Source organism: Listeria grandensis FSL F6-0971 (genome assembly GCF_000525835.1).
GTDB lineage: Bacteria > Bacillota > Bacilli > Lactobacillales > Listeriaceae > Listeria_A > Listeria_A grandensis.
On the sequence record NZ_AODD01000008.1, the window covers coordinates 1 to 57,671 of the forward strand.

General features: G+C 41.4%; 46 protein-coding genes, 1 tRNA gene and 3 pseudogenes (1 of these 50 running past the window's edge). 6 read left to right on the plus strand and 44 right to left on the minus strand.

All coding sequences use genetic code 11. The features are described from left to right. The 4 genes from PGRAN_RS06465 to PGRAN_RS06480 form a co-directional block, all read right to left on the minus strand. A partial coding sequence (locus PGRAN_RS06465; protein ID WP_036066008.1) for an Ig-like domain-containing protein occupies nt 1-3,201 on the minus strand: 3,201 nt, incomplete at its 3' end. 543 nt (nt 3,202-3,744) lie between these two features. Continuing rightward, nucleotides 3,745-3,933 (minus strand): hypothetical protein, encoded by a 189-nt coding sequence (locus PGRAN_RS06470; RefSeq protein WP_036066009.1) that lies wholly within the window; start codon nt 3,931-3,933, stop codon nt 3,745-3,747. Between the two features lie 66 nt (nt 3,934-3,999). Beyond that, complete coding sequence (locus tag PGRAN_RS06475) at nt 4,000-4,338, minus strand: zinc ribbon domain-containing protein YjdM (protein WP_036066010.1); 339 nt, start codon at nt 4,336-4,338, stop codon at nt 4,000-4,002. 211 nt (nt 4,339-4,549) lie between these two features. Then, the gene (locus PGRAN_RS06480; RefSeq protein WP_051998454.1) at nt 4,550-10,165 is read right to left on the minus strand and encodes a SpaA isopeptide-forming pilin-related protein; all 5,616 of its coding nucleotides are present in this window, start codon (nt 10,163-10,165) and stop codon (nt 4,550-4,552) included. Between the two features lie 444 nt (nt 10,166-10,609). Between PGRAN_RS06480 and PGRAN_RS06485 the strand changes: the two genes are divergently transcribed. Both PGRAN_RS06485 and PGRAN_RS17490 read left to right on the plus strand, forming a co-directional pair. Then, nucleotides 10,610-11,329 (plus strand): YebC/PmpR family DNA-binding transcriptional regulator, encoded by a 720-nt coding sequence (locus PGRAN_RS06485; protein ID WP_036066012.1) that lies wholly within the window; start codon nt 10,610-10,612, stop codon nt 11,327-11,329. 203 nt (nt 11,330-11,532) lie between these two features. Beyond that, nucleotides 11,533-11,643, plus strand: a complete 111-nt coding sequence (locus PGRAN_RS17490; RefSeq protein ID WP_277619712.1) for a putative holin-like toxin — start codon at nt 11,533-11,535, stop codon at nt 11,641-11,643. A 177-nt stretch (nt 11,644-11,820) separates the two neighbouring features. Here PGRAN_RS17490 and PGRAN_RS06490 read toward each other — a convergent pair whose 3' ends face one another. Then, a complete protein-coding gene (locus tag PGRAN_RS06490) occupies nt 11,821-12,210 on the minus strand; it encodes an ester cyclase (protein ID WP_036066013.1) in 390 nt (129 codons plus the stop codon). 113 nt (nt 12,211-12,323) lie between these two features. Between PGRAN_RS06490 and PGRAN_RS06495 the strand changes: the two are divergent. Further along, nucleotides 12,324-13,737, plus strand: a pseudogene (locus PGRAN_RS06495) (MFS transporter). Nucleotides 13,738-13,797: 60 nt separating this feature from the next. Here PGRAN_RS06495 and PGRAN_RS06500 read toward each other — a convergent pair. Further along, the gene (locus tag PGRAN_RS06500) at nt 13,798-14,736 is read right to left on the minus strand and encodes a 5'-nucleotidase (protein ID WP_036066014.1); all 939 of its coding nucleotides are present in this window, start codon (nt 14,734-14,736) and stop codon (nt 13,798-13,800) included. A 19-nt stretch (nt 14,737-14,755) separates the two neighbouring features. Then, nucleotides 14,756-15,307, minus strand: a complete 552-nt coding sequence (locus tag PGRAN_RS06505) for a restriction endonuclease (RefSeq protein ID WP_036066015.1) — start codon at nt 15,305-15,307, stop codon at nt 14,756-14,758. Between the two features lie 279 nt (nt 15,308-15,586). Here PGRAN_RS06505 and PGRAN_RS06510 point away from each other — a divergent pair, with 279 nt between their 5' ends. Next, nucleotides 15,587-17,119 carry an AMP-binding protein gene (locus PGRAN_RS06510; protein WP_036066016.1) on the plus strand — a complete coding sequence of 511 codons (1,533 nt, stop codon included), beginning with the start codon at nt 15,587-15,589 and terminating at the stop codon, nt 17,117-17,119. Between the two features lie 51 nt (nt 17,120-17,170). Here the strand turns inward: PGRAN_RS06510 and PGRAN_RS06515 are convergent, their stop codons facing one another. The 20 genes and pseudogenes from PGRAN_RS06515 to PGRAN_RS17625 form a co-directional block, all read right to left on the minus strand. Further along, a complete protein-coding gene (locus PGRAN_RS06515; protein ID WP_036066018.1) occupies nt 17,171-17,932 on the minus strand; it encodes an ABC transporter permease in 762 nt (253 codons plus the stop codon). Then, entirely contained in the window at nt 17,929-18,861 is a 933-nt protein-coding gene (locus tag PGRAN_RS06520; RefSeq protein ID WP_036066019.1) for an ATP-binding cassette domain-containing protein, read from the minus strand. Before PGRAN_RS06520 ends, PGRAN_RS06515 begins: the two co-directional genes overlap by 4 nt. Before the next feature lie 14 nt (nt 18,862-18,875). Continuing rightward, the gene (locus PGRAN_RS06525) at nt 18,876-19,868 is read right to left on the minus strand and encodes a pentapeptide repeat-containing protein (protein ID WP_036066020.1); all 993 of its coding nucleotides are present in this window, start codon (nt 19,866-19,868) and stop codon (nt 18,876-18,878) included. Nucleotides 19,869-19,886: 18 nt separating this feature from the next. Next, entirely contained in the window at nt 19,887-20,219 is a 333-nt protein-coding gene (locus PGRAN_RS06530; protein ID WP_036066021.1) for a PadR family transcriptional regulator, read from the minus strand. Nucleotides 20,220-20,349: 130 nt separating this feature from the next. After that, entirely contained in the window at nt 20,350-20,856 is a 507-nt protein-coding gene (locus tag PGRAN_RS06535; RefSeq protein ID WP_036066022.1) for a hypothetical protein, read from the minus strand. Beyond that, the gene (locus PGRAN_RS06540; protein ID WP_036066024.1) at nt 20,853-21,251 is read right to left on the minus strand and encodes a hypothetical protein; all 399 of its coding nucleotides are present in this window, start codon (nt 21,249-21,251) and stop codon (nt 20,853-20,855) included. Before PGRAN_RS06540 ends, PGRAN_RS06535 begins: the two co-directional genes overlap by 4 nt. Nucleotides 21,252-21,266: 15 nt before the next feature. After that, nucleotides 21,267-21,548 (minus strand): hypothetical protein, encoded by a 282-nt coding sequence (locus tag PGRAN_RS06545; RefSeq protein ID WP_051998455.1) that lies wholly within the window; start codon nt 21,546-21,548, stop codon nt 21,267-21,269. Between the two features lie 15 nt (nt 21,549-21,563). Beyond that, a complete protein-coding gene (locus PGRAN_RS06550) occupies nt 21,564-22,379 on the minus strand; it encodes an AAA family ATPase (RefSeq protein ID WP_036066099.1) in 816 nt (271 codons plus the stop codon). An 80-nt stretch (nt 22,380-22,459) separates the two neighbouring features. After that, entirely contained in the window at nt 22,460-23,476 is a 1,017-nt protein-coding gene (locus PGRAN_RS06555) for a zinc-dependent alcohol dehydrogenase (RefSeq protein WP_036066025.1), read from the minus strand. A gap of 125 nt (nt 23,477-23,601) precedes the next feature. Beyond that, nucleotides 23,602-24,195: a hypothetical protein gene (locus PGRAN_RS06560; RefSeq protein WP_149024003.1), complete on the minus strand. Its 594-nt coding sequence runs from the start codon at nt 24,193-24,195 to the stop codon at nt 23,602-23,604. 29 nt (nt 24,196-24,224) lie between these two features. Next, entirely contained in the window at nt 24,225-24,737 is a 513-nt protein-coding gene (locus tag PGRAN_RS06565; protein ID WP_036066027.1) for a hypothetical protein, read from the minus strand. A 142-nt stretch (nt 24,738-24,879) separates the two neighbouring features. Beyond that, nucleotides 24,880-25,929 carry a HAMP domain-containing sensor histidine kinase gene (locus PGRAN_RS06570; RefSeq protein ID WP_036066028.1) on the minus strand — a complete coding sequence of 350 codons (1,050 nt, stop codon included), beginning with the start codon at nt 25,927-25,929 and terminating at the stop codon, nt 24,880-24,882. Then, nucleotides 25,926-26,600, minus strand: a complete 675-nt coding sequence (locus PGRAN_RS06575) for a response regulator transcription factor (RefSeq protein ID WP_241433295.1) — start codon at nt 26,598-26,600, stop codon at nt 25,926-25,928. Before PGRAN_RS06575 ends, PGRAN_RS06570 begins: the two co-directional genes overlap by 4 nt. Before the next feature lie 110 nt (nt 26,601-26,710). Continuing rightward, nucleotides 26,711-27,787 (minus strand): threonine aldolase family protein, encoded by a 1,077-nt coding sequence (locus PGRAN_RS06580; protein WP_036066029.1) that lies wholly within the window; start codon nt 27,785-27,787, stop codon nt 26,711-26,713. 32 nt (nt 27,788-27,819) lie between these two features. Further along, nucleotides 27,820-28,464 carry a DUF998 domain-containing protein gene (locus tag PGRAN_RS06585; protein ID WP_036066030.1) on the minus strand — a complete coding sequence of 215 codons (645 nt, stop codon included), beginning with the start codon at nt 28,462-28,464 and terminating at the stop codon, nt 27,820-27,822. Nucleotides 28,465-28,598: 134 nt separating this feature from the next. After that, nucleotides 28,599-29,078, minus strand: coding sequence for a 23S rRNA (pseudouridine(1915)-N(3))-methyltransferase RlmH (gene rlmH, locus PGRAN_RS06590; protein ID WP_036066031.1), 480 nt, complete (start codon nt 29,076-29,078; stop codon nt 28,599-28,601). Nucleotides 29,079-29,134: 56 nt separating this feature from the next. Continuing rightward, nucleotides 29,135-29,332 carry a CxxH/CxxC protein gene (locus PGRAN_RS06595; protein ID WP_241433296.1) on the minus strand — a complete coding sequence of 66 codons (198 nt, stop codon included), beginning with the start codon at nt 29,330-29,332 and terminating at the stop codon, nt 29,135-29,137. A 678-nt stretch (nt 29,333-30,010) separates the two neighbouring features. Beyond that, nucleotides 30,011-30,562, minus strand: coding sequence for a hypothetical protein (locus PGRAN_RS06600; protein ID WP_036066033.1), 552 nt, complete (start codon nt 30,560-30,562; stop codon nt 30,011-30,013). Between the two features lie 95 nt (nt 30,563-30,657). Beyond that, nucleotides 30,658-31,773: a pectate lyase family protein gene (locus PGRAN_RS06605; RefSeq protein WP_036066035.1), complete on the minus strand. Its 1,116-nt coding sequence runs from the start codon at nt 31,771-31,773 to the stop codon at nt 30,658-30,660. Nucleotides 31,774-32,024: 251 nt separating this feature from the next. After that, nucleotides 32,025-32,650: pseudogene (locus tag PGRAN_RS17625) on the minus strand (50S ribosomal protein L25/general stress protein Ctc). 262 nt (nt 32,651-32,912) lie between these two features. Here PGRAN_RS17625 and PGRAN_RS06615 point away from each other — a divergent pair. Then, nucleotides 32,913-33,851 (plus strand): L-lactate dehydrogenase, encoded by a 939-nt coding sequence (locus tag PGRAN_RS06615; RefSeq protein ID WP_036066037.1) that lies wholly within the window; start codon nt 32,913-32,915, stop codon nt 33,849-33,851. A gap of 279 nt (nt 33,852-34,130) precedes the next feature. On the opposite strand, the gene PGRAN_RS06620 is transcribed toward PGRAN_RS06615, so the two are convergent. Next, nucleotides 34,131-36,374, minus strand: coding sequence for an LPXTG cell wall anchor domain-containing protein (locus tag PGRAN_RS06620; RefSeq protein ID WP_036066038.1), 2,244 nt, complete (start codon nt 36,372-36,374; stop codon nt 34,131-34,133). A 296-nt stretch (nt 36,375-36,670) separates the two neighbouring features. Between PGRAN_RS06620 and PGRAN_RS06625 the strand changes: the two genes are divergently transcribed. Further along, the gene (locus tag PGRAN_RS06625) at nt 36,671-36,991 is read left to right on the plus strand and encodes a putative heavy metal-binding protein (RefSeq protein WP_036066039.1); all 321 of its coding nucleotides are present in this window, start codon (nt 36,671-36,673) and stop codon (nt 36,989-36,991) included. Nucleotides 36,992-37,063: 72 nt separating this feature from the next. Here the strand turns inward: PGRAN_RS06625 and PGRAN_RS06630 are convergent, their stop codons facing one another. From PGRAN_RS06630 to PGRAN_RS06705, 16 genes and pseudogenes are all read right to left on the minus strand, one after another. Next, nucleotides 37,064-38,551 (minus strand): immunoglobulin-like domain-containing protein, encoded by a 1,488-nt coding sequence (locus tag PGRAN_RS06630; protein ID WP_149024004.1) that lies wholly within the window; start codon nt 38,549-38,551, stop codon nt 37,064-37,066. A 34-nt stretch (nt 38,552-38,585) separates the two neighbouring features. Beyond that, nucleotides 38,586-40,013: a toxin Cry1Ac domain D-VI-related protein gene (locus PGRAN_RS06635; RefSeq protein ID WP_036066041.1), complete on the minus strand. Its 1,428-nt coding sequence runs from the start codon at nt 40,011-40,013 to the stop codon at nt 38,586-38,588. Nucleotides 40,014-40,573: 560 nt separating this feature from the next. Then, nucleotides 40,574-40,646 (minus strand) — tRNA-Asp (locus PGRAN_RS06640). A gap of 222 nt (nt 40,647-40,868) precedes the next feature. Next, on the minus strand, nt 40,869-42,275 hold the full coding sequence (gad, locus tag PGRAN_RS06645; RefSeq protein ID WP_036066042.1) for a glutamate decarboxylase: 1,407 nt from the start codon (nt 42,273-42,275) through the stop codon (nt 40,869-40,871). 120 nt (nt 42,276-42,395) lie between these two features. Further along, a complete protein-coding gene (locus tag PGRAN_RS06650; RefSeq protein ID WP_036066043.1) occupies nt 42,396-43,562 on the minus strand; it encodes a hypothetical protein in 1,167 nt (388 codons plus the stop codon). Between the two features lie 31 nt (nt 43,563-43,593). Continuing rightward, nucleotides 43,594-44,433 (minus strand): YitT family protein, encoded by an 840-nt coding sequence (locus PGRAN_RS06655; protein ID WP_036066045.1) that lies wholly within the window; start codon nt 44,431-44,433, stop codon nt 43,594-43,596. A gap of 95 nt (nt 44,434-44,528) precedes the next feature. Beyond that, the gene (locus PGRAN_RS06660) at nt 44,529-45,647 is read right to left on the minus strand and encodes a M20/M25/M40 family metallo-hydrolase (RefSeq protein ID WP_036066046.1); all 1,119 of its coding nucleotides are present in this window, start codon (nt 45,645-45,647) and stop codon (nt 44,529-44,531) included. A 201-nt stretch (nt 45,648-45,848) separates the two neighbouring features. Then, the gene (locus tag PGRAN_RS06665) at nt 45,849-48,731 is read right to left on the minus strand and encodes a toxin Cry1Ac domain D-VI-related protein (RefSeq protein WP_036066047.1); all 2,883 of its coding nucleotides are present in this window, start codon (nt 48,729-48,731) and stop codon (nt 45,849-45,851) included. 358 nt (nt 48,732-49,089) lie between these two features. Further along, the gene (locus PGRAN_RS06670) at nt 49,090-49,656 is read right to left on the minus strand and encodes a cyclic nucleotide-binding domain-containing protein (RefSeq protein WP_149024005.1); all 567 of its coding nucleotides are present in this window, start codon (nt 49,654-49,656) and stop codon (nt 49,090-49,092) included. 1 nt (nt 49,657) lies between these two features. Continuing rightward, complete coding sequence (locus PGRAN_RS16760) at nt 49,658-49,807, minus strand: hypothetical protein (protein ID WP_159101116.1); 150 nt, start codon at nt 49,805-49,807, stop codon at nt 49,658-49,660. Nucleotides 49,808-50,004: 197 nt separating this feature from the next. After that, nucleotides 50,005-50,742 (minus strand): Crp/Fnr family transcriptional regulator, encoded by a 738-nt coding sequence (locus PGRAN_RS06675; RefSeq protein ID WP_077914611.1) that lies wholly within the window; start codon nt 50,740-50,742, stop codon nt 50,005-50,007. 316 nt (nt 50,743-51,058) lie between these two features. Then, a complete protein-coding gene (locus tag PGRAN_RS15575) occupies nt 51,059-53,434 on the minus strand; it encodes a metallophosphoesterase (RefSeq protein ID WP_051998457.1) in 2,376 nt (791 codons plus the stop codon). Nucleotides 53,435-53,826: 392 nt separating this feature from the next. Further along, nucleotides 53,827-54,381, minus strand: coding sequence for an anaerobic ribonucleoside-triphosphate reductase activating protein (gene nrdG / locus PGRAN_RS06685; RefSeq protein WP_036066051.1), 555 nt, complete (start codon nt 54,379-54,381; stop codon nt 53,827-53,829). Next, nucleotides 54,374-56,523, minus strand: a pseudogene (nrdD, locus tag PGRAN_RS15580) (anaerobic ribonucleoside-triphosphate reductase). The gene nrdG and the pseudogene nrdD overlap by 8 nt, the downstream one beginning before the upstream one ends. Nucleotides 56,524-56,786: 263 nt before the next feature. Next, a complete protein-coding gene (locus PGRAN_RS06700; protein ID WP_036066053.1) occupies nt 56,787-57,014 on the minus strand; it encodes a helix-turn-helix domain-containing protein in 228 nt (75 codons plus the stop codon). 9 nt (nt 57,015-57,023) lie between these two features. Beyond that, on the minus strand, nt 57,024-57,671 hold the 3' portion of the coding sequence (locus PGRAN_RS06705) for an SDR family NAD(P)-dependent oxidoreductase (protein ID WP_036066054.1). It continues 312 nt past the right edge of the window; only the last 648 of its 960 coding nucleotides appear in the window; its start codon lies off the right edge, out of view — the gene reads right to left on this strand; it ends in the stop codon at nt 57,024-57,026.

The window sequence follows — 57,671 nt, forward strand, 5'->3', positions numbered from 1 at the left end:
GACAAATTTCACTAATTGTCTAGCTAGTTCGTCACCGTTTTTATCGTAGGCAACCATGATGATTTCATCTGTTTTCTTGATTTTCTTATCTGCTGCGTAGAAGCTGAATTCGCCGTCTTTCATTGCTGCGCCTTTGAATTCGGTTCCGTTTTGGAACATGGAGATTTTAGCTACATCGCCAGAGTATGCTCCGGTGATATATTTGTCGCCACTTACTGTGAAATCATTCGCTGTTAGCGAACCGCTATGTGCTGGTTGTTCTTGTGTTACTACTGTACTTGCTGAAGACGTTTTCCCATTTTTTGTAACAGTTGCTGTCACTGTCGATCCGTAGGCTTGTTTTGGAATCGTAACCGTATAAGCTCCGTTCGCTGCTACTGTTCCGCTTGCTAGTTGGGTAGTACCATTTTTGATGACAACGGTTCCGCCTGGTTCCCCTGTTCCAGTTACACTTGTTTGTTCTGATGTGATGCCATTAATCGTTGTTTTTGCAATAGCTTGGCCTGCTGTTACGGTTGTAAACGCACTCGCTGTTTTGCCGCTTTTTGAAGCTGTTGCTGTTACGACTGTTCCTTCTGCTTGTTTTGGAATTGTGATGTTATATTTACCGTCTGATCCTACTGTTCCTGATCCGATTGTTGTTCCTGCTGTATTTTTGATGACAATCGCAGCGTTTGGCTCTGCTGTTCCTGTTGCTATTGTTGCATCAGCTGTTAGCGAATTGATTGTTGTCGCGTCAATACCATCACGTACAACGGTTGTGCTTGCATTCGATGTTTTACCATTAGCAGTAGCCGTCGCTGTAATAACTGCTCCTTCTACTTGTTTGGCAATCGTTAAGCTGTAAATTCCGTCAGAACCTACGCGACCTGTTGCAAGTTGTTTGCCATCTTGGTCTTTTACAACGATTGTTGCATTTGGTTCTGCTAGTCCTGATACAGATGTTGATTCTGTCGTAAGTGTGTTAATGGTTGTTTGATCAATGCCATCACGTACCACGATTGTTGATGCGGTAGATGTAAATTCTGCTAAAGAAGCTGTTGCCGTGATAACTGTTCCTTCTGCTTGTTTGGCAATCACCAAGCTGTAAATTCCATCAGAACCTACGCGGCCTGTTGCGAGTTGCTTACCATCTTGATCACTTACAACAAGTGTTGCGTTAGGCTCTGCTGTTCCTGTTGCTGTTGTTGATTCTGTTGTCACCTTGTTAATTGTTGTATCAATAATTTCACCACGAATAACTGTTGTTTGCGCAGTTGATGTTTTACCATTTGATGTTGCTGTCGCTGTTACAGTTGTTCCAGCTACTTGCTTAGGAATGGTGATGCTATATTTGCCATCTGATCCAACACGACCAGCTCCAAGTACATCGCCCGCATTATTTTTGATTTCAATAGCTGCGTTAGGTTCTGCTGTTCCTTCTGCTATCGTCGATTTTGTTGTTAAAGCTGAAATTGTTGTTTGTGCAAGGTCACCTTGTGTAACTGTTGTTATCGCTGAAGATGTTGCCGCTCCTTTTGTTGCCGTTGCTGTTACTCGTGTGCCCACGTCTTGTTGTGAAATGGTAATGCTGTATTTGCCATCTGATCCTACTTTTCCAGAACCGATAACTTCACCATTTGCTCTAATTTCAATAGCTGCATCCGGTTCCGCTGTTCCTGTTGCTGTTGTTGAATCTGTTGTTAGAGATGCAATCGTTGTTTGTGCAATTGATACTTGTTTTACTGTCGTTGTTGCTGAAGAATTAATACCGTTAGAAGTAGCGGTTGCTGTTACATTCGTCCCTACTGCTTGTTTCGGAATAATAACGCTGTAGTAACCATCTGATCCTACTTTCCCTGTCCCTATAGTGGCTCCTGCAGCATTCTTGATAACGATTGTTGCGTTTGGCTCTGCTACACCAGTTGCGATTGTTGAATCTGTTGTAAGTTCCTCAATGGTAGTTTGTGCGATATTCGTTAATGTATAGCTACCACCGAAAAGTTTCGCTGTTGTTTTACTTACGAATTGTGCTTGGAATTGCTCGCTATTTGAAGTTAGTTTCTTTTGACTCAAGTTGCCTTTTGCCCATCCTGATAAGTCAAAAGTTGCTGTTGTGAAGTTGTTGTAGTTATGCGTTGGTAATTCATTGTTGATTAAACCTGAATCCCATGTTGATAATCCTTTATCGGAATTAATATTGATGTTTGTTGAATTTCCTGCATAGTTGGCAAAAACAGAACCAACAGAGTTCGTATTTGTAATGGCAAAATTCGAACCGTTCTCAAATACTAATTTACCGCCTGTTTGCACTGTTCCTTGTTTACCTGTTGAAGTCGCAACAAAATCCGCGCCAGTTTGAACCGTCAAGTTACCGCTTGTAATGGAAATACCTTCTTCAATCAAATCTCCTGCGCTAGCTTTGAATTTAGCTCCTGTTTTAACGATCATGTTACCGCCTGAACCTGCTGTATAGATTGCTTGTCTATTTGTAGAAGTTAAGTCCATATTTCCTGCTACAGAGATTTGAGTGTTGTTATAATGACCATAAACAGCAATCTCTTTCGAATTTACTTTCAAATCCGAGTTTGCTTCTTGTGTTAAACTGCCGTACAAACGAATAGCAGGGCATGAAGACGTAGATGAGAAATCAACTTTTGCACCGTTTTTAATAATGAAGGTTGTTCCTTGATAGACTTCTTCTAATGTCGCGCTTGCTGTAATGTTTCCTTCTAATACTGTTGTACCGTAAGCGTTATACACAAATTGTTTACCGCTAGAATTTACATCTTTATACGTAACTTCTACACCCTTATGTTCTGACCAGAATAACGGATAAATATTTTGATTCGTTATTGTTAAATCTTCCACGCGATTGACTGAATCTGCTTTGGCAATTCCTATTTTGGCAAAGTTCATATCAATAGTGTGTCCATTACCGTATAAATTCTTTTGCGTTGTGAAGTTGAAGCTTGCCGTTACTTTGAAATCCGCTGTTAATTTAATATCTGTTACATTTGTATTTAATAACGCTGCCTTGAATTCTGCAAACGTTGCTACCTCTGTTGCATTAGCAGGCGCTACCTTTAACGCTGCGTTTTTAAGTGCAGCTTCACTTGCAAATACGTTAACTGGTAATGTGCTTAGTAATGAGCTCCCAACCAATACGGTTGCTAAAACGATTGTTCCACTTTTTCTGATGATATTTTTTTTCGTTGACATTAATAAATGTCCTCCTCTTGTTTAAATTAGTATTATTGTATAGTTATGCAACTATATTTTCGATTGAATTCATTTATTAATCCATACTTAAATGAATTTATCGAACTATTATCAAAAGCTGTTATTACCACTTTTAATGATTTCTTATATTTTATCGTGTGTAATCTCCTTCCATTTACCATTGTAGTATAATTAAAAACTATGCAATTCCATATTTCTAGAGTTTATCTATGTATTTTGTGAACATTTTTTACACGCCAAAAAAAAAAGAGATTTCAAGTTTTGATTTTAGTGACAGAAACAGTATTGAATGTAACGTTCCGATCTAGGTATTGCTCTTAAACTGGAGGGTGAGGAAGCTATCACTAGTAAATGTACGATTAATTCACCTCCGTTTACGCACAGATTGATCAAATTTTTAAAAATTAATCCGTGACTGTTGACGTTGTAGCCCACAGTCTGGCTATAGTATAAAAAAACAGCTAACTTTTTTTATTTATTTTACTAAAAACCCGATTCTGCGGTAGAATCGGGCCAAATAAATTATTTTAAATCATCTAGTTCGCGATAGGCTTCCATGTATTTTCCGCTATCAGCGACCTCTGCATGATACAACGCCTTCAATGCAAAACTTTTCTCTAAATCATGTTCCACCATCAATTGCTTCAGTTTCTGCTGTAAACGCACATCTTCTCTCACTAGTTGTTTCATCTGTGATTTTATATATCTCATTTCTCCACCTCCAATTAAAAAGCGCCCACCTAAAATAAGTAAGCGCCTTTCGAATTACAGAAAAAATCAAAGCTTCTTCACAAACTCCGATTTTAATTTCATTGGTCCAAAACCATCAATTTTGCAGTCGATATCGTGATCGCCGTCGACTAAACGAATGTTTTTTACTTTTGTTCCAATTTTGACCACGGATGAACTTCCTTTTACTTTCAAGTCCTTTATTACCGTGATAGAATCGCCATCTGTTAAAACATTCCCGTTAGAATCGCGGACAACCTTCGCGTCATCACTTGCTTCAGCCGCCTCAGCAGACCACTCGTGACCACATTCTGGACAAATAAATAGACCGCGATCTTCGTACGTGTATTCTGAATTACATTCTGGGCATTTTGGCAAATCAGCCATATTTTAGTTCCTCCATTTCGATTTTATACTTCTATTATAGTACAAAATCGTGAGGAACTCCATGCCGCGGCGATTTCTTTCTTCAACCCGTTCAAAAATAATATCGCAAGTTGGCTAATTCGATGTCGTACGTCATTCAAAAAACGCCGCGTCTGGCATTCCATCATCTACTCTTTAATCGATCTAAAAAAGGGCTGGGACAACCTAATCCTTATTTTCTATTCATTCTGAACCAGCCTGCAAGAAGTAAGGCGCCCATCATCATAAACAAGATCGACTCTGATTGGTTATCACCTGTTTCTGGAAGTTTAGTATCTTTTGAAGGCGTCATTGGTCGTTTACTTGGATGAGCCACTTTATTATCTTTTTTATGGTCCTCTTTGTGCTCGACTGGTGGCAATTTTGTAGGTGTTTTTTGATTGGCGAATTGTAGTTGAATCGCTGTTGGTTTACCTGCCGCCTCTGCTGTAACTGTAAACGGAATCGGTGTAGCCTTTTTCTCATAACCGCTTGGTGCCTTGGTTTCTATGAAGTAGTAATCACCTGGTGCTAGCTCGCCTACTTTTATTTCGCCTTCTGAATCGGAGGTGAGATTCGTTGCAATCACTTGTTTTTTGTCGTCGAGTAAATCGAATGTCGCGCCTGCTAGCGGATTCGCGAAATCATCCGTTTTCGTTAGGACAACAGAGCCTTGATAATTGATGAAATCGCCGAGCTGAACGACTTCTGGCGCTCCTAACAAATCACGCTTAATTGTAAAATTCATCGGCGCTGTATTTAGAATATAACCATGTGGCGCCTCCATTTCAATGAGTTGATATGCACCAGGATGGAGGTTAGCCAACGTGACACCACCATCTTCTCCCGAAATTATGTCCGTTTGTAGCGTTTCTCCAGTCGTCCGATTGATGAGCTTAAATTTCGCGTCTGCCAAACCGTGATGCGTTTCATCCGTTTTGCGAAACTCGATTTTACCTTGATAATTCGTAATATGACCTGTATCCATCAAATCCGGATTCCCTGGGTACGTATCTAAAATCGTAAAATAAATCGGATTGGTGTTGATAATATAGCCGTGCGGCGCTTTCGTTTCGACAATTTTGTAGTAGCCTGGTGCCAAATCGCCGTAATCCACGCGACCATCGGAGGCTGCAACTGGCTTCCCAACCACTTTTCCATCGATATCATAAATCGTAAATTCAGCGCCCGCCAAGACCTCTTCGTCCTCACCTTGCTTCACCAATGCCACTTTCCCTTTAAAATTCGTAAAATTACCTAAGTCTACTGTGGTAGGCACGTCCGGCGCTGATTCTGGAATCTCGAATGCGATCGGATAGCTATTCAAAATGTAACCCGTCGGCGCCTTTACTTCGACTAATGTGTACTGACCCGGCGCAATATCTGTCGCAGCAACGAGCCCATCCTCACCTGTCACTATCGTCTTCACTGTGTCGCTATCCTCGTTCCGCAGCTCGAATACCGCACCTGACAAGGGCTCATTATCACTATTTACTTTTCGCAATTCAAAACGACCTTGGTAATCCGTGAATGTTTTTTGAACCGCCTCTAGTTTTCCGTGTGCTTTATCTGCAATCGTGAATGCCACTGGCGTCGTGTTCACCAAATATCCAGTCGGTGCGCTCACCTCTACAAATTGGTACGTCCCTGGCGCTAAATCGCGTGCATGGATTTCCCCAGCCTCATTCGTTACTAAATTCTCTCGTACAGTTACACCATTTTCGTCCACCACTTTGAAAACCGCTCCCGCTAGTAAATCGCCGCCATCATTCTTTTTCACGAGCGTCGCGCTACCTTGATAGTTCGTAAAATTAGCTAATGTTTTCACCGCTGGCTTTCCGTCCACTGCAGTAGCAATCACAAACTCGAGTGACTTCGTATTTAACGTGTAACCCGTTGGCGCCTTCGTTTCCATAACTGTGTATACACCTGGTGCTAAACCTGTCGCGCTCACCTGACCAGACTCGTCCGATTTCAGTATCTGAAGCACCGTTCCCGACTGACCTTTCAACTCAAACTCAGCTCCAGCAAGCGCCCGACCAGTCTCGTCCTGCTTCATAAACGCGATACTACCTTGATAATTCACAAAAGGACCTACCGTCACATCCGCAATTTGTCCATTACTATCTTCTGCGACGACAAACGGAACCGGTTCTGAATTAATGATAAACCCTTGCGGCGCATCCGTTTCAATCATTCGATAATTCGCCGGGAGTAAACCATCAATAACAAGTTTGCCATCAGTGCCCGTTTTGAAAGTCTCATCCGAACGAATATCCAACCAGTCCGTCCCAACTTGCCATTGTAGCTTGAACACCGCTCCCGACAAGGCTTGGCCCGCCTCATCCTGCTTCACAAGCGTCACCTTATTCGGCGTATTGACAATTTCTTGCACAATATCCGCTCGGCTCGTCGCCCTAGAAATCGTCACCTTCTTGCCCTGCGCGAGCTCATCCGAAACTGTGTATCCCGCCGGTGCCTTCACTTCTTTTAAAACATATGTCCCATATGGCAAATTACCAAACGTCAGTTTACCATTTTCATCCACTTCGCCATCACGCATTACGACACGATTATTTTTGTCCAAAAGTTGGAACTCGGCGTCACGCAACACCTGACCATTTCCATCGACCTTTTGGAAAGAAATACTGCCCTTCGTTCCAACCGCGGTACCGCCGCCGTCAGAAACAACAACATCAAGTTCGGTACCGTCCCCGCCAGTTACTTCCTCCTTATGATTCCCAGTGATTTTGACATTGTTAGAAACCTTATCTCGGCTCCCCGTCATGAGCACCATCGTGCGATACTGAATCACATAAGCCGCATCGATTTCACCGATAAAACGCACCTTCAGCTCCTGTTGCCCCGTCTCATTATCCGTCGTGAGCCCCACCGTATAATCCTCATCACGAATAAGCGTTTCGTGCGGATTCACACTCAGCGTCCCATCCACACTCACCATCGTGCCATGCACCACAAGCGAATCCAGATCAATCGTCTGATTCGTCGATGGGCGATCCGTCACAACAACATCATCCATCTGCGAAAGACTCGGATTCACCGTAACCGACCAGTTCACAAACCCGTCATCATCCTGCTCCCCAGATTTCAGCGCGAGCTTACCGCCATGCTTCACCGACACATCCGCACTGAGCGTCCGATCCGGATACGAATCATTTTTGAAAACCGCGTCATTCTTATAATTCGCCGAAACCAGTTGCCCTTTCACACTCGTTTCAAATTCCACTAAATACTGCGCAACCTTCCCGTCCGGAAAGTTCACCGTCAACGTCTCCTGATTACGCTTCGACGGCTCATTAATCACAAAATCCGAATGATCCTCAATCTCCGCACCCTTCACAATCGAACCGTCTGGATTCACCGAATAATGATAAATTTTGACAGAGTTCGGTACATATTGCTGATTCCCTAAAATCGGGTCCACAATCTTAGCATTATCAAGCGGTTTACCATCATAATTAATCCCAATCGTCCAAGTAATCAGACCAGACCTCGCGTTATACGACCCCTGTTTAAAACCATTATATTTCGTCGGATTATTCGGGTTAAAAACAACCTCATCATCACTCGTATGCGGTTTATCAAACTCATCTAACCAAGTTCCTGTCACACTATTTTTAAACGTCCCCGTTTTCGAACCATGCCAACTCGCATTCGTATCAAATACCGTGTCATACGAAATCTTAAACTGATGCTTCGTCTCCGCCTTATAATCATTCAAAAAAGCAATCTTAAAAATATTAGCCTGCTGATCGTATACAAATTCATAATCCGTACCCTCGACCAACGCACGATCCCCGTCCACATCGTAAACCTTTAGCGATTCTGGAAGCAGCTTCAGACCATTACTCAATGTATCAGTAAGCTCCCAATTCTTCATCACATAATGATTTTTATTGACATCAATCGTCCAAGAAGCCCTCTTATTTTCATAATCTACCGAAGCAAGTTTTTTAACGAGATTTTGTTGATATAATGTACCCGAAGAACCACCAGTCTGCCCTGTATCTATGTCCACCCGATTCGAAACATTTATATTTTCATCTACCGTACCAGAAATCCCTGTTTTATATTTAATTTTCACTGCACTATCCACATCATGCAAAAAGCGGATTTCAAAACCAGTTGCGGTTTTCACAAGCTCATAATCTACACCCACAACAAGCAGCGCACCTTGTATCTCTCTTCCATCTTGGTCAAAAGTAACGGTATGCAATTTCGCCGAAGTATCGATCAAAATCATTCTATCTGAGCCAAAAGTATCCTTGATCACCGCATCCTTTTGCGCAATATGTTTTTCACCATAATTATATTTAACCGTCCATTCAAAGGTTTGCTTATCCGAATCATAGTTAGTGGAAGACTTCGTGAGTATTTTGCCATATGACGCATCCACAGTAGCAGACGCCGTCAAACCTTCCGGATCATCATCGCTCGACAGAGTCGCTTTATTTTTAAACGAAACTGTGCCACCATCCAGTGATTTTTGATCCTCATTAATCAATGTATTGTATATCAAGCGATACGCATGATTAATCGGATCTGTGAATGTCACGTTCCCATCCTGATCCACCACATATCCCGTCGTAACCAACTTCTCACTTTCCGCCACAACATTCCCGTGCAAATCAACATCCACCTGATAAACCTGCACAGACTCGTACGTCAAACCTTCCGGAAACGCCTCTGTCACATGCGCATTCAGCAGCTTATCAAGACTTTTATTCACATCCACATGCCAGATCACCCGATTCGGATTCTGCACCTTATCAAAATGACCACCCTTATCAATTGTCGATCCCGGCTTTGGCTTAATCATAACCTCTGTCGACGGCAAATTCACTTCATCTGGAATCTTAATAATCATATCGCCCGGCCCATCAATCCCATTCTCATTGAACCCTGCGTTAAAGTTAAGCGTTCCTCTAACCTCGGAACTCCCCTTCACCGCATCTGTAAACGTGATCGTCACCGTTCCATCCATATTCACCTTTGCCGATCCATACTCATCTAAATTAATGATCATATTTTTAGAAATTTTTATGTTATCTGGTAACTTAAACGTATAAAAATCCCCTTCGTTCACTAGCGCGCCAACATCATCCGGAATTTTCCAATCAAATGAAAATAGAATAGAATCCTCCACAGTCGGCTCTGTCACAACATTCCCGTCCGGATCTTTATACGTTACAACCATATCAGCTAAAATCGAGCGCTCCTTCTCCGGATAACCGAGCGTAGCAAAAATACCCTTCAGATCTTGCGGTCCTTCCTTTACAAGCGGCGCCACCAAAGTAGCATTAGATTTTTCCGGAACTTTCCGCCCCACTTCCGGCCTCGTCATCTCTTTCGAAATCGTCCTTATTCCATCCGAAAAAGTCACCGTTCCCGTTTTTGCGTCTCCCAGTAATTCACCATTTAATTGAAAATTAAAAATAGTATCTACCTGAGCTGGAATCAAAAAACTAATCGTATTATTTTTCACATCGTAATTCCCGATAATCTTCTGTTCCCCATCCAAAACCACACGATTCTCAAATGCTGAAACAAGCACATTTTCAGAAACCTTGATCGTCCCAAGTATCTCCTTATCCGAGTGATTCACTACACGTCCGCCGAGTTTATATGTACCCGCTCCATTTGTGTCATTATTCACAACAGTGTTCAATAGCGTAACGCCGTCTACCTCTTTTGTATCTTCAGTTGTCTGTGCCGTAACCAATTGCGGTAAAATCATTTGCAGTATCAAAAGAAGCGCCGCGAAAAGACTAAATACCCTTTTCATCATCGTTCTCCCTCCAATGAAACAATCTTTCCTAAAACACATGACCAAGCTTAATCAATAATACCTCAACCCGCATGAACAAAGAAAACATTGCACCTCATATTCACAATATCGCAAGTGTACACTGAAACCTTCTTAAAAACTAGAGGTAAATCACAAAATGATGATTTAGTAACATTTTTTAATCATATATAACTTTTATTGAATTTCTGTCACATTTTCGCCACATTTAGCCGTTTATCTATCAAAAAAACCTATTGTATCCGCTTTCTTTAAAATTATTTTTCACTAAATTAGGTATTTGGAATCAGTTTGAAAAATCGGTTTTTGGTAAGGAATAAAATTACTTTTTACAAATAATTCTGTCTGGCACTTAACAAATCGCGGCAATACATTTATAATGGGACATAGTAACTGAAAACTCCTAATCAGAAAGAGAGTGGTAATATGGGCCGCAAATGGGCAAATATTAAAGAAAAGAAAGCATCAAAAGACGCAAATAACAGTCGTATTTACGCAAAATTCGGGGTTGAAATCTACGTAGCCGCCAAACAAGGCGATCCAGATCCCCATTCCAACCAAAAACTCCGCTTCGTTATTGAACGCGCCAAAACATACAATGTTCCAAAACACATCATTGACCGCGCCATCGAGAAAGCCAAAGGTACCGGCGACGAGAACTACTCCGAATTGCGTTACGAAGGCTTTGGCCCCAATGGCTCGATGGTTATTGTGGATGCCTTAACAAACAACGTAAACCGCACCGCAGCAGATGTGCGCTCAGCGTACAGTAAAAACGGTGGCAATATGGGAGTAAGTGGCTCCGTTGCTTACATGTTTGATAATACCGCCGTATTCGGCATTGCCGATAAAGACGCCGACGAGCTACTTGAAACATTGATGGAAGCAGATGTGGACGTTCGCGATGTGGTGGATGAAGATGGCCAAGCGATTGTCTACGCAGAACCAGAAGATTTCCATAGCGTACAAGAAGTATTGAAAGCCGCTGGTATTGAAGAGTTCACCGTGGCCGAAATCGAAATGATTGCACAAAATGAAGTGGCACTTGAAGAAGACGATTTAGCGAAGTTCGAGAAAATGCTAGATGCGTTGGAAGACTTGGAAGATGTGCAAAAAGTGTATCATAATGTGGATTTGGGAGAATAATCTCTGAAAACATAAGTAAGCGCTATGTCTCGATAGAAAGACATAGCGTCTATTTATTTCTATAACCATTCATATAGAGTTGTTTTTGAATAACATTTAATGTAGAATAGAGTTTAACAAGTAAATGTTATGAGTAGTTGGCTAAATCCTTGCAAGATTGCGTGGTGATGCCTATGATTGTTTGTCCCTTCATTCGATTCGATATGAGTGGAGGTGATAATGTGGACGTTGGTACGGCAATAGAGTTAATGCTTCTGTTTGGAATGTACACCCTTGCCTTGTTAACTTACATGAAAAATAATCGAAAAAAATAAACTACTCTTTGGCATGGAAGGCTGTTGAGTAATTTATCTTTACAAAAATGGCCAATCATTCTTAATGTGACCTTGTTAGGAGAGTTATGTAACTAGCATAGCTCTCTTTTCAATATCATTATACCAATACATCATTCCTTTTGCAACACTAAAATCTATTCCATTCAAATTGAATCTCTAATTCTTTTGCAATTCCAACCCCTTACGATCAATTTGAATCCAATACTCAACAATCTTCCCATTCCTCACCAAATAAACAGCGCTGGCAATCTCGATCGTTTCTTTTCCATCAATCGTCTTCCCTGTTTGACGCCACCTAACATAAACTTTTGCACCATCCGCCAATACCTCCTGTACTTCTAACAGGAAATCACCATACAAATCCTTCATTTCTTGCACGTGATTCGAATAGTCTTGCGGTGAACGCGTGACACTATATTCATTTTCAGCCTGCACTTGATGCGCGATGACCATTTCTGCCATAAACTCCGACGCACGCTCTATTTCTTTTCCAGAACGTACAATCTTGAAAAATTCGCTTACAATCTCTTTTTCACTTTTTACCATCGTAAAACTCCTCTCACATATTGGATTTTGTATCGATTATAGCATATACTTTCGAATAGGCGTTTAGAATTTGGCTTGGGGGAAATAGACTAATTAGACAAGGGGGTTCGAAAATGGAAAAAGCGGATAGACGAAGAACGTTGGCACTGGTTTCTATCATGCTCGGTGCTTTTATATCATTACTAGATACAACGATTGTCAATGTCGCCCTACCCGACATCACGACCGCGCTTCATGCAACAAGTGAATCGATTGAGTGGATTATTTCAGGATACGCATTGGCGTTTGGAGTCGTCCTGATTCTCGCTGGACGGCTAGGTGATCGTTTCGGTCGGAAAAATATTTATATCTTTGGGATTTTGCTATTTTTAATTATGAGTATCACGGCCGGCTACGCGCAGACGGAGAAAAGCTTGATTATTTCCCGGGTAATACAGGGGCTCGCAGCGGGATTATTCTTCCCACAAATCAACGCGGTTATTATGGACATGTATCACGGCAAACAGCTCGGAAAAATCTTCGGGATACTTGGCTCGGTAATTGGTGTCGCAACGGCGATTGGACCACTTGCAGGCGGATTCTTGATTGAGTTATTTGGGCCTGATAATGGTTGGCGTGCTGTGTTTTTTGTCAATGTACCAATTGTTTTAGTGACCTTAGTTCTGGCGATGTTGTACTTGCCGAAACACCAAAAACCTACAGAGAAGGTGCGATTCGACATTCCTGGAGTTCTCGGGTTAACGCTTGCTTTGATGTTATTACTATATCCGGTTATTTCGCGTGGTTCGAATGGATTCCGATTCGTCGATTATATGTGGATGGCATCCTCCATACCTTTCTTCCTGTTACTGTATTGGTGGAGTGTACGGCAAGCAAAACGCGGAAATCAGCCTTTAATTTCGCCCAATTTGCTTAAAAATCAGCCATTTGTATCCGGAATGTTGCTTTCATTGGTTTATTTTGCAGCATTTACGAGTATTTTCTTCATTCTCTCGGTGACGTGGCAAACTGGTTTTGGTCAGTCTGCGATTGCGTCTGGGCTTGCCATTACGCCGTTTGCGATTGGGAGTGTCGTTGCAGCGGCAAATAGTAATCGGTTTATTATGAAACTTGGACGGCGGCTCTTGCATCTCGGCGTAGCGCTAGTGATAATCGGATTATCAGCGGTTTCCGTTGTTTTTCAGATGCACGATGGTTGTTTTTTCAGCTTGGTGGCTTGCGCTGCCGTTATTGATTGCAGGACTTGGAAGCGGTTTGATTATTGCTCCACTGAACAGTTTTACGCTTTCGACGGTAGTTGGGCCAGAGCGCGGCGGGGCCAGCGGAATGTTTAATACGGCGCAACGTGTGGGTTCCTCGTTCGGGATTGCGGTTGTTGGTTCAGTATTTTTCAGAACGCTCGGCGATGCAACTGGTGTGTCGCAAGCCAAGGCATTCTCAGACGGTTTGCAGACGAGTATGTATGTGAATATCGCGCTGTTGGTGGTTTGTTTTGTGTTGGTTTTTAGATTGCCGAAGAAGATATGATTAGAAAAACGGTTCATTCCATGATGCGAATGAACCGTTTTCTATAGAAATAAGGGTTATCTAATCCTGTTCCTTCTCATTTTCATTCGCTACACCGTATGGAATATGTACCGATGGGAATGACTTGGCAACATCATCAATATGCTCGAGTTGGTCATCAAAAAAGATATGTGGTTTATAAATTTTTAATACACTGTTCTTGTTTATCCCGCCTAAAAAGAATGCTTCATCTATTCGAATATCATACTCCCTAAGCGTTTTGATAACTCTCTCATGTGCTGGTGCATTCCTAGCCGTACATAAAGCTACTCTAATCTTCGGTTTATACGAGTCATCCTCTTCAAATTTTGTAATTTCATACTTTTGAATTTCTGATATTTGTTTTAAAAAGCGAAATAATGGCCCTTCTCCCATTAGTTCATTAGCGTGTTCTCTCTCATGCTTTTGATAAGGTAGTAGTCCTCCACCTTTTTTATAAACTGTTTCTGATGCGTCATCAACAATTACTCCATCAAAATCAAAAGCTAATCTAAGCTCTTTCTCTGTTTCGTCATCCTTATAGTCTGTATCCTTAACATACCCAGCTGGAAAATTATATTTAATGGCTTCTTTCACATCAGCTAGATTTCCTGACAAGAAGAGAGAGGCATTAATTGCTTCCATGTACTTAAATGGATTCTGACCCGCGACAAATATTGCCCGGCTAATAGTTAAACCATAAAATTCTATGGCTTTGAAAACTCTCAATCCTGTATCTGGATCATTTCTAGAAAGTAAAATCACCTCAACTAGTTGCTTTTCCTTTGTATTTATTTCTAAAAGGCGCTTGATAAGCGCAAAAGCAACACCTTTTCCTAAAATATTATTTTCATTCTCCCTTTGATATCTTCTATATGCATTTTCCTTTTCTTCTCTAAATACTTTATCGGATTCACTTAAGTCAAATAATGCACTAGAAGCCACTGCAATTACTAACTTATCTGTAAGTTCAAATGCCATCATACACCCTCTCTAGCTATCAAGCCTTATCCAAATTTTGTTTGCCATACTTCAAATTATAGTCCGCAATTTTCATAGAATGCTTACATTTAGGAAAATTAGTACATCCAATAAAAGGAAAAGAATTTTGTACCTTATTATTTTTCTTCAACTTTAATATCCCACTTCTACACTCTGGGCATTTTATATATCCCAACCTTTCAAAATAAGCCTCTGCTAATAATTCAGGTCTAATTTTCGCGATTAAATAATATAATTTCTTTCCATCTATAAGTTCCATCTTTTCCTGTTTGGCAATTTTTTGAGCATTCTCACTAAAAAAAGTTGTTGTAATAATACAGGTTTTTTCAATCCCTCTTCGTCTAGCGCCACTTATCAAGGTATTTACTACTTCTTTATTAACTAAATCATAGTTTTTATATGGGTCCATTCTTTTAGCTTGGATTGCAATCTTTTCTCGCCCCTGAGTAAGTATAATATCAATTCCATCATCGTATTTTTGAGTAAGCTCTGCATCATAACCTGCATATATAAATAAGTCTTTTAAAAAAAATTTCGAAATCCTCGCCACTCATTTCATTCAGATTCGCCACATCTTTTGATTCTACGTAATAATCTTTATCTCCATCCATAGACAAAAAATTAATGTTCTTAGATTTCTTAAACAAATTCCATCCCACGTTCACCATTCCCCCATCAATTAAAATCTAGAATTTATTCTCATTATACCAAAAAAAGAAATATTATCCTACATTTCCCACAATTATATTTCACTCACACTTTGTAAACCTCCTCACAATAATGCTATAATTACCCCATCACAACCAAAAAAGGAGTTGACCGCCCATCCATGTTTATTAACAAATACAAACCACTAAACCTCTATACCAATTTCGCGCAAGCCGCGGAGCGTTTTCCGGGTCAGGCGATCTACTTTGACGAGCCTCTCACGGCTTTCCCTGAACTTCAGCTACAGACTACATACCATGATGCAAAAAATGCCCTCATCACGAAGGCTGCTCAGCTTCAAAATATCGGTGTCAAAAAGGGCGAGAAGGTCATCGTTTATAAATCGGCCAAATTCGATACCTATCTTTTAGCTGTGGCTATTTCTTATCTCGGCGCGGTTCCAATCATGATTTCTGCGCACCTGCCTGCTGAAACAATGGACATTCTGGTCGCGCGGCTGGACGATCCTTGGATGATATTCGATGGGGATACGGCGGCAAAAGCACAAAGTTTGAAAAACCTGCCTGCTTCGAAATTAATCGCGGTCGAGGAGATTCTCGCAACGACTTTTGATCAGCTTTGTGAGCAAGATTTTCTCACGCCTGACACGATTTCTTACATGACGCATACTTCTGGTACGACTGGGGTTCCGAAACTTATCGCACACTCGGCGAACTCAATGGGTTGGCGCACGAAATGGCAAAAGAACATTTTGAGCCTCATCCGGAAGCGAGGCCTCGTCGCTTTTCATATTTCGCCAGTGCATTCGCGATTCAATATCGGGATTTCATCGCTGATGGCGAAAGGTTTTCCACTACTCCCAATCGCCAATCCAAGCCGGGCTAACATAACGAAAATCATGACGGAATACGCGCCGATGATTTTGGAAACGCATCCGAACCATTTTGTGCAGTGGGCTTCACTTGCTCGTGAGGAACCGGAAGTTTTCCAAAGCGTGAAATACTATCATTCCACGTTTGACGCGATTAATAAGGAAACGATGGCGACTTTTTTGCGTTGTTCGAAATATCGTTTACCGGTCTTCTTGCAGGTTTACGGGCAGAGTGAGTGTGGACCAATGATTATGCGTTTCCATACGAAGTCCACGCTCAAACGGACGAATGCGCGTGCGATGGGCGTTGGAATGCCTAGTTTAACGAAAGCTCGGATTGTGGATCAGGACGGAAAGCCAGTTTCTGCCGGGGTTAGCGGGAATATCCAGATGTTCTCGAAAGGCCGGGCGCTGACGTATTACAAAGAAACCCCGCGTTTTAAGGAAAATGTCTACGGCGCTTGGTGGGATAGCGGCGATTACGGTGTCAAAAGTCGGCTCGGAGGCCTTTCCCTGCTTGACCGCCAAGTCGATCTCGTTGATAAAATCGACAGCACACTCGCGATTGAGGATGCCCTTCTTGATGAGCTGACTTTTCTAGATGAAGTCGTGATTATTCGAGGCAAAAATGGGAGTCCACAGCCGATTGTGGCGGTGAATGAGCGTGCGGAAATGAATTGGGATCTATGGTGGAAAAAAGTATCCGATTTACCGCACCTCAATGAACCAATTCTCATGAAATATGATGCGATGCCACGGACGGCGACGATGAAAATTCAGCGCTTAGAGTTGGAACGTTTGCTTCAAAATAGCGAAATTTAGACGTGAAAAAAGGATAGCCCTTCGTCTCACTGAAATGGCTATCCTTTTTCGCTATTCTGTTTTCCTCTTGTAGATTTGCATCGAAGCTATCATCGCAATAATGAAAATCCCTCCGCACCAAGCAATTGCCGTCCAAACTTCGCCGGTATTCACGTTTCCAACTAGCAGAGAACGGACACTTTCAATAATTGGCGTCATCGGCTGGTTTTCCGCAAACGCCCGCACGACTTTGTTCATCGAATCCGTTGGTGCAAAAGCCGAGCTAATGAATAGTAGCAACAGGATGAGATAGCTAAACGAAGCCGATCCTTCTGGGCTTTTTGCGAGCAATCCTGATATCACGGCAATCCATGTCATCGCCAACGTGAACAGCAGCAAAATCAAAATAACGACGAGCCAGCCAACAAATCCTGCTTCTGGTCTGAATCCCAAAAGGAACGCTACCAAAACAATCACAAGCGTCGAAATCAAATTGAAAACAACGGACGTCACGACATGTCCTGTCAAAATAGACGATTTAGCAATAGGCATCGAGTGGAAACGGTCAATAATTCCTGTGGTAACATCATGGCTTAGCCTTACCGCCGTATACGTCGTCCCCATCGCGATACATAAAAACATAATCCCCGGAACGACATAGTTAATATAATTTTCCGAACCTGTATCAATCGAACCTCCAAAAACATATACAAACATCAACATAATCATCAGTGGCATCGCAATCGTCGTAATGATCGTATCCGCACTTCGAAAGGCATGCTTCATGTTGCGCCCAACCATTACTTGCATATCATTCCAATTATTCCGCATCATGCTTCACCCTTTCTATCGATAATTGTGAGGAATACGTCCTCTAGTGTCGGCGATTTTTGCGAAAACTCAAGCACTGCGATATTCGCCGCTTCCAACTTCCCTAAAATCGCCATTAGTTGTGTCGTGCTACCATCAATCGTTACCGTTACCAACTGCTCGCCCGCATTCAAAGTCGGATTGAAGTCAATCAGCGCCGCGTTTGCCGCCATAACCTCGCCTTCCTCTGCAAAACGCAATTCCAAATGACCGTTCGGCAACATCCGCTTCAACTCACCAACCGTCCCATTTGCCACGATTTTACCATCATTCAAAATGGCAATCTGATTCGCTAATTGCTCCGCTTCTTCTAAATACTGCGTCGTCAAAAATACCGTTGTTCCATTGCTCGCGAGCTCCCGAATAATTTTCCACATCGCTAAACGACTCTGCGGATCTAGCCCCGTTGTAGGCTCATCCAAAAAGATTACCTCCGGATTCCCGACCAAACTCATCGCAAGATCCAGTCTCCGTCTCATCCCACCAGAATACGTTGAAAGCGCCCGATCTGCGGCATCCGTCAAGCCAAACCGCGCTAACAACTCGTCCGCAATTCCCGCTGCATCTGGCAAATGCCGTAATTTCGCAATCAATCGCACATTCTCACGCCCAGTCAGAATCTCATCCACCGCCGCATTTTGCCCAGTTAAACTGATTGCCGCGCGCACTAAATTCCCCTGTTTCACAACATCCGCGTCACAAATCTGCGCATCGCCACCATCCGGCTTCAAAAGCGTTGCTAGAATCCGAATTGTGGTTGTTTTCCCAGCACCGTTTGACCCTAATAACGCGAAAACCGTTCCTTTTTCAACGGTGAAACTGATTTTTTTCAACACTTCTACATTTTTATAAGACTTCTCCAAATTATTAACAGAAATCGTATTTTGTACCATTTTACACGCTTCCTTTACATTAGAATGATTCCGCTAAGATCCGCTTTCCGATTGGTTTTCAAGCTTTCATAAGATGCCGTATCCATTACTGCGCCAGTGAAATCAGCGCGTTTCACATAACTTCCCTTGAAAGAAACATTCTCAAACGTCGCATCTCTAAAACTCGCGTCAACAAGCCCTGTGCTTCTGAAAATAGTGCCTTTGAACACTTCACCGTCAAAGTTCATTTTTGATAAATCAGAATAACTGAAATCCGTTTGGTCAAATATCGCATTGGCAAAATTCGTCTTGCTCAAACCAGATTGTTTCAATTCAGCAAACGTCAAATCCGCGCCTTCAAACGACGTATGTGTAAGCTGAGAAGCATTAAATTTCGAGTTAGCCAAATTCGCATAGCTAAAATCCGCGCCTACTAGCAAGGCAACCGAAACATTAACTCCTTGCATAAAAGCGCCTCTAAAGCTCGGCGATCCCTCACCTTTTTTAGCGTATACACCTTTTAAAGAACCGTTATGAAACTCCGCCTGCTCAAAAGAAGCGCCAGTTAGATTCACATAGTCCAATTTAGCATCAATAAACACCCGATGATCGAAATTAACCCCAGCTAAATTAGAATGCTTAAAATTTACACTACGAAATTCGCCCTCATCAAACCGGCTATTTCTCAAATCAGAATTACTAAAATTAAAGCCTTCTAGCACTCTTCTTCTGATCGTTCCGTCATTGTTCGCCGCACGTTGCTTCGCTTCTTCAATTTCTTGCCAAACTGGATTATCTTCCAGTGACATCTTCCGCTTCACACCAATGCTTTCAATGACCTCTGAAATATCACCTAGCGAATGAATCGTCAACTCATATGCTTCCTCGGTGTCATAGCCTTGCTCCTCTAACTCCCCGTATTTCTCTTGTAAATCATGCACAAGTTCTTCTTTCAGCTCGCTAATTTCGGCCGTATCTTCGTATGCACTGAATTGCCCATCAATGTACCCAATTAATTTCTCATTCATTTTTCCTAACCTCTTTCCTCATAATAGTTGTTCGAGAATGCGTTTTGCCGATTCCCACTGCCGTTTATTTTCTGCGTATAGTTCCTCGCCTTTTTCGGTTAATGTATAATATTTTCGCCGTCCACCCTTGGTAGCATCGTCGCCCCAGTAAGAAGAAATACATTCCTCTTTCTCCAAACGCTTCAAACTGGAATACATCGTGGCTTCTTTCAGTTCATATTCCCCGTCTGAATTAAGATGAATCAATTTCAAAATGTCATATCCATATTTATCGCCGCTCATCAGTAACTTCAAGATAATCGTATCGGTATGTCCTCTCAGTAGGTCAGAGGAAAGTTTTTTATCAGCCATGTGATCGCCTCCATGAGTATAATATACACCACATTACTATGACAGTCAAGGTAATAGATTCAACATGATACTATCACACATCAAAAAACGCATACCAATCAAGGTATACGCTAAAAAAAATTATTTTCTGTTAGCTCGCTACTTCAAGACCAAAATAGTAGGTGACATAGTAGTTTATATCTAGCCCCGCACTATAAAATTCTTTCAGTGTGTACATATATTTCCTCGGTTTAGACGGCACTTGAAATTGCCAAATTCCCGATTCTACCTCTTTCAGCGGAATTTTTATGACGTCTTCTCCAGATTCAGGAATCATTGTTAGCACCATATTACTCAAATATGCCGATTCCATTATTCCTACCTTCACTTTCTCTTGAACCACGATTTGGACTTTCTCCGTGTTCTTTACTTGAACGATTGTTTGGTAGTTCAAAAAATCTTGCGGTGCAGGGTATTCCGCAGAGGCCGTCGCACCATTCCACTGAAAGTCCGTTCTCGAGGTTTTTATTTTGGTGCTCGGCGTTGATTTCAATGTGATTTTTGGCGTTGTTTGTTCTACCTGTTCCTCAATATCTGTGTAAAGGCCGCACCCAGCAAGGATTAATAAGCCTAGAATAAGGGGTACTATTTTCTTCATCTGTCGAATCCTCGTTTCCAATTAGTAAATACAAGCAATCGGTATTCCTTCCTAAAAATGAGGAGGAGGAACAAACCAATATTCCCGATTAAGGCTATGATTGTGAGCAGTGGTACAAAAATGATGGCGGTGATTGAAATCCAGATTCCCCATACAAACATCGCGATAATGAATAGGAAAGAAAGTCGCTTTTGCTTCAAAATAAGGCTCGCCGTAATAATTCTAACTACACTAAAAATCAAGAATATCTCCATTGTAAACACGAAGGCGTCAAGAATGAGGTTAATCAGCCAAGAACTAGCGAATTTCGTTCCCTGCTCATGAAAGATAGAGTATACGATTAGTAACCAACAGTTGACTTTCATGATCAGATCTTTTGCTTTCGCCGGTTGCATATGACCATTCTCCTTTTATTCAGTATCTTCGTAAATCCCTTCTGTCGCTGATAAGTTGAAAGGTTCGGCGTTCCACGTAATCACGATTTCTTTTGCCAATTTCACCGCTACTTTTTCGACCAAATGCGGCATCGATGTGATGATTGCTGATTGGTCCGTCAAATCAATTAAAAGTGGCGCAGGGTCACCAAATTCCTTCATATCCATAAAAATAGCAAGATTTCCGTCTTCCTCTTGATAAATGCGCACCCGTTTTTCCGAATGCACACGCCAGCCATGACTTACCATTGTTATCATATTAAATCTCTTCTCTCAGCGCTTACGAAACGCATCCTGCCGTTCATGAAAAAAGCGTTCCAACAACCGCACATTCTCAAGCTCCGTCCAAGCATACGTCTGCAAGCCGTCCTGGTCCAAATTATAAATCGTCCCCGATAGCGCGCCCAATAAAAACGGCGAATGCGTCGCAATCACAAACTGACAATCTAAAAATCGCGCTGCCTGATTGATAATTTCAGCCAACTTCATTTGATTTTCCGGCGACAGCGAGCTTTCCGGTTCGTCCAATAAATAAAACCCATCCGGCATAATATAATCCTCAAAAATCTGCATCGCCGTTTCACCATTAGAATATTTCTCCTGCGCAAACTGAAGGCGCTTGATTTCTTTTTTCATCGCATAAGATTCTCGATGCTCCGCGATTTCCTCTTTCGTTTGCCCCAGCCGGCCGCGCTCATACATATAACCCTCACGCAAAATCGCCTCTTGCTGGATTTTCTTCACTTCATATAATATATCCTCACTCTTAATATAGCGACTATTCGCCGGAATCGCAAGGTCACGAGTGCCATCTTCTGTGGTTCCATAACTCGCCTTACTTTCTGCTACATAATTTGAAAAATAATCAATCTTACTCCACGCTTTGTTCTGCTCAGCGCCTGCAACACCTAACTTCGTCGCCATGAGATTTAGCAATGTCGACTTACCAGAGCCATTATTCCCGTATAAAATGGTGATAGTATCAAAAATAAATAGCCCGCCCGATTTCCCACGCAAAATGTTGTATGGATAAATATTCGGATTCGTAACAGAACAACTCGACAACTCGAAACATCTGACATATTGCATAGCCGGCACTCCTTTTTTAGCTTTAAACCCATTATACCAAAAAAGCCACCCAAATTCCGAGTAGCTCATTTTATCCATTTTTACGTCAAATCAACAATCACTTTTACCGTTCCTTCGCCTTTAATCGCAACACGAAAGGCTTCTTCAATATCGTCTAATTTAAAAACTTGCGTCACCATCGTCGCGATATCGGTTTTCTTGTTGATAATATGATCGACCACTTTGCGAATATCGCCATCTGTGTAGCCACTCGCGCCTTGAATGCTAACTTCTTTAGACATCACTTGTGCCAGACTCACAGGCACTTCATCCTTATACACCGCGATAATCGAGATTTTTGCGCCTGGTTTAACGATTTTCATCACTTGCTCGAACAAAACTGGCGCACCCGCTGCATCGATGAAAACATCCACGTCAGGAACCATTTGCCCATATACATTTACTTCACCAAATTGCTCGCTTAACCCTGGCGCTAAATCTTGCTTCATCGTGTTTAAAACGCTCGCCCCAAGATGCTCGGCTTTCTTCAATCGCCAGTCGTTCGTGTCCACCACACAGACATTCGGAAATCCTTCTGCGATCAAGCTCGCTGCCGCAGACATTCCGATTGGCCCCGCGCCCAACACGACAATTTTATCAATTGGCTTTGGATTCGCGCGAAATGCCCCATGTCTCCCAACGCTCATCGGCTCTATTAATACTGCCGATTCTAGCGAACAATCCTCGCCCATATCATACAAATTATAGTTCAGCGCTGCGTCTTCAATCAACACATACTCTGAGAATCCCGATGCTTCAAGCGACTGCCGACGTCCCGCTCGTTTTGCCGTCACAGGATTAATCCCAACGATCATCCCTTTCGTAACCTCACTCGCCACAGCCGTGCCAATCTCAACCACTTCACCGACCATCTCATGCCCAAACTCGGCGCCGATGCTAATTCCTCGGTCCCCCGCGCCGCCTCTTACAATATTAATATCCGTTCCACAAATACCAGCTCTAAGATTCCTCACTAAAACGTCCTTTTCACCAACCTGCGGAATCGCTTTCTCTTCTACTCGAATACCTTCTTTTCCATAATAAACTGCTGCTTTCATACGACATTCTCCTCATTTCTTATTTTATTTATGTGTTTTTTTATTCAACATCTCAAATATATTAGCGATGGAAATATAGAGTATCACCATACCAACGATCAATAATGTGATTTGAAATCCTAACATCACACCAACCTCCTTTTCAAAATCATATATATGCCGATAAAACCTGAAATTGTCCCAAAAAGGAGCCCAGAAATCATATTATAACCAACTGCATTCCCATCATAAGTAAAAGACAAGAGGGCAGCCTGCGTCAGAGTCAACGAAATCAAAGCCGATGCAAAATTCGTCAGTTTCACCGCTTCCATCATTAATTTCTTATCTTTTCGCGCGTTCACAATCCCTTGAATCGATAACACCAATTCCGTAAAGGTCACGGTCGCAATGATGACAGCGAGGTGCGGATCATATTTAATCGCCATATTGGAAATCGTCAACACACTGCAGAACACAATAAACATGATACTCGAAAACAAAATCATCCAACCAATGCTACGATACGATTTCCGCTGATCCATCTCGGTGATACTACTCATGCGATGCGTTTTCACGGCCAGATATTTCGCAACCGCCATCCCAATATTGAAAAAAGCATTGATAACGAGAATAAAAGACAGTGAAAATACACCTAAAACAATTTTCCCAATCGCTAGTATCGCATTGAACGGCACGGCAATCGTTGTAAAATACATACATCTTGTATATCTGTCCCTCACATTCCCGCGCCCCTTTTTCAAAATTGGTATTACTTCGACAACAAGTGATTCGCCTTCTTGCTCACTTCGTACAACTCTTCATTTTTCTGATCCATCAAAATCGTGATTTCAGCATCCTTTTTCTGGTATAAATTTTTGTAGCTAAAATACGGCATCAGCCAGCCGAAAACTCCTGGAATAGCGAAAATGACGGAAAGCGTGATGAGCCCGCTCGTCACCGCGAACACGGAACACGCCATGCCAATCGTTCCCACTAAGGCAATGCCATACGCCACGATCCGCGCTGTCGTTTTTTTCGAACGCTCCAGTTGCTCCATTTCATCCACACACGCGTCGAATTGTCGCTGCAATCTCGTCAATTCCGCCTTATTGCGAATTTTCCGATCCCGCTTAAACTTGATTTTCAACGAGGTCACCGATTTTGAAATACTGTCTAAATCCCAGCCGAAATTAGTGTAGCCATCGACAAATAATGACTCTTTATCCTGATTTATCGTAATATCTGTGTACTCATAACCAACAAAGTCTGCTCTAGTACTCATATTCTGCACTCCCTTGCCTTACTTGATACACCCATCTTAATAAACAAATGTTTGCGATTTGCATTTAAAATGTTTCTGAAATGTTAATTCGCACGCAAAAAAACAGTCCAGAATTCCTATTTCGAACCCAAGACTGTTATTCTTAATATCTAGCGTTTAGCGTAACAATAAAAGTAGCGCCCTCGCCAAGCTCACTCATCACTGTAATTGTTCCGCCCATAAGTTTAATGACCTGCAAAGAAAGCGCCAACCCTAAACCATTCCCCTCTTTCGAATGCGAAGAATCACCTTGATAAAATTTCTCAAAAATCCGTTTCCTTGTCTCCTCATCCATCCCACAGCCAGTATCAGAAATCGCCACGCTTACAGAATTCTCCGTCGAGGTTTGCTTGCATCTGATAACACCACCTGGCTCTGTAAACTTCCACGCGTTGGACAGTAAGTTCCGCCAAACAATTTCCATTAAATCTGGATCGGCGTAAATGGATACTTGTTCTTCCATATCCACCTCCACGCTTATTCCCTTTTTCTCTAACAAATTGTCGAAAGAAAGAATCGTATCAGAAAGTTGGCGACACACATCATACGGTTCATCCGGCAACTGAATTCCCTGATTTTCCAGCTTGTTCAAATTTAAAATGTTGGTTACCAAAACGGATAAACTTTGTGAAGCCGTAATAATTGTTTCTACATACTCTTTTCTTATCTCCGGTCCAATAGCCTCATTTTTAAGCGCCGTCGCGTAGTTTTGAACGATCGATAACGGGGTTTTGATTTCATGGGACACATCCGCTACAAAATTAGTTTTCATCGTTTCCAGTGATCCGAGCGCCTCCACCATTTTGTTGAAATCTTGGAACATCACATCGATATAATTATACTTATCCGCCTTATGCATCGGCTTCAAGTATACTGTGAAATCTCCCTCCGCCACTTGCTTTGTAGCCTGACTTAATTCGCGCATCGGTTTATCGAAAGCCATATATTTTTGATACCCCGTGAAAAAACAGAAAATCGCGGCAATGATCGCCCAATACAAAATATACCAACCAATATAAGGGCCTGATTCTTTTAAAATATCGGCGCCAAACATCACAGCTGGCAACATCGCAAAACCACCAAGCGCGAGCAAAACACCAATATATCCAATCCAAGAAAAGCGACTCACTTTTTTCAAGCTGCTAGCATTCATACTAAGACCGCCTTATATCCGATTCCATGCACCGTTACTATTTTAAAGTCCGTACACGCCGAGAATTTATTTCGGATTTTTGTAATATAAATATCCACTGCGCGCAAACTCGTCTGACTCTCTATTCCCCAAAATTCATCCATCAGTTGCGCCCGTGAAAAAGCCTGGTTTGGGTATGAAAGCAACTTATACAACACATTGAATTCGCGAACCGTAATCGGAACCTCTTGCTCACCAATCATTGCAGTGAGTGCCGCTGCATCCATGCGAAGCGTTCCAACAACTAGCTTCTGCTCTGTAGCAATATTCGCCCGTCTAAGCAATGCCGTCACGCGCAAAACAAGTTCATCAAGATCAATCGGCTTCACCATGTAGTCGTCTATTCCGATTCTAAAACCCTTTTGTTTCGCCGTTAAATCATCCCTCGCCGACATGAAAAGAATCGGAATATCCTTATCAAGCGACCGAATCGTCTCCGCAAATTCAAAACCATCAATCTTGGGCATCATGATATCCGAAATAATTAAACTATATCGATTGCTATACATTAAATCATAGGCTTCTTGCGGGTTTGTACAACCTTTCGCTCCATAGCCGTTACTAGAAAGGTACGCACACGCAATATGATTCAGCTTCACATCGTCCTCAACCACTAAAATATTAATCAACATTCTCAACTCCTTGACCATTTTGATTCTATTATACACTTAAAATGTTGATAAATTGTTTCTACTAAAAAAAGAGCCACTACCGCTCTAAGCAGTATTGACCCTACATAAAGTTATTTTATAGCCCCTAACATTTCAAAAACCTGATCCAATTTTTCAGTTGGAACTTCCGCAAGCGCATCCCCGATGGATAACTCAAACCCGCACGTATCTCCAGGTTTCGTCTGTAAATACCCCGAACACCCTACACCCGTCTCCGCATGGATTTTTGCCAAGACCGGCTCGATAACTTCCACAGACTTTTGAAAATGAACATGAAACATATTAGAAACAGGCACTTCTGGCACCGTGCTCACACCATTGCAAGCGTTAAACCTTTGCGCTAACTCCTTCGCCGCCTCATAGTATTGCCCCATTTTGCCGATGCGTTTATCAAAATAAAAATCAGCTGATAAAATATATGGATACAAACTAATTAAATCCCCGCCATAACGCCGTTTCCAAACCCTCGCCTCGTCCGTAAAGTCCGCACTACCAGCCAAGATAGCACCCGCGATACCGCCAATTCCTTTATAAAAAGAAACATACACACTATCAAACAGCCCACAAATCTCTTTTTCCGACTTGTTGTAATACGGTGTTACTTCCCATAAACGCGCACCATCGAGGTGAATCTTGATCCCGTTGTCATGACAATACTGCGAAATCTCCTCCAATTCAGCGAATGTTGGTAACTGCCCGCCAATTTCGCGCTGAGGCAACTCAATCAAAATACATGCAACCGGCTCGCTTAAATTCCGAATATCATCAATAGTTAGTAATCTTTCCGCTGTTCCAAGTAATAACGGCTCAATGGATTGCAACTCTTTTAAGCCATCTTGTTCATGAATTTCGAGATGAGAAAGCGGGTGATAAGCAATTTTTTTGTTAGTTTTACGATCCGCCCAAATCCGCAATGCAATTTGTTGCGCCATCGTTCCACTAGGGAAAAATACCGCTGTTTCCTCACCTAAAAACTCGGCGATTTTGCTTTCGAAATTCTCGATAACCGCGCCTTCCCCATAAATATCACTTTCTAGGCTCCCGTCGACCGATTGGAAAGCATCTTGTAAAACACTTGCGTTACGCGGACCATGCTGGGATAGTTTGTACGTTGTTTTTTTGAATGAATCCTTTAATACATTATTCATGTGAATCTCTCCTCGTTCTTCAAATTGTAAGACTACGCTTTTCTATGTTTCATTTGATCTACAGCAAAGATGACTATCGGTAAGTAATTGAAAAAGAAACTGATTCGCTGACAAAAACCAATTTTGTCTAAAATCGGCAAATCATTGATCGCAGGTATTCGCGCTAAACCATAGACAGCAGCAGATATCAGACTAATGATCAGCAAAACCAAATACATTTTGCTACGGCTCGACAGTCCTTGTTTTCGATAAAGCAGCACTAAAAATAGCGGGAAAAGTAAAAAGCCGGCATAACCTAGACCTGAGCCAATATTGTGAACCCACGTTGAAAAAGTCCACGTTGCTTGCTCTGTATCTATGCTGAATAACCCGGTAAAAATGCAATCTCCAATACCGTATAAGCCAATCGCCGAAGCCAGCAAAATAGCCAGTGTCCGCGATGTTTTGCTAAACGTTTGATATATTGCCGGCAAAGCTAGGACAAACAATACCCCAGACACGACAGACCAAACTAAAAACGCGCCACGAACCGGACTTTCCACGTCGCCAAACACACTCATAACCATTGTCATTTGGTTCAAACCCGGATAAAAGATACCCAAAACATAAGGCGTCAAAAAATCGCTTAATACGCCCAATAATAGAAAATAAAATCCATATCGCTTCAAAAACCCCATTCTTTCTCCTCCTTCCAGCCCCCCTGCTAGATACTATCTTATCATTTACAACGCTCGGTTAGAAATCAAACTTGTAATATAAGTGAAAAAATTCCTGTTTCCATGGTTATTGTCGATAATTCGAAGCGTTTGGTTTATTTATGATATGGTTCCCTACGATTAATCCGGAAAGCCCGATATACCTGTTCCACCAAAACCAATCTCATCAGCTGATGTGGCAATGTTAGCTTTCCAAATGATAATTTTTCATCACTTCGCTTTAGTACCTCATCGCTAAGACCTAACGATCCGCCAATCACAAAGGCTACTTTGCTTTTCCCATAGGTAGCCAGTCGATCCAGTCCAGAAGCAAACTCTTCACTACTCTTCTGCTTTCCATCGATCGCTAGGGCAATCACATGCACATCATCTGCAATTTTCGCCAAAATTCGTTCGCCTTCTTTCGCTTTTACTTGCACCATCTCTGCTTCACTCAATATTTCCGGTGCCTTTTCATCTGGTACTTCTGTAATCGTAACTTTTGCATACGGACCGAGACGTTTTGTGTATTCCGCGATACCTTGAATCAAATATTTTTCTTTCAATTTCCCTACCGTTAAAATCTGGATATTCACAACTTATTCACCCTTTACTAACATTTTATCCACAGAATTTATCCACATACCCACAATCAATTTCTATATTTTGTGTCTGAACACTCGTTCCCCACTATATATATCGCTTTATTTTTACAGTATCCACAGGTTATCCACAGATTTTGAGAATTGTTTACTAACTTGAATTCTGGGAACGTTTCTACCTCATAAACCCAGTCATCAAGCGCTTCTTCGATATGTTCTTCACAGCTATAAATTGGCTTTTTCAACACGATTCCTTCTTTCTTGTTACACAAACTGTGGATAAACCTACTCAAAGGATGGGTTTATCTGGACAGCTACCTAATTATGATAAGTCGAATTAACCACATCGTCAACCAATACCTTACTCAAATTTAAACTTTTCTAATTAATTTGTCGATTTCGGGTCGCATTTCTATGTTTTTGTGTATTTTCTTTCTAATTTCTATCATTTTTTAGATAAATTATTCACTTATAAACTTATCCCCAGCATTTTAGATTATTACGCACAGTTTATCCACAAAATAAATATATATATCCACAGGTAAATCTATATTTCGTGCCCGAATATATGTTCTCTACGACATATTGATTCCACAAATTATTGTTATCCACAAGTTATGCACAGAATACTAGTCTTTATAGATTTATGTTGATAACGCTTCTATACGTTATGGCACAAGGGGTTTCGTTTTATATACTCATTATTTCTTATATTTTTATTCACATTACTATATTTTTTTGTGGATAACTTTCTCAACTTAATAGATGTAGATTTAGACGATTACAGCCCTGATCATTCTCTTCTACTCTCAGCTCGGCTTCATTTTGGATGAAACAGCATACGCCACTAGCATAATCTCTGTCTCTTCAAATTCTACCATATCCACAAAAAAAAGACCTAGAATCCATCTAGGCCCCATCCTTTTCTAAAATAAATACAGCGGAATCTTCTTTGTCGTTACTTTATTCCCGACCTTACTCGTTATCCAAATCCACTTTGGTTTCGAGCTGTAAATCGGCTTCCAGTTGAAATTTATCAGTGCTTTCTTTCTCAGCGTTAATGGCTTCGTGAGCGCTTTGCCAGCACTGTCTTTCAGCTGAATCGTCTTAACTGATTTGTCGTTTACAGCCCACATGATTCCACCGCTGATAATGCCTTTTTTGTAGCTGGGCAGTTGAACAACTGTATCTAAATTGCTCCCAACATGTTGGAAAGCGCGGCCGTTCAGTGTGTTTTTACCAATATATACGGTGCGAACAGTTGGAACGGGACGGATCGCGGTGCCTGCAACCACTTGTTTCACATTTTTACTAATAATCTTATTGTTCGCTACAGTCAGAAACGCGGTGTCAAAATAGGTCAGTTTACCGTTAATCACTTCTGTCTTCTCGCGAACATCGATCAGCGTTTTATAGTATGTCGGGATGTCGCCGTTAATCCTAAACGTATTTTGACGAATCACAATCCCTGATGTCATCCTATTATCACTACTCCCACCAAAAATTCGAACGGGAAAACCAACATTTTGAGCGGTAAAATGATTGTTTTCAACTAGGATATATTTGGGTGGTGTCAGCGTGTTGCGCAATCTTGAGTTGAAAGTGATAAAGGAGAGCGTGTCTGGGCTATTGATCGTGACGGTATTATTGCGGTGAATAGCATGCTGGATGCCGCTCCCGCGAATTCCAGTGTATCCGACATATCGAGCGTTTTTTTACGCCCCATTTCTGTTCGAATTTTTTGGTTGTCGATAATCCGTTTTCCGTTGTTATTTTGAAGGTAGACACTATTTCCTGTCACAGATACGTAATTATTAGCGGGACCATAACTGTCAATTCCACCGTCGACCATTTGATCCGGCGTTATTTTAGAGACACGAGCGGCATTATAATGGTATCCGCCGAAACGCTCCATCCAATCGATGACTTTATTGTTGCGAATGTAGATTGGACCTCGGGCGGAGCCATTTCCTTGATACAGACTAATTCCTGAACGACCAGAATGCCGCACAATATTTCCGTCAATTCGCAAATTATCTGTATAACTCGCCGTAACACCACTTTGTAATCCTGAATTTAATATTTGATTATTGGCTATATTTACGTTATTAGCCTTGGCGATACTTAATACGGCTGAACCGACTTTATTTGCGTTTAAAATCATGTTTTGCACCTGAATGTTGTTTTTTGTGATTTTTTTGTAGGTCGCGTGATAATTAGCCGTGGATTCTGCCTTAGTCACCGATCCAATCTCGAGCAAATTACTCTGGTACACATGAACATCGTGCTGCATAAAATCGTATTTTGGCATGTTTGCATTGTATTGAAGCGTGAAATTCCGGATTTGCAAGTTGTTGACAGTTGTAACGCCCTTACCGGTTTCTGTCGTCATTGGCCCATTATTGAGCGTTATTTTAGAGTCAGCTGGATGGGTAGTTGCTCCAATCAGCGTGACATTTGATTTCAAAATAATACTTCCTGTCACTTCAAAATTTCCTTTCGGGATCGTAATAGCGGTTTTTGATGTGTTTATTGCCGTTTGTAAGGTTTGGGTGTTATATGCTTTGATTTCTGTCGTTGTCCCCGGTTTCAGATTTAATATCATAGCTTTTGCACTTGTGCCCGGAATGAATAACCCGACTATCAAGCCAAACGCAAAACTTAAAAGAACTAATATTCCTTTTCTCATCTTCACTACCTCCAATTATCTAAAAATGTATAATTTTTATCATTTATTAGAAACCTAATTTTCACCTTACATTTTATAAAAATGGCTTTTTTACTTATCTGAATCTATTTCCCCGTTCCAAAACCTATGTAAACCTTCGTGTAACTGTGAACAAATGTGTCTAAATTGTGAACAAAACAAAAAAACCGAGCAACGAAGGGGTATTAGCACCCTCATTACTCGGTTTTTGAAAATATGATAAGGTTGAAATTTTATTGATCAGGAGTTCCCTCAGAACCATGTACCGCTTCTGGTTCTGCAACTTCACTCGTTGTTTCTGGCTCATCTGCAACACGTGGCGCAGATACGGTCGCGATTACTTCTTCTACATCGGTAATCACTTCGTAATCGGCATTTTTAGGGATGTCTGATACGGCGATGGAATCACCAATATCAAGATCTGTGATATCGACTTCGACTACTTCTGGTAATTTATCTGGTGTAGCGGAAACGGTGATTTCATATAAAACTTGTTGTAAGACGCCGCTAGATTTCACGCCTTTGGAATCACCAACTAAGTTGATACTCACATTTGCTTCTACTTCCTCAGACATGTTTACCGCTAGTAAATCGATGTGCTCGATGTCCCCTTTTAATGGTCTATTTGGTAATCGTGTAATAGTACATTTAATTTTGCTCCGTCAACCGTTACTGAAAATACGGAATTTCGGCCGTTATCTCGAACTGCTTTAATAAATGTTAAAGAGTCTACGGATACTGGCACGTTTTCTGCCTTGTAACCATAAATAACACCTGGAATTCTACCTGCATTACGGATAGACGTTATGTTCGAATGCGGTTTTGTTTCTCTTTTTTGGACCTCTAATGTTGTTGCCATAAAAAAATCACTCCACTCATTCAATTTATGTTGTACACCTCCATCATATACCCTTTCTGAAAAAAAATGAAACAATAAGGGTTTACGTTGCGCTATTTAAGGCTAAAGATAAAGAGAATTCTTTTTAGCAAAAACTGTATCACAACGCTTACATGTTTTTTATGTAACACTTTAGAAACTCTTTGTAGTTCAAGGTTTCACAAACGAAGATTACGTGTTATACTGTACTAGTAGATCGTATTTTTGAAGGAGGAATTTAAAAATGAAAGATCATCAAAAAATCATTTTGGTTGGAGACGGAGCAGTTGGTTCTAGTTATGCATTTGCTTGTGTGAATCTAAATATCGGGCAAGAATTCGGAATCATTGATATAGATAAGGATAGAACGATTGGGGATGCGATGGATTTAAGTCACGCGGTACCTTTTTCAGCGCCTAAGAAAATTTACTCGGCAAACTATAGTGATTGTCACGATGCGGATATCGTTGTTGTTACGGCTGGTACGGCGCAAAAGCCTGGGGAAACAAGACTTGACTTGGTGAGCCGTAATATACGTATTATGAAATCGATCGTGGATGAGGTTATGGCAAGCGGTTTTGACGGTATCTTCTTGGTTGCATCGAACCCTGTTGATATTCTTACTTATGCGACTTGGAAATTCTCTGGTCTGCCAAAAGAGCGCGTGATTGGTTCTGGTACAAGTCTTGATACGGCGCGTTTCCGGATGTCGATTGCGGATTTCTTGAAGGTCGATGCGCGTAATGTCCATGGTTACATTCTTGGTGAGCATGGCGATACGGAGTTCCCAGCTTGGAGTCATACAACGGTTGGTGGACTGCCAATTATGGAATGGATCGAGGAAGACGAGCAAGGCGCGATGGATACGATTTTTGTTAGCGTTCGTGACGCGGCTTACGAGATCATCAATAAGAAAGGCGCAACGTTCTACGGGATTGCAGCGGCACTTGCCCGGATTACAAAAGCGATTCTGAATAACGAAAACGCGATTTTGCCATTATCTGTGTACATGGACGGGCATTATGGCTTGGATGACGTGTATATTGGTGCGCCGGCTGTCGTGAACCGTAAAGGTGTGCGTCACGTTGTTGAGATGAAACTGAATGACGTGGAAAAAGAACAAATGGCGAATTCAGCAGCGACTTTGAAAAAAGTGTTGGATGATGCGATGAAAGATTATTAATACGTTTTGTTTCTGCTATAAATACTAATAAAGAGTCTGAGACAAAACTCAAGATAAAGCAAAATCGCCCAACCCGTTACTTTGGGTAGGACGAAAATTTTGCTTTACACAAATCGAGCGAAAGCGTTTGAATTCAGGGAGTTTGGTGGAAGCCGGAAGCAGAGTGTACGATTGTACATGAGAACCGGAAGTCCGCTAAACTCCCTGAATCCGAGCGCTTTTCGCCGATTTATCTGGGTTATGTTCCAGCCCCTTTATTTTTTAGACGTGTCGAATTATCTATCCATTTTTCCTTTTAATTAGAACGGCCAAAGCAAATATCATCAAGCTAATTCCATATAAAGCCATCTGATTCCGTTTACTATCTCCTGTTTCCGGTAATTCTTTAATGACTGGATTTATCTCTACCCTCTCGTTACCTGGATTTTGCGTCACTGAAGTCATCGGACGAACTATTATCGGTAATTCTGACACCATAACTTCTGGCGCCTTAACTGGTGGACTCGGCTTAAGAGGTAACACCGGTTGCTGAGATACGATTGGTGGCACCTTCATATCTTCACGGCTATTCTCCTTTATGACTTGAACTTGTGTATCATTCTCGCCAATCTCAATGTCAAAGGAAACCGGAGTACTATCTAGCACATAACCATTTGGTGCTTCTGTTTCAATAAAGTAATACCGACCGGGAATTAAGCCAGAAATCACTATTTCCCCGTTTATATCCGTGCTCATATCCGTAAACAGAACTTCACCATCGCTATCATGTAATTCGAACTTGGCACCAGCTAATGGTACGGATGGATTATCTGCGTCTATTTTCGTCAGCTTGACACTTCCTCCTTTGAGTTTGTTCTCCGTCCCCAAAACAATTGGTACTGTATCGGCAGTGCTCACTGATACATAATAAGGAGTACTATCCAATATATAACCAACTGGCGCAGTGACCTCCCTTACCGTATAAGTCCCCGGCTGTAGCGCCTTCGAATTTAGCAAACCTGTGGCATCTGTCAGTCCTTCAAACACTTGCTCATTCTTGTCATTCAAAATTTCATACGTTGCACCCGAAACCGGATTGTGCAGATTATCTAACTTCTTAATCTGAATTCTGCCGTCGTATTTCCTAGTCGAAACCGAATTCGAATAAACCTGATCGCTCGCTAACATTAAAAATGCTTGATTAAAAAGTGTCTCGCCCATTTTTAAATTTTCGACACCCACTTTAAAACTCCACTCTGCTAGTTCTCCTTTCGGTAAATCTTTCAACAATTTGATTGTTAATTTGTTATCCTCAATCTTTATGTCAAATTTGCTTGTATCGTAAGCCTCCAATTCGGGCGAAATCATTTTCTCATTTAGCGGATCCGTAATAACTGTGCCCGCTGGAATTGCCTCCCCATCTAATAGTGATAATTTCAGTGTATAGATCACTTCATTTTCATCGTAGTTTAAAGTTGTTTTGTCCACGCTTTCATTTAAAACATAACTTGTTCCGTAGTGATTAATTGCCTGCACAGAAACTGATTTTTCAATCGCTTGTCTGTTACTTGCAACTAAGTTGGCAACATTCATCTGTACGCCCAGATTGGAGTCCTCTATTTTCAAAGAATACTCCACAAAATATGTCTCATCCGCTGCAATATCCCCAAAGTCTACGCTGAAGCGATTGGCAACTTTATCGTACATTATCTTGTCTGCAAATTCATCCGTTACATACTTATAATGTATCGCTTCTCCTTCCTCATCAAAATCTGTTACCTTTAAAACCCTAATTTGATCCTTTGTCATCGAATCTCCAGGTGTTGACATTCGTTTAGATGATGCAATAAGGGATGTCCCCTGAGGTAGTTGATCCGAAACGATAACGTCCTTCAGTTCGGTACCTCGATAGTTCACTACCAATTGAAAACGGTTTGCTTCAGCATTTGTTGTATTTAGATTCGCAATACCATTCTGATCAAAATCCCCTTTATACCACTTATCAAAAATAGGAAAAACTGGCAGGTGCTGTTTCTGCACATCTACACGCACCTGTTGTTGTTTGCCAGCATAGGATACTGTGAAGGTTTGGATACTAGCATGCTCCCCATCAACTCTTATTATTGGAGCTCCAAACTTGATTTCGAATACGCCATTAAAGGCATCATTTGCATCAATTAGCTCCGTATTCATTGAAAAAATAAGGTTAAAATTAGTATCATCTTTTTCTAAACCTTCATACTCGAACGGCTCCGGAATGAGCATCTTTGTATTGAAATCACCCATATTATACACAATTTCTTTTGGTATACTAACAACTATATTTCCGTTATCTTCCAAAAAATCTCCTGCACTACCAAAAACATTTACGTGTAAATTAACTTCTTGTCGGCTTTTTATAGTACCGGTAATCACCGAAATCGAGGCGTTCCCACCTGTACTTTCAGCCATCACTTGACCTTTTTTCACATCCAGAAATAGCGTTCCTAATTGTACACTAAGTAAAGTAATCATAAAAATAACGATATATTTCTTTGCCTTCATCACTAATCCCCTTTTCTAATATATTCAAAAAAATCTTACTTATCTAACTTTTATCTTTAAAACACGTGATTTCATCCAAGCGACGTCTTTTTGACTATAACATATAGATGCTCCACTTAAATTCACAAGAAACTTAATTTCATGCACTATTTTGTGACAATTTTATGGATAGATATGTTTTTTTTAAAGAGGCAAAGTATCTCGAACCAGCTTCCTCATTTTTGTATTTTCTAGTCGAATATGCTATTTTAGTGTCATGGCATTATAAAAATCAAGAGATAAGGAGGTAATAAAACATGATTTCGACTACAACACCAAGCATTGACGGCAAACAGATTGTGGAGTATAAACAAATCGTGTTCGGAGAAGTAATTACAGGGGTCAATTTTATGAAGGATATTGGTGCAGGTTTGCGTAATTTCTTTGGCGGACGTTCGGAGGGCTATGAGCAGGAATTAGTTACTGCTCGCGAGGAAGCGATTCGCGAAATGGAAGAGCGTGCAGCAAAACTCGGCGCGAATGCCGTTGTCGGCGTGGACATCGATTATGAGGTGCTTGGTGCGGATAATGGTATGTTGATGGTGACGGCTTCAGGAACGGCTGTTGTTGTCTCTTAAAACAGCTCACAAAAAAGGATGAGATAGGTCGGTAGAACACTGCCGGACATCTCATCCTTTTCTATTTTGACTTTATTTGAATGTTACTGTTTGTGTATCTAACAATTTGCCAACTTTGTCATATGCTTTTAATGTTACTTCGCTTGTTGCTGATTTGATTTTATCGAATGAGTAGAATTTGAACTCGCCATTCGCGATGGTTCCGCCTTTGTATTCGACGCCGTCTACTGTAAGAACTAGGGATTTAACTGCTCCTGTGTATGTTCCTACAACGTTTTTATCACCTGGGATAGTCATAACTGCTGGTGTAATTGTTCCTGCTGATGGTGCTGTTGATTTGATTTTAACTGTTTGCGTGTCTAGTAATTTGCCAGTGCTGTCATAGCCTTTGACTACAACTACGTCTGTTTCACTCGTTACTTTATCCAAAGAATAGAACTTGAAGGTGCCGTTAGATACTGTTCCACCTTTGTATGTTTTGCCGTTCACCGTTAGTTCGATTTTTGTAATGTCGCCAGTGTATGTTCCGGTCACGTTGTTGTGGCCTGGAATAGTCATTTCTACTGGAGTTAGTTTACCTTCTGTTATTACGACAAATTTCACTAATTTTCTAGCTATTTCTTTACCATTTTTATCGTAGGCAACCATGATGATTTCGTCTGTTTTCTTGATTTTCTTATCTGTTGCGTAGAAGCTGAATTCGCCGTCTTTCATTGCTGCGCCTTTGAATTCGGTCCCGTTTTGGAACATGGAGATTTTAACTACATCGCCAGAGTATGTTCCGGTGATATATTTATCGCCACCTACTGCAAATTCGTTCGGTGAAATTGTTCCTGATGTTGCAAGCGATGCGTCAAGTAGATCTTGCGCTTTATCTAGGTTTGCTTGCAATTCTGCTTTTTTCGCTTGGTCTGTTACTTTATCCACTAATTTTTGTGCATCATCAATTTCTTTTTGACTTGTTGCTGCTTTGATAGCGTCAGATGATGGATCGTTACCTTTGAATAATTCATTGACTGCTTTTTCTGCTGCTACTTGACGATCTTTTTCTGCTTGTGCTGCTGATGTTTTAGCGTCTAGTAATTCTTGGGCACGATCTAGATCTTTTTGTAGTTCTGCTTTCACTGTTGCATCTGTTACTGCGTCAATCAATTTTTGGGCGTCATCGATTGCTTTTTGGTTTGTTGTTGCTTTGATTGTGTCTGTGGCTGGGTTGTTGCTTGTGAATAGTTCTTTAACTGCTTTTTCTGCTGCTGCTTGACGGTCTTTTTCTGCTTGTGCTGCTGATGTTTTAGCGTCTAGTAATTCTTGGGCACGATCTAGATCTTTTTGTAGTTCTGCTTTCACTGTTGCATCTGTTACTGCGTCAATCAATTTTTGGGCGTCATCGATTGCTTTTTGGTTTGTTGTTGCTTTGATTGTGTCTGTGGCTGGGTTGTTGCTTGTGAATAGTTCTTTAACTGCTTTTTCTGCTGCTACTTGACGGTCTTTTTCTGCTTGTGCTGCTGATGTTTTAGCGTCTAGTAATTCTTGGGCACGATCTAACTCTCTTTGTAGCATTCCTTTCATCGGTCCTACTGAAGGTGATAGAGCATCAATCAACTTTTTGTGCATCATCAATGGCTTTTTGGTTCGTTGTTTCTTTAATTGCATCTGTTTGCGGGTTATTGTTTGTGTATAGTTCATGTACTGCTTTTATTGCGGCATCAAGGCGAGCTTGCTCTTCTTTCGCTGCTTCTGCTGCATTTTTAGCGTTTAGTAATTCTTGGGCGCGATCTAGATCTTTTTGCAGTTTTGCTTTCACTGTTGGATTTTTCACTAGGTTAATTTGTTCTTGTGCATCATTGATTTTTGCTTGTGTTGTTGTGTCTTTGATTGCATCAGATGTTGGCGTATTTCCTACGAATAATTGATTTACAAGGTATGTTGCAATTGTTTGTTGATCTTTATCTGTTGCTTCTTCAGCATTACGTGCATCAAGTAGTGATTGGGCTTTGTCTACATCTTTTTGTAATGTTGCTTTTAAAGTTGGGTTTGTTAGTGCATCTACTAATTTTTGTGCATCATTGATTGTTGTTTGAACTGTTGTGTCTTTGATAGCATTGCTCGCTGGATTGTTGTTCACAAATAGTTCTTTCACTGATTTACTTGCTGCTGCTTCTTCGCTTGCAATCGCTGCTGCTAAAAGTTCTTTTGCTTTATCTAGATCCGCTTGGATTTTCGCTTTTTCAGTTGCATCTGTAACTGCATCGACTAATGTTTGTGCTTTATCAATCGCCGCTTGGTTTGTGGTGTTTTTGATAGCATTTGAACTTGGATTGTTATTTGTGAATAGAGCGTTGACTTCATCACGTGCTGCTGTTGTTTTTGCTTTTTCTTGTGCATCAGACATATTTATTGCTTTGATAACAAGTTGAAATAATCTATCTTTTTCAGGGGAATTCGGTGTAACTGCCATCTTTTTATATACATTTGTAAGATCTTCGCTTGTAAATCCTGGGTTTAGCGTTGTGAAATTTTGATCATCAAACAGATTGTACACAGCTTGACCAAACTCTGTGCTGTATTGATAGTAGGACGATGTATTAATATCAAAACCGTAGTTACCCCACTTCTTATTATTCGGATCGATCTTCTCTACGTGAATCTTACCTGATCCCACCGTCAAATTCTCGCCTCTAAGGTCTAATACCATGAAATCTGCTACGCCATCTTTAGTTTTAGATAGAGCATTGATTACTTTACCATCTGGAAGCTGAACGCCTGCACCATAGTTCACGTGCATTTTAGTTAAATCAATTGTCAAAATACCATTGATTAAAGTGGCACTTGGGAAGTATGTGTTAATGTTTGACATATAAATATTTGATGTTACTGGTGCTACATATGTTGGTGAAATGCGTGAATCAACTGCCGCCTCCGCTGGGGTTGCCAATACGTTAAATGGTGTTACCACGCTTGTTCCTAAAATAGACGCTACTGTTAATGCACTTACTAATTTCTTAATTTGCTTCTTCTTCAATTTTATTCCTTCTTCCTTTTTTTAATTTCGCATAATTTACGTTCGAGTCGAGTTATCCTCGCTCATGTTCTTAGTATAAATCATCTGATTAGAATACAATTTCTATAAATCAAGATTCTACAATGGATATTTATATCTATTTTGTGTCTTTTGTGAATGAATACTCAGAAAAATAAGAATTGTTCTTTTTGAAATGGCGCTTGATATTCCTTTATCAACACTTACTGCCATATGCTTATGCCGACGAGATATATTTTCACTTCTGGTTTATTCTTATCTACCTCTTCCTATCTATGCTTATTTAATTCGTGCCCACACCTATTTTCTAAGATGTTCTTGGCTACATGAATAAGATTACCACGTCCAGATGGCGCTGTTTTCTAAAAAAATTGAAAAAAAGGACCCTATTTGTGTCTATTTTTATACTCACGACAATGTAATCGTTTGCTATAAATCCGCCAGAATAGTATGTCAATTATCCGGACTCCGTCATTGACGCAAAAAAAAAAACGCCTTATTCTGGACAAAGTATCCAGAATAAAGCGCTTGTCTTAATTTGACGGTCCCGACGGGATTTGAACCCGCGATCTCCTGCGTGACAGGCAGGCATGTTAACCCCTACACCACGGAACCTTTTTGCCGCACCATTTTTGGCACTCCCTTATTAAAACATGTTTCAGCCCCTGCGTCAAGCGATTTCGCATGTTTTCTAAAAAAATTAAGACTTTTCACCAAACTTATTTTCCAAACCGCAAAACCCCAGCGGACCGACAAATACTTAGCACTTAGGCAAAAGTAAGAACCTAAACAAAATTTGTAACGACGGTAACGGGCGCCTGTCGGTTCGCTGGACGATTAATGTGTGAAACCGTGAGATATTTTTGGATGATTGCTCGCACTTGGCAGAACATGTGATTCTTCTAGTTTTTCGATGGTTGCTTTGAGATCACGGACAAAGAGAAGTGCGGAGTCGTAACTGAAATCGCCTTTGATAACGGCGCGCAGAACGACTATTTCTTCTAAATCTGCGGGTAGTGGGTACGCTGGAACTTGCCAGCCGCGCATTCGCAAGAAATCTGATAGATCGTATAGATCCCATTCGACATCGGCGTTTTCTTTTAGAGTCCACGCAATGACTGGAAGCTGATCGGCACCGTTGATGATTTCGAACATGTCTAGTTTTTTGAGTTCTTTCGTGATGTATTTGGCTGCTTTTTGCGTTCGTGCGTGGACTTGACGGAAGCCTTCGAAGCCTAGACGCAGGAATAAGTAGTACTGAGCAACGATAAGGCTTGCGGGCCGTGAAAAGTTAATGGCCATGGTTGGCATGTCGCCGCCGAGATAGCTGACGTTGAATACGAGCTCTTTTGGTAGCCATTCTTTGTCTTTCCAGACTACCCAACCGACGCCGGGGTAAACGAGGCCGTATTTGTGTCCGGATGTATTGATCGATTTGACATTGTCGAGACGGAAATCCCATTCTAGATTAGGTTCCATAAATGGCGTGTATAAGCCTCCTGATGCTGCATCGACATGAATGTAGACTTTTACCCTGCTTGTTTCGTTATATGCCGTGATCGCGGTGTCCAATGCCTTGATGTCATCGTAGCGACCGGTGTAGGTTAAACCCATGATGCCCACGACGCAAATAGTGTAGTCATCGATGAGGTCAACTGCTCTAGCGGGATCAAGAGCAAGACATTCTTTAGTAACGGGAACTTCACGGAGTTCGATATCCCAATAGACGCCAAATTTCTCCCAAACGACTTGGTACGCCGACGAAATAATCATATTTGGGCGTTTGCTCATATCGAGGCCGAGTTCGCGCGCTTGTTTTTTCCACCTGAAAAGGGCTGCCATACCTCCTAACATGCAGGCTTCGGACGAACCAACCGTCGAGGTTCCGATGAATTCGTCGCGTTGATCGGCATTCCAGAGGTTCGCGATAATATTGACGCAACGTTCTTCAATTTCTGCGGTTTGCGGATATTCCGATTTGTCGACAGCATTTTTGTCGAGAGTGTTCATGATGAGTTGCTGTGCTTCGGGCTCCATCCAAGTTTGTACGAATGTCGCTAAGTTTTGCCGGGCGCTTCCTTCGTCTCTGAGTTCATCCATAATAAAATCGTACGCCGCACCGGCTGGCATCGTGTTTGCTGGGATTTCGTAGCGTGGAAGTGGTTGTTCGGACAAGCCTTCTCCGTAAAATAGCCGTATTTCATCGTGCTCTGAACCTTGTTTATTTCCACCTAGTTGTGCCATGTTTTGCTCATCTCCTTTTTTATCTAATCATACTACACATAGCCTCTTTGACGCCAAGGTAAACCCATACATGAAAAAAGCGAAGGGGAACTGTGCGCTCCTCTCCGCTCTATAAAAAATTTAATGAATGAATTCTGCTATGATACTAGTAAGCACGACGGAAGTTATCGTCACCGTTGAAAAACCTGCGATGATCATCTTCGGTAAAATTTGGCCTTCGATTGCCGCGACTTCTTGTTCGTTTTCACCAACACTTCTCGCGGCCTCCTGACTCAAAATCATCGTTCCTGGGAAGCCATATAGTGTCGTGAGCCCGATTGCGATGGACATCGAGATGCTGTAGCCAAGGATTTTACCCATGATGGCCGAGAACGCGACGCTTCCTGCTACACCGATTGCAAAGGCAATGCAAAGTGGCCCGATAAGTGCTACGAGATCTTCAACAGAAGATGTGGCTAGTGGTCCAAAAATAATGATCAAGATGGCTAACATCATGAGACCATAAGCATCGATGCCACTTAGGATATTCGGTTTCACAACGCCGAATGCACGTAAGGCAATACCGAATAATAGGGCGACAACAAATGTGTTTAAGATGCCATTTGTGAGTCCATCAATGTACATGGAAAGCAAGACGACGACACCAACGACGAATAGTGTTCCTGCCGTTGTTTGTAGTGCTTTAGGCATCATTGTTTTAGCTTCTTCTTCATGATGCTCTTCTGTTTTTTCTACTTTGAGCGTCCCTGCGCGATACTCACCTTTGATACGTGTCGCTTCTTTGCGCAAAATGAGCGATGTCAGCGGAAATCCAATCAAGCCTTGGAATGCTGCAATGAGAACTGGAAACACTGCCACAAGTACTAGACCAGATGCCAACGCTGATTCTTGAACGATGATAACGGAGATGGTTCCACCGCTGATCGCGCCAATTGCACCGATGACAAAATTTTGATCAAGGAAAAAGGAGCCGATAAGGAACAGGAAAGCTGCGATCCCAGCGACAGCAGAAACGCCAATCAAGACGGTTTTCCATTGTTTTTTCAGTTCATCGAGGCTGATCATGGTTCCAATGTGAACGATGATAAAGCCAACGACAGTTTGCCCAAGCGCAAGTAAGGATGAGCTGCTCAGTAAATCTTCTGGGAATATATTCGTTTTAAATCCGACTAGAAAAATGATGGATGCTACGAGTAGAGTTGATATCAATGATTTCGTTTTTTTCGAAACAAAATCACTGATTGCCCAAATGAGCATAATAATTGTAAAAGCTGTAACTGGATTCATATAATCCCCCCGTTTGTTATACTTTCAATTTTTATTCGATGGTGTGATAACTGAAACCGAGTCCGTGAACTTCAGAGACAGTATAAGCAATAACGAAAGATTGTTTGTCATAGGAATTGATCATTTTTAGAACAGATTGGTATTCACGCGTTTCCAAAACGACCATTAACATCGTTTTTTCGCTCCCGGTAAATCCGCCTGATACGGAGAAAACCGTGACACCGCGCCCCATCTCTTTTAATAATCCTGCCTTGATTTCTTCAATCTTGTCATCGCTCATAATCATCACGGCTTTGCGTTTTTTAAGGCCCGTTTCTAAGTAATTCATAATAATGGCAACTAAAATGAGTGAGAGAATCGCGAATAAAAACTCTTCTACTCCAAATACGAAAATATTGAAAATAACGATGATCGCATCCACCAAAAATAGGCCGAGTGATGTATTCAGGTTGAAATATTTCTTTAAAATTAATGGCGGAATCGTTGTCCCACCGCTCGAAGCTTCGATGCGATACAGTATGGCTACACCAATTGCAAAAATCATACTGCCGAAAATAACCGATAGTAAGCGATCTTGCGCGAGCATCGTTTCGGGAATAATAGCGAGTGATAATGGTAAAAGTAGGCTTCCCAGAAATGATCTAACAAATACTGCGCGGCCTAGGAATACGAATGCTAGTATAAGCATCACCACGTTTAGAATTAACACCGTAAGCGCCAGAGGAACCCCCAGTGCCTGCTCTACTAATATACCTATCCCTGTAACGCCTCCTGCCGCAATATGATGCGGAGCAAGAAATAAATTAATACTGGCGCCAATAAGCGCGATGGAAACTGCTACTAGTAAGAATTGTTTTATTAAATGTTTCATTCAAACACCTTCAATCTGATTAGTCTTACCGTATTCAGTCTATGAAGGGTCATGGATTGTGTCGCGAACTTTAACATATAGATAGAATTGTGAGTTTATTTAGTTACCACTTGCTTCACAATTTCATAAGCTAATGCCGTCGCTTTTTCTAGTTCGCGAATCGGAATATATTCGTGAACGGTGTGAATTTTTTCATAGCCGATTGATAAGTTGGTCGTTTCTTTTCCTTGTTCGTTAAAAATGTTAGCGTCACTACCGCCACCGCTTACTTCATGATTAGCCGTCATCCCTAATTTGGCCATCGCTTCTGTGGCAATTTTGACAACGGTATTGTCGGCGTTGAAGTCGAAACCGCTGTATTTCCTATCTACTTTTATTGTAATCGCGCCACCCATTTCTGCCGTTGTTTTTTCGAATAAGTCTTTCATGTGCTGTATTTGTGCCTCGCAAGATTCGCTGTTGATCGACCTAACTTCTGCAACCATCCGCACGTGTTCCATCACGATATTTGTTGCAGTTCCTCCTTCAATTATACCAATATTAGCTGTCGTTTCAAAATCAACGCGACCGAGCTTCATCTGAGAAATTGCTTTAGCTGCGATCTCAAGTGCCGAAATGCCTTTTTCCGGCTCAATTCCAGCATGTGCTGCAGTCCCATCAATCTGAATTTCAAGACCAGCGTGCGTCGGACTTCCAACCGTAATACTGCCAACCGGACCTCCTGTATCTAAAACAAAACCGTGGCTGGCCTTAAGCGTTCTCATATCGAAGGCTTTAATACCGATTAAACCGCTTTCTTCACCTACTGAAAGTACAAATTCGAGCGTTCCGTGTGGGGTGTTGTTTTCTTGAATGAGCGCCACTGTTTCGAGCATAATCGCAATTCCAGCTTTGTCATCTGCCGCTAAAATTGTCGTTCCGTCCGAATAGATAATATCCTCTCTTATTTCTGGCTTGATACCAAGACCTGGTGTAACCGTATCCATATGACAAGAAAAGAATATAGCATCGGCATTCACGTTACCTGGAAGGCGACATAACAGATTGTTCGCACCGAAACCTGTTTCAGCCATTGTGTCATCTTCAATTACCTCAAGGCCTAGCGATTGAAATCGTTCTTTTAAGTATTTTTGAAATTTCCCTTCGTGTTTTGTTTCTGAATCAATCTTGACGAGCTCGATGAAAGTGTCTACTAATCGTGATTTGTTAACCATTTTAGTTCCTCCTACGAATGTCATTTTATAATAATTCCCGTTATGCGATTTTTCCCTTGTTACTACTGGTTGAAACCTTATTATCTCATTCGAAACTATTTGTAAATAGTTATTTTGATTCGAATCAGGCATTTTCTCGATAAAGTTTTATTTTACAAAGCAAATGGCGAGAGATATACATCTCTCGCCATTCGCTGTTTCTTATTTTGTTGCTGCTTGAATTGTTACGTCTTGTGTGTCTAGTAGGTTTTTGCCTTTGTCGTATGCTTGAATTGTTACAACATCGTCTGCATTTTTAATCTTGTCTAGTGCGTAGAATTTGAATGTGCCGTCTTCGTTGAATGTGCCACCTTTATACTCTGTTCCGTTCACTGTTACAACAACTGATTTAACTTCGCCTGCGTATGTTCCTACGATGTTCTTGTCGCCAATTGTCATTGTTTCTGTTGTAATCATGCCACCAATTTTTTCTGGTTGTTGAATTTGGACCGTTTTGCTTTCTAGCAAGTTACCGGCTTTGTCATAAGCAAAGATGATAACTTCGTCGGATGTGCTTTTTACTTTATCATGTGAGTAGAATTTAAATGTGCCATCTGCGTTAATTGTACCGCCTTTGTAAAGCGTTCCGTTAACTGATACTTGGATTTTAGCGACATCACCATTGTGCGTTCCTGTGATGTTATTATGACCTGGGATGATCATCTCAATTGGATTGATGGCACCCTCCGTACTTGTGCTTGTGAATGTTACGGTGTGTCTAGAGAGTTCCTTACCGTTCGCATCGTAAGCTACCATGATGATTTCATCTGTGCTCTTCACTTTTTTGTCAGCAACATAGAAAGTGAATTCGCCATTTTTAACTGTTGCGCCTTTAAATTCTGTGCCATTTTGGAACATAGATACTTTAGCTACATCACCTGTGTGTGTTCCTGTGATATATTTGTGTGTGCCTACTGTAAATTCGTCAGCTACGATGGTACCTTTTGTTGCTAATTTATCTCCTAGTAGCTCTTTAGCAATGTCTAAGTCTGCTTGTAGTTCTGCTTTTTTAGCTTCGTCTGTTACTGCATCTACTGCTGTTTGTGCGTCATCGATTTCTTTTTGTGTTACTGTGTCTTTGATTGTTCCTGTTTCTGGGTTGCTATTTGTGAATAGTTCGTTGATTGCATCTGTTGCTACGTCTTGTTTCACTTGCTCTGCCGCTGCTTCTGTTTTTTCGTCAAGTTGTTGTTGAGCAAGGTTTAGGCCTGCTTCTAATTCTGCTTTTTTATCTGCGTCTGTTACTGCTTCGATTGCTGTTTTAGCGTCATCGATTTCTTTTTGCGTTGTTGTTTCTTTGATTGTGCCTGTTTCTGGATTGTTATTTGTGAATAATTCGTTGATTGCGTCTGTTGCTGCTTCTTGCTTAGCTTGCTCTGTTGCCGCTGCTTCTGTTTTTTCGTCAAGTTGTTGTTGGGCAAGGTTTAAGCCTGCTTCTAATTCTGCTTTTTTACCTGCGTCTGTTACTGCTTCGATTGCTGTTTTAGCGTCATCAATTTCTTTTTGCGTTGTTGTTTCTTTGATTGCGCCTGTTTCTGGGTTGTTATTTGTGAATAGTTCGTTGACTGCATTTTCTGCTTGTGCTACTTTTTCTGCTTCTAGTTTAGCATCTAGTAGTGATTGAGCCGTGTCTAATATACTATTGAAAAGCGGTGCAGATGCGTTGTTTACTAATCCACCCACTAATTCTCTAGCAGCATCAATCCCTTTTTGATCTGTTGTATCTTTAATTACATTTCCTGACGGCTTATTGTCTACAAATAATTCTTTAATTGCACTGTATGCTTCCTCTTGAAGTATAAAATTGAGTAAGCTTTGCGCAGCAATTAGGTCTTTTTGTAGTGCTTCTTTTACAACTGTATTTTTGATTTTGTTAATTTGTTCTTTTGCTTCATCAATTTTTGCTTGTGTTGTTGTGTCTTTGATTTTATCGCTTGCTGGGTCGTTATTTTCAAACAATTGGTTAACAAGGAATTTACCTAATGTTTGGTTATCTACTTCTGTTACTGCTTCTGCATCACGATCTACCAGTAATTCTTTCGCCTTGTCTAGGTCTGCTTGTAATGTTGCTTTAGTTGCTTCATCTGTTACTGCATCAATTTTTGCTTGGGCGTTATCAATCACTGCTTGCGTTGTTGTATCTTTGATTTTATCGCTTGCTGGGTCGTTATTTTCAAATAATTCGTTGATTGCTACACTCGCTGTATCTTTGTTCGCTTGTTCTTTTTGTGTTGTTAATAGTTCTTTTGCTTTATCTAAATCGGCTTGTAGTTCTGCTTTCACTGTTGGATTTTGAACTTGGTTTACTAGGTTTTGCGCGCTGTCGATGGTTGCTTGATTCGTTGTTTCTTTGATTGCATTTTTGCTAGCATCTGTGAACAATTCGCTGATTGCCATTTTTGCTGCTGTTTGTGCACTTTGATCTGCTACTTGCCCTATTAATAAATCTTTAGCTTTATCAACATCGTTTTGGAGCGTTGTCTTTTCTGGTCCTGTTGGTAATTTATCGATAACTTCTTGGGCATCATCAATATCTTTTTGACTTGTTCCAGGTTTTAAAGTATTCTTGTTGCTGTCCTCGAATAAACCATCTACTAAGTTTGTTGCCGTTTCTTGATTCTGGCTGTTAGATGCAACTTCATCTAGGAATATATGAGATGCAGTGCTCATTACAGTACCTGATTGATTTAAATAATCCAACCGGAAAGTATCAAACTTACCTATACCATCTTTCTTTTCAACCATATAGACTTGCTTACCTGTTCCAGTTGGCTTTCCTAGTACTGTGAATACGCCATTCACCCCATTAGCTTTATACATCAATTGCATTGTTCCATTTGCAAGATAAATTTTGACATCTACTGTAATAAGCATGTAACCAGGACCTTCGATTACTACTAAATTATCCATATGAGTCGTGGCCGCTTGTGCTGATTTCCCTTCACTTAAGTTAGGAAAGATACTCATTGCTGTTGGGAATACTTGAGATGCTACGATTGTCGTTGTTAATAGACCTACTGCGATTTTTTTACTTGTATTTTTCATAAAATTTATAATCTCCTCGGTATTTATATTTTTTGTTACTTCCGTGGCCGTGTCAGTATCATTGCCTGTGTTACTACTTTTCACGATTGTAGATTATTTGGATTTTCTAGGCGATGGCCCATTTATTACCAATCCATCCTTATTTGTAGCTCACTTTATTCATGATAATTTTGAAAATCCTTACTATTACGTCATTAATTTTCTTATCGTGATCTTCCGTGGCGTTATTATCAATATTCAATTGCGATTTCTCCTGCTGACTGACTTGCTATACACTTATCTTACCAGTACATCTAAATCCTGTTTTCTTCATTTCTAGAATTCCACTCTGTATTTGTTGCTACTTTTTGAATTCTGTTTATAACATCTCTTTTAATTTCATCTCGAGCTTAGACATGTCCACATGAATCGTTCTTCTTAATGGGTGAATAATTTCTTCTTCTTCTAATTTTTGGATAACATTTGTAATTGTATTTGGATTCATGCTTGTATATTGAGCAATCATTCCTTTACTGATCTGTTTTGGGAAGCGCGAGATGTGTTGCTTACCTGTGCTTTCTCCAAATTTCGTTACGATTTGAAATAACGCGAGGCTGATTCTTTGCTCTGATGGTAGTCTCAGCAGTGCCTCTTTCTCTATCATTCGTTCTACTTGATTTTGCATGTGTACATAATGATAGAAGTAGCCTTCTTGGGTGTTGATGACTTTTTCGATGATATCACTTTTTTCGTACTTGGTAACGATCAGTTCATTTGAAATGACTTGGAACGAATACTCTGACTTGCTATCTAGTAGTAAATTGGCGAGTCCAAGCACGTCTTCTTTGGCAAAGAAATCCACTATCTTTTCCTCATCTTTGAATGCAGCTACATGACCGGATTCTATAAAGTAAATCTCGTTTAGCTCTTCTTCCTCTAGGATGATCCTACTCGTTTTTCTTGTAACTTTTCTTTATACCTTGCAGTGGGAAAATTTTATCTTCTTGTAAGAAGGTACGAAACTTCTCTTCACTAAACTGAGTCGCTATATTTTCTTCGGTATATAAAAATTGCATCTCGGTAAGCCGCTCTTTCATTTGCTCCACCTCCTTCTTTAAATTTGTTTGTGTTTTCTTTGCCTACTTATACTTTAACAGGATTTATCAGCAAATGTTTGTTATTTCACAAAATGAATTTTTTTTAATGATTTTGTGAAAAGAACGACATTGTTTTCCTGGATAATAGATAATTCAACAGATACTTATATATGGCTTTATTGGCTCAAGCGCCCAAATTAACACCCATCTAGTCGCTTTTCTAATTTGGCCAAATCGATATACATCTTTCGCCGAACAGACTCGATAATCTTTGCCTCTTCTAGTTTTTGAAGGCTCACAGTGACGGTATTAGGATTTAGGTTGCTATATTTTGCAATAATTCCTTTGTTGATGTATTTTGGAAAACATACCTTTGTTGTCCCATGTTTTTTTTCACCGTATTTTAGTGCACAGCAGAATAAGACCAAATTAATTCTTTGCTCCGATGATAGTCGTAATAGCTCTTCCTTGTTTCTTAGATGCTGAATCAAATTTTGTAAATGGATATAGTAATACAAATAGCCTTCCTGTGCGTTCAATATTTTTTCAACCATTTCTGCCTTATTACATTTAATAATACTCACTTTGTCTGAAATAACTTCAAACGAATATTTCGCGTCACTGTATAGGATTAAATTTTCCAGTCCAATAATATCTCCACTTGCATGAAAACTCATTACCCGCTTACTTTCTTGCGTAGCCATAACACAACCCTCTTTAATAAAAAAAAGATCTCTGACCTCTTCTTGTTCTCTGATAAGAACCTCTTTCTTTCTATATTGTTTCGCTACTTTATTTGTACTTAAAAAACTATCATCTTGAAGAAAGTGGAAAAATTGCTCCTTATTAAATTCTTCGTGTACAATCTTATCGTTGTATAAAAAATGCATTTCCGTTAGATACCTCATTGTTCTCATTCCTTTTTCTGATTCCAAATTTAACTTCTAAGCCTTGATTTATTAAAATGAAATTGCTAGTGTTTTTTATCCTGACTCATCACTAGCAGTCTAGGATATATTATTGATACTACCATGAATAGTCACTCCTATTTTTCTAGTTTACTAGAATTTTTTCGGGCGAATGTTGCAATTAATCGAATCATCAGTACCATTTATTTATTATTGTTTCTAAAAAACGGGGCGACATACGACTAGAGTATGCATTTTTATACAATAAAATAGGACATCTATCAAAACCGGAAAATCGATTTTGATAGATGTCCTATTCTATATTTATGGATCTCATCTCAGATTATTTATATTTCCTACGCCATAAAAGAGAGGTTCCGAGTACAAGAAAACTGCCTCCGAGAGTAATTAACGCCCACATTGTTGGGGTATCTCCTGTTGTTGGTAGTCCTTTTTCAGCTGCTACTTCCTCTGTCAGTGTATCACCATTTGTGGATGTTACTGGTTTTGGTGCGTTCTCCCTTTCTGGGTTCGTTGTTGGAACTTCTGGTGCCACCGGTTGCTCTGTCGGTGTCTCTGGCTCGGGAACATCAGGATCTGGTTGCTCTGGGGTTGGTTCCTCTGTTTGTAACTTTTCCAAATCGGCTAATTTTGCGACCAAAACATCCGAATTGGTGACATATTTCTGTAAAGTAGTGTCTAAATTATCATACGCAGCTTTTGCCGCTAAAATGGCTGCCTCGTCGGTTAGCGTAACTTTTTCTGGTAATGCTGCAATTTCTGCGGTGACGGCCTTCGCTTTGTCTGTTTTCAAAATACCGTACGTATCGAAAAGATTCGCTGGAGTTGCCGCCACACGTGCTGTTTGCGCTGATTTAGCATCATAGGTATAGGCTTTATACGTGAAGCGATCTTCTGTAAAACTGATACCCGCAAACATTTGCAACATCGGTTGGGCGTACTTCGCGGGATAAACACCGGCAGCGCTCATCTTGCTTTCTGATTGTGGTTGGTAGAACTTGTAACCACTCGTGTTGATGACGTGGTAACTTTGTCCGCCCGGATCTACATCGCGCGAAATCCCATCTTCCTCGACTTTGCCGATTTTGTCGACTGCAATCGGTGTCTTGCCGTCCATTTGTTGCGAGCGGAAGTAACTGTGGTCATGGCCTTGCAACACAATATCGATGCCAAGCTCATCAAAAACTGGAGCAAGCTGGTCGCGTAGCGTGACAATTTCAGAGTCTGTCATGTGGCTTGCAACGGTATAAATCCCTTTATGAAACGCGACAACGAGCCATTTCGCGCCATCTTCACGTGCTTTTTTCGCATCGGCTTTCAACCAAGCCAGTTGCGTTGGATCAAGCGCTCGCGAATCCTGATCATTCGTGTTTAGCATCATGAAATGCGCCGGACCGTAGTCAAATGAATAGTAAACTCCTTTGTTCAAATTGTTCGCATTCGCCGGATGATCATAATAAAAATGTTGGCGGAACGAGTTGTTGAACGCATCATGATTTCCCGTTGCCGCGGCGATTGTCGTATTGCTTAGCAGTTTTTGCGAGGTCCTAAATAGCCAGCCCCACTCAGCAGGACTCGATGAGGTGTTCACCAAATCACCTGTTTGCAAAATGAATTCCGAGTTGGGAAACATCCCAAAACCTTTATTCAGCGTCGCATCCGTCCAACTATATTCTTCCTCGCTACTTCCTTGTGAGTCGGTCACATATAGAAAATCGAACGCCTTCGTGTCTCGCTTTTGCGTCGTGAACTTGGCTGGTTCACTCCATGTGTCACGGGTCTTATCGCCAACACGGTACCAGTAAGTTGTGCCTGAATCCAAGTATTTCGCGGCTACTTGATGGGAAAAACCACCGATTGCGGCATCATTTGCTTCTTGGGTTCCCGTCACAGTTTGCGCCCCCACGAAGTTCGGCGCCCCACTTCCCGCTACTTTCACATATTGCAAATCTGATCCCACTTCGGCCTTCGTATGCCATGTAAAGCCTTTTTGTGTCTGTGTGTTTCCGAAAAACGTGACAGCGATTTTAGATGGTGTGTAGTCTCCATCCGCCGCCACTTCTTCCGGCGTCGTGAATCCCGTCAGCTCCGCGTCAAATGTCACATCTGAACTTGTCCCTTTTTGCTGAAAAATCGCGACCGCAATCGTATTTGTGCCTTCCTTCAAAGGAATCGCGCCGAGCTTAATACCTTCATATTCCACCGCATCAGCACTCTGTTGCCCCGAATAATCCCCGAAATTAATCGCCCCATCCGCAAGGCGCACCCGTTTCACTTCATTTCCGTTCACGTAAATAACCGCACTATCATCAGCTTTCAGCGCCAAGTTCGCACGCAAGTACTTGTCCGCACCCTTCACCTCAAAATTTTTCCTGAAAAAATAAACAGGATATTTCTTGTCCTCAACAGCACCGTAGGAAATCGTCGTATTAATTTTGATTTCCGCGTTTTTCGGATTGTAGCCAAGCGCTCCCTTGCCTGATTTCCAAGCCGTATCATTGAATGTTTGGTCCCGCCACGTATCTCCCGGATAAGTCCCTTGATCCCAGTATTTCCATTCTGATTCTTTAGCGATGAAGGTGTCTCCCGCCTGGCTACCCGCCTTTACAGCATTCGGAAACGACGTATATGTAACCCCAATTTGAACCAAAATAATCGCCACCAACAAATAAACAAACCCTGATTTCCACTTTTTCACCTTTTCTCAATCCCCCTCAATTTCGCTTACCACCCAAGTGTATCTTAGCAATGTTAAGCGTTGTTTGAGAATATGTATCGATCTTGTTTTTTGCATGTAAATTTTTTAATCTTACAAGAATTATGATAAAACCGTAAGATAAACTTAGCAAATTGTTATTTAGATCGCGGGAAACTCCAATGTTCTAAGGCTATAATAAAGTTAGAAAGGAGCTGTTCATTATGAAAAAAGCTTGGCAAGTAATCGCAGCACTCGGCGAGACTCTCGTAAACCCCGCAAAAATGGCGAAGGAAGTTAACCGTGATAGCTAACAAATGTCACCAAAAACCCCGATTATAGCGCTCATAGTACCCGAGTCTATATAATCGGGGTTTATGCATGTATATACACTTTTAATTCGCTTCGTAAAGTACCACTTGATTAAATCGTAACGAGGCTTTCACATCAATAATCCGTTGATTACTCGAGCCCTTAAACGCTAACTTAGGATCAAATAAATCCTGTTCAAAACGCCCGTCCACCAACACATCTACATAAGAAAGTAGCTCCAATTTATCCGATGTTTCCTGCATCAATTCTTCCCACGTATAGCCCGTCCACGACCAAACATCTTTCGTATCCTCAAATAGTGCCCGAATTCGCTTCACAAGCCGCAAACAAACGACCGTATTCAGAAATGGTTCTCCGCCAAGTAACGTCAATCCCTGCACACTTTCATGCCACAAGTCAGCGATGATTTTGTCCTCAAGCTCGTCTGTATACGGCGTTCCATATCGAAATGACTGCGCCGCCTTATTGTAGCATCCTTCACAATGGAAAGGACAACCAGAAACGTACAAACTACACCGCACACCTTCACCATCCACAAAATTAAACGGTTTATAATCCGCAATATAATTCGCCGAAAGCTTCTCTGCACGCCATTCTTGCGGTTTTGGATTATTCATTTGAGGACTCCAGATGCTTCACCCGTTGCGTAATCTCTTCATGGCGACCATGCACCATTGGCCGTTTCATCGGGTTTCCCAGGTAACCACACGTTCGCTTCACGACATCCGCCGTTTCTGAATTCGTATTGCCGCACCCTGGGCACTTAAACCCTTCCGCAGTAGGCGCAAACTCCCCTTCAAAATCACACTCGTAGCAACGATCAATCGGCGTATTTGTTCCTAAATAAGCCACGCGATCATAGGCATAATCCCAAACAGCCTCGAGTGCCTTCAAATTATGCGTCAGCTTTGGATATTCACAATAATGAATAAAGCCACCCGAACAATATTCCGGATATTCCATCTCAAAATCGAGTTTTTCAAACGGCGTCACTTTTTTGCGGACATCGTAATGGAACGAGTTTTGGTAATATTCTTTGTCGGTAATATCCTTGATATCGCCGTATTTCTCGCGGTCTAGGCGGTTAAAGCGATCCGTCAAACTCTCGCTCGGCGTCGAATACACGCTGAACCAATAGCCGTACTCTGCCTTCCAAGCATCCGCGTACTCCTTCAGCTTCTTCACAATCTCAATCGTGAACGCCTTGCTTCTGGATTCGCCTCCCATTCGCCACCATAAAACATCGTCGCAGCCTCATACAAGCCAATGTAGCCAATTGAAATCGTCGACCGCTCCTTGTTAAAAAGCTGATCCACATCCTGCCTATCATCAAGCCGTTTTCCGAACGCCCCGTACTTATACAAAATCGGTGCATTCTCCGGTTTTGCTGCGCGAATCCGCTCCAATCTGAAAAGTAGCGCATCCTTCACTGTCTGCATTCGTTCCGTGAAAATTTCCCAGAATCTTTCTCGGTTGCCCCCGCTTTGAATCGCAATCCGCGGCACATTCAGCGTCACAACGCCCAAATTATTCCGTCCCGCATTCACAAAATTACCATTCTCATCACGCCACGCAGGCAAGAACGATCGGCAACCCATCGGCACATTGAAATCCCCCGCCAAGCGCACCAACGAATCATAGTTCAGCACATCCGGGTACATCCGTTTCGCCGAGCACTCCAGCGCCAACTGCTTAATATCGTAGTTCGGATCCACCGCTTCCAAATTCGTTCCCCGTTTGATCGAGAATACCAACTTCGGAAAAATCGCCGTCTGCTTATCCTTCCCAATTCCACCAAGTCTCACTCTCAAAATCGCCATCTGAATCTCGCGCGCAAACCAGTCCTCGCCAAGCCCAAAGCCTAGCGTCACGAACGGCGTCTGCCCATTACTCGTGTACAACGTATTGATCTCATACTCCAAACTCTGCATCGCGTCATAAACATCTTTTCGCGTCCGTTCCCGCGCAAACTCCACGCGCCGCTCTGCCAAAACCCATTTTTCCGCCTCTTCCTCGTGTTTCTCATAATTCCGTTTCGCATACGTCGCCAAAACTTCATCAATCCGATCCACCGAACACCCACCGTACTGCGAGCTCGCCACATTCGCGATAATCTGCGCTATCTGAGCGGTCGCCGTCTGAATTGACTTCGGACTTTCCACATTCGCGTTCCCAATCGTAAAACCATTCGCCAGCATGCCCGCAATATCGATCAAACAACAATTCGTCATCGCGTGATACGGACTATAATCGAGGTCATGAAAATGAATGTCCCCTTTCAGATGCGCATTCGCCACATGTTTTGGCAACATATATTTCAGCGCATAGCTCTTCGCCACCGCGCCCGCCGTCAAGTCCCGCTGCGTATTAAAAACCGCCGCATCCTTGTTCGCATTCTCATTCACAACCGTTTTATCCCGATCCAACAACTTCTGCACACTCACCGTCAAATCCGTCATACTCGCACGATACGAATCCCGATCATGCCGATACTCAATATAAGCTCGCGCCACATCCGAGTATGTAGACTTCATCAACTGATCCTCGACCACGTGCTGAATCTCATCAATCGTTACCGCCATATCATTTGGTAAACTTTTCACAATATCGACTAAAACTGCTTCCAAATAAGCCGCATCATCGACACCACAGCTCACCATCGAAGCCTGCACTGCATTCCTGATCTTAATCAGGTCAAATCCGACCTTCCGACCATCTCTTTTAATCACTAATTGTTCCGTTTCCTTCTCCACGTACATATCTCCGCTTCCCTTCAAACACTATATATTGTATCCACATCCTCATTATGACACAATATAGATGGTTTTTCTAACAATAATCGAATTCCATCAGAAAATAGGCTATTAGGAGCAACTTTCAAAAAAATCTTACCAAACATGAATGTGATTATACCAACAATGTCACCTCACCAGATAATAATGACTACATAATGAAGAGGCTAATGGCTTATTTATTCAAAAAAACCTCAAAACCCAGCGTACAGATTTCGAGGTACTCGTTTTTATTCAACTGTATAATTATACTGCTTTCGCAATAATTCTGCGTCTAATTTACGGTTTTCGATCTCATGTCGATAATACAGCACGACTGAGCCTTTTTTGATCTTGTTGATCTTCCCGCGAGACACGAGTGAGAAGAAGCATTGGCGGGACACGTCAAGGTATTCAACGGCCTCTTTCGTAGATAGGAAGTACTCATCCAGCATTTCTAAAAGTTCTTTATTTTCCATGTGGTCCCCCTACTTTTTTATTTCCAAATGTTTTTTTAGTTTCGTTAAACCTTCGTGTAGTCCAACTTTGCTTTCCCAACCTAGTAAATCTGCTGCGCGCCCAGCGTCTAAAACAGAGCGCCTAACATCTCCAGCTCGTGGTGCTTCAATAAAGATCGCTACATTTTTCTCAAAAACTGCTAAAATTTCTTTGTAGATGTCTAAAATCGCGATTTCTTCACCTGTACCGACATTAACGATTGTATTGACTGGCTTTTCGCTAGCTAGTTTGTTTATTTCAACAACATCCGCAACGTAGACGTAATCACGTGTACAGCCGTTTGGCATGTCTGGGTAGGTCATCAACACGGACGGCTTGTCTGCCAAAATATTGTTTAGGAAAATCGGGATGACACCACATTCGCCATCTGGAACTTGCCTTGGACCATAAATATTAGCATAACGTACTACCGTGAATTCATAACCGTATTGCGCGGCGTACATTTCAATATATTTTTCACCTGTAAATTTAGTTAAAGCATACGGGGAAATAAGTTGGGGCGTGTCTGCCTCAGATGACTTCTCCGTGCCTTCGATTTTTTTACTGAGCGCTCCACCAGAAGAAACATAGATAAAGTTTTCAATTGGGTGCGCCTTTACACAATCAAGAATAGTCAT

Excerpts from the sequence above, each read along its gene's own strand:
- PGRAN_RS06470 (WP_036066009.1), bottom strand. The coding sequence starts at position 3,933 with ATGAGATATATAAAATCACAGATGAAACAACTAGTGAGAGAAGATGTG.
- PGRAN_RS06475 (WP_036066010.1), bottom strand. The coding sequence starts at position 4,338 with ATGGCTGATTTGCCAAAATGCCCAGAATGTAATTCAGAATACACGTAC.
- PGRAN_RS06480 (WP_051998454.1), bottom strand. The coding sequence starts at position 10,165 with ATGATGAAAAGGGTATTTAGTCTTTTCGCGGCGCTTCTTTTGATACTG.
- PGRAN_RS06485 (WP_036066012.1), top strand. The coding sequence starts at position 10,610 with ATGGGCCGCAAATGGGCAAATATTAAAGAAAAGAAAGCATCAAAAGAC.
- PGRAN_RS17490 (WP_277619712.1), top strand. The coding sequence starts at position 11,533 with ATGAGTGGAGGTGATAATGTGGACGTTGGTACGGCAATAGAGTTAATG.
- PGRAN_RS06490 (WP_036066013.1), bottom strand. The coding sequence starts at position 12,210 with ATGGTAAAAAGTGAAAAAGAGATTGTAAGCGAATTTTTCAAGATTGTA.
- PGRAN_RS06500 (WP_036066014.1), bottom strand. The coding sequence starts at position 14,736 with ATGGCATTTGAACTTACAGATAAGTTAGTAATTGCAGTGGCTTCTAGT.
- PGRAN_RS06510 (WP_036066016.1), top strand. The coding sequence starts at position 15,587 with ATGTTTATTAACAAATACAAACCACTAAACCTCTATACCAATTTCGCG.
- PGRAN_RS06515 (WP_036066018.1), bottom strand. The coding sequence starts at position 17,932 with ATGATGCGGAATAATTGGAATGATATGCAAGTAATGGTTGGGCGCAAC.
- PGRAN_RS06520 (WP_036066019.1), bottom strand. The coding sequence starts at position 18,861 with ATGGTACAAAATACGATTTCTGTTAATAATTTGGAGAAGTCTTATAAA.
- PGRAN_RS06525 (WP_036066020.1), bottom strand. The coding sequence starts at position 19,868 with ATGAATGAGAAATTAATTGGGTACATTGATGGGCAATTCAGTGCATAC.
- PGRAN_RS06530 (WP_036066021.1), bottom strand. The coding sequence starts at position 20,219 with ATGGCTGATAAAAAACTTTCCTCTGACCTACTGAGAGGACATACCGAT.
- PGRAN_RS06535 (WP_036066022.1), bottom strand. The coding sequence starts at position 20,856 with ATGAAGAAAATAGTACCCCTTATTCTAGGCTTATTAATCCTTGCTGGG.
- PGRAN_RS06540 (WP_036066024.1), bottom strand. The coding sequence starts at position 21,251 with ATGCAACCGGCGAAAGCAAAAGATCTGATCATGAAAGTCAACTGTTGG.
- PGRAN_RS06545 (WP_051998455.1), bottom strand. The coding sequence starts at position 21,548 with ATGATAACAATGGTAAGTCATGGCTGGCGTGTGCATTCGGAAAAACGG.
- PGRAN_RS06550 (WP_036066099.1), bottom strand. The coding sequence starts at position 22,379 with ATGCAATATGTCAGATGTTTCGAGTTGTCGAGTTGTTCTGTTACGAAT.
- PGRAN_RS06555 (WP_036066025.1), bottom strand. The coding sequence starts at position 23,476 with ATGAAAGCAGCAGTTTATTATGGAAAAGAAGGTATTCGAGTAGAAGAG.
- PGRAN_RS06565 (WP_036066027.1), bottom strand. The coding sequence starts at position 24,737 with ATGAGTACTAGAGCAGACTTTGTTGGTTATGAGTACACAGATATTACG.
- PGRAN_RS06570 (WP_036066028.1), bottom strand. The coding sequence starts at position 25,929 with ATGAATGCTAGCAGCTTGAAAAAAGTGAGTCGCTTTTCTTGGATTGGA.
- PGRAN_RS06575 (WP_241433295.1), bottom strand. The coding sequence starts at position 26,600 with ATGTTGATTAATATTTTAGTGGTTGAGGACGATGTGAAGCTGAATCAT.
- PGRAN_RS06580 (WP_036066029.1), bottom strand. The coding sequence starts at position 27,787 with ATGAATAATGTATTAAAGGATTCATTCAAAAAAACAACGTACAAACTA.
- PGRAN_RS06585 (WP_036066030.1), bottom strand. The coding sequence starts at position 28,464 with ATGGGGTTTTTGAAGCGATATGGATTTTATTTTCTATTATTGGGCGTA.
- PGRAN_RS06600 (WP_036066033.1), bottom strand. The coding sequence starts at position 30,562 with ATGACATCAGGGATTGTGATTCGTCAAAATACGTTTAGGATTAACGGC.
- PGRAN_RS06605 (WP_036066035.1), bottom strand. The coding sequence starts at position 31,773 with ATGAGAAAAGGAATATTAGTTCTTTTAAGTTTTGCGTTTGGCTTGATA.
- PGRAN_RS06615 (WP_036066037.1), top strand. The coding sequence starts at position 32,913 with ATGAAAGATCATCAAAAAATCATTTTGGTTGGAGACGGAGCAGTTGGT.
- PGRAN_RS06620 (WP_036066038.1), bottom strand. The coding sequence starts at position 36,374 with ATGAAGGCAAAGAAATATATCGTTATTTTTATGATTACTTTACTTAGT.
- PGRAN_RS06625 (WP_036066039.1), top strand. The coding sequence starts at position 36,671 with ATGATTTCGACTACAACACCAAGCATTGACGGCAAACAGATTGTGGAG.
- PGRAN_RS06630 (WP_149024004.1), bottom strand. The coding sequence starts at position 38,551 with ATGCTACAAAGAGAGTTAGATCGTGCCCAAGAATTACTAGACGCTAAA.
- gad (WP_036066042.1), bottom strand. The coding sequence starts at position 42,275 with ATGGCACAACTAGGTGGAAATAAACAAGGTTCAGAGCACGATGAAATA.
- PGRAN_RS06650 (WP_036066043.1), bottom strand. The coding sequence starts at position 43,562 with ATGAATCCAGTTACAGCTTTTACAATTATTATGCTCATTTGGGCAATC.
- PGRAN_RS06655 (WP_036066045.1), bottom strand. The coding sequence starts at position 44,433 with ATGAAACATTTAATAAAACAATTCTTACTAGTAGCAGTTTCCATCGCG.
- PGRAN_RS06660 (WP_036066046.1), bottom strand. The coding sequence starts at position 45,647 with ATGGTTAACAAATCACGATTAGTAGACACTTTCATCGAGCTCGTCAAG.
- PGRAN_RS06665 (WP_036066047.1), bottom strand. The coding sequence starts at position 48,731 with ATGAAAAATACAAGTAAAAAAATCGCAGTAGGTCTATTAACAACGACA.
- PGRAN_RS16760 (WP_159101116.1), bottom strand. The coding sequence starts at position 49,807 with ATGAAAGAGCGGCTTACCGAGATGCAATTTTTATATACCGAAGAAAAT.
- nrdG (WP_036066051.1), bottom strand. The coding sequence starts at position 54,381 with ATGAATAATCCAAAACCGCAAGAATGGCGTGCAGAGAAGCTTTCGGCG.
- PGRAN_RS06700 (WP_036066053.1), bottom strand. The coding sequence starts at position 57,014 with ATGGAAAATAAAGAACTTTTAGAAATGCTGGATGAGTACTTCCTATCT.